This is a genomic window from Candidimonas nitroreducens (assembly GCF_002209565.1).
Lineage (GTDB): Bacteria > Pseudomonadota > Gammaproteobacteria > Burkholderiales > Burkholderiaceae_B > Candidimonas > Candidimonas nitroreducens.
The window spans coordinates 1-56,956 of sequence record NZ_NJIH01000013.1 but is presented as its reverse complement, the minus strand read 5'-3'; the positions used below and the strand labels follow the sequence as shown (position 1 = coordinate 56,956).

General features: G+C 65.0%; 54 protein-coding genes and 1 tRNA gene (1 of these 55 cut by a window edge). 18 read left to right on the top strand and 37 right to left on the bottom strand.

The annotated features are described in order from the left end of the window. The 7 genes from bamB to ndk form a co-directional block, all read right to left on the bottom strand. Positions 1-138, bottom strand: the start of a protein-coding gene (gene bamB, locus CEY11_RS20930; RefSeq protein WP_088605371.1) for an outer membrane protein assembly factor BamB. 1,029 nt of this gene lie to the left of the window's left edge; the window shows 138 of its 1,167 coding nt (coding positions 1-138); it begins with the start codon at positions 136-138; its stop codon lies off the left edge, out of view. 4 nt (positions 139-142) lie between these two features. Further along, on the bottom strand, positions 143-778 hold the full coding sequence (locus tag CEY11_RS20925; RefSeq protein WP_088605370.1) for a YfgM family protein: 636 nt from the start codon (positions 776-778) through the stop codon (positions 143-145). Between the two features lie 3 nt (positions 779-781). Then, positions 782-2,071: a histidine--tRNA ligase gene (gene hisS, locus CEY11_RS20920; protein ID WP_088605369.1), complete on the bottom strand. Its 1,290-nt coding sequence runs from the start codon at positions 2,069-2,071 to the stop codon at positions 782-784. Positions 2,072-2,215: 144 nt separating this feature from the next. Beyond that, positions 2,216-3,505: a flavodoxin-dependent (E)-4-hydroxy-3-methylbut-2-enyl-diphosphate synthase gene (gene ispG, locus CEY11_RS20915; protein WP_088605368.1), complete on the bottom strand. Its 1,290-nt coding sequence runs from the start codon at positions 3,503-3,505 to the stop codon at positions 2,216-2,218. After that, positions 3,502-4,005: a helix-turn-helix domain-containing protein gene (locus tag CEY11_RS20910; protein ID WP_088605367.1), complete on the bottom strand. Its 504-nt coding sequence runs from the start codon at positions 4,003-4,005 to the stop codon at positions 3,502-3,504. The genes ispG and CEY11_RS20910 overlap by 4 nt, the downstream gene beginning before the upstream one ends. After that, complete coding sequence (rlmN, locus tag CEY11_RS20905; protein ID WP_088605366.1) at positions 4,002-5,150, bottom strand: 23S rRNA (adenine(2503)-C(2))-methyltransferase RlmN; 1,149 nt, start codon at positions 5,148-5,150, stop codon at positions 4,002-4,004. The genes CEY11_RS20910 and rlmN overlap by 4 nt, the downstream gene beginning before the upstream one ends. A 51-nt stretch (positions 5,151-5,201) precedes the next feature. Further along, entirely contained in the window at positions 5,202-5,627 is a 426-nt protein-coding gene (ndk, locus tag CEY11_RS20900; protein ID WP_088605365.1) for a nucleoside-diphosphate kinase, read from the bottom strand. Between the two features lie 177 nt (positions 5,628-5,804). Here ndk and CEY11_RS20895 point away from each other — a divergent pair, with 177 nt between their 5' ends. Further along, a complete protein-coding gene (locus tag CEY11_RS20895; RefSeq protein ID WP_088605364.1) occupies positions 5,805-8,675 on the top strand; it encodes a valine--tRNA ligase in 2,871 nt (956 codons plus the stop codon). A gap of 433 nt (positions 8,676-9,108) precedes the next feature. Here CEY11_RS20895 and lon read toward each other — a convergent pair whose 3' ends face one another. From lon to tig, 4 genes are all read right to left on the bottom strand, one after another. Next, positions 9,109-11,574 carry an endopeptidase La gene (lon, locus tag CEY11_RS20890; RefSeq protein ID WP_088605363.1) on the bottom strand — a complete coding sequence of 822 codons (2,466 nt, stop codon included), beginning with the start codon at positions 11,572-11,574 and terminating at the stop codon, positions 9,109-9,111. 214 nt (positions 11,575-11,788) lie between these two features. Then, a complete protein-coding gene (gene clpX, locus CEY11_RS20885; RefSeq protein WP_088605362.1) occupies positions 11,789-13,093 on the bottom strand; it encodes an ATP-dependent Clp protease ATP-binding subunit ClpX in 1,305 nt (434 codons plus the stop codon). 74 nt (positions 13,094-13,167) lie between these two features. Beyond that, a complete protein-coding gene (clpP, locus tag CEY11_RS20880; protein WP_088605361.1) occupies positions 13,168-13,824 on the bottom strand; it encodes an ATP-dependent Clp endopeptidase proteolytic subunit ClpP in 657 nt (218 codons plus the stop codon). Then, positions 13,825-15,135, bottom strand: a complete 1,311-nt coding sequence (gene tig, locus CEY11_RS20875; protein ID WP_088605360.1) for a trigger factor — start codon at positions 15,133-15,135, stop codon at positions 13,825-13,827. It abuts the gene before it with no gap. 386 nt (positions 15,136-15,521) lie between these two features. Between tig and ehuB the strand changes: the two genes are divergently transcribed. The 4 genes from ehuB to ehuA all read left to right on the top strand — a co-directional run bounded on the left by ehuB (position 15,522) and on the right by ehuA (position 18,683). Continuing rightward, complete coding sequence (ehuB, locus tag CEY11_RS20870; protein ID WP_088605477.1) at positions 15,522-16,388, top strand: ectoine/hydroxyectoine ABC transporter substrate-binding protein EhuB; 867 nt, start codon at positions 15,522-15,524, stop codon at positions 16,386-16,388. A 77-nt stretch (positions 16,389-16,465) separates the two neighbouring features. Continuing rightward, on the top strand, positions 16,466-17,140 hold the full coding sequence (gene ehuC / locus CEY11_RS20865; protein WP_088605359.1) for an ectoine/hydroxyectoine ABC transporter permease subunit EhuC: 675 nt from the start codon (positions 16,466-16,468) through the stop codon (positions 17,138-17,140). A gap of 56 nt (positions 17,141-17,196) precedes the next feature. Beyond that, complete coding sequence (gene ehuD, locus CEY11_RS20860; protein WP_088605358.1) at positions 17,197-17,889, top strand: ectoine/hydroxyectoine ABC transporter permease subunit EhuD; 693 nt, start codon at positions 17,197-17,199, stop codon at positions 17,887-17,889. Then, positions 17,886-18,683, top strand: coding sequence for an ectoine/hydroxyectoine ABC transporter ATP-binding protein EhuA (gene ehuA / locus CEY11_RS20855; protein WP_088605357.1), 798 nt, complete (start codon positions 17,886-17,888; stop codon positions 18,681-18,683). Before ehuD ends, ehuA begins: the two co-directional genes overlap by 4 nt. 177 nt (positions 18,684-18,860) lie before the next feature. Here ehuA and thpD read toward each other — a convergent pair whose 3' ends face one another. From thpD to CEY11_RS20805, 10 genes are all read right to left on the bottom strand, one after another. Beyond that, positions 18,861-19,793, bottom strand: coding sequence for an ectoine hydroxylase (gene thpD / locus CEY11_RS20850; RefSeq protein WP_088605476.1), 933 nt, complete (start codon positions 19,791-19,793; stop codon positions 18,861-18,863). 17 nt (positions 19,794-19,810) lie between these two features. Next, positions 19,811-20,206 carry an ectoine synthase gene (locus tag CEY11_RS20845; RefSeq protein WP_088605356.1) on the bottom strand — a complete coding sequence of 132 codons (396 nt, stop codon included), beginning with the start codon at positions 20,204-20,206 and terminating at the stop codon, positions 19,811-19,813. Continuing rightward, the gene (gene ectB / locus CEY11_RS20840; RefSeq protein WP_088605355.1) at positions 20,203-21,507 is read right to left on the bottom strand and encodes a diaminobutyrate--2-oxoglutarate transaminase; all 1,305 of its coding nucleotides are present in this window, start codon (positions 21,505-21,507) and stop codon (positions 20,203-20,205) included. The genes CEY11_RS20845 and ectB overlap by 4 nt, the downstream gene beginning before the upstream one ends. Before the next feature lie 167 nt (positions 21,508-21,674). Beyond that, positions 21,675-22,250, bottom strand: coding sequence for a diaminobutyrate acetyltransferase (gene ectA, locus CEY11_RS20835; protein ID WP_088605354.1), 576 nt, complete (start codon positions 22,248-22,250; stop codon positions 21,675-21,677). Beyond that, positions 22,247-22,786 carry a MarR family winged helix-turn-helix transcriptional regulator gene (locus CEY11_RS20830; protein WP_088605353.1) on the bottom strand — a complete coding sequence of 180 codons (540 nt, stop codon included), beginning with the start codon at positions 22,784-22,786 and terminating at the stop codon, positions 22,247-22,249. Before CEY11_RS20830 ends, ectA begins: the two co-directional genes overlap by 4 nt. Positions 22,787-23,112: 326 nt before the next feature. Then, complete coding sequence (locus CEY11_RS20825; RefSeq protein WP_143322982.1) at positions 23,113-23,472, bottom strand: hypothetical protein; 360 nt, start codon at positions 23,470-23,472, stop codon at positions 23,113-23,115. 160 nt (positions 23,473-23,632) lie between these two features. Further along, entirely contained in the window at positions 23,633-24,595 is a 963-nt protein-coding gene (locus tag CEY11_RS20820; RefSeq protein ID WP_088605351.1) for a Csu type fimbrial protein, read from the bottom strand. A gap of 4 nt (positions 24,596-24,599) precedes the next feature. Continuing rightward, positions 24,600-26,900, bottom strand: coding sequence for a fimbria/pilus outer membrane usher protein (locus tag CEY11_RS20815; protein WP_158215402.1), 2,301 nt, complete (start codon positions 26,898-26,900; stop codon positions 24,600-24,602). A 70-nt stretch (positions 26,901-26,970) separates the two neighbouring features. Continuing rightward, entirely contained in the window at positions 26,971-27,612 is a 642-nt protein-coding gene (locus CEY11_RS20810; RefSeq protein WP_158215401.1) for a fimbrial biogenesis chaperone, read from the bottom strand. A gap of 134 nt (positions 27,613-27,746) precedes the next feature. Continuing rightward, positions 27,747-28,241, bottom strand: a complete 495-nt coding sequence (locus CEY11_RS20805; RefSeq protein ID WP_088605348.1) for a Csu type fimbrial protein — start codon at positions 28,239-28,241, stop codon at positions 27,747-27,749. A 1,259-nt stretch (positions 28,242-29,500) separates the two neighbouring features. Between CEY11_RS20805 and CEY11_RS20800 the strand changes: the two genes are divergently transcribed. The 6 genes from CEY11_RS20800 to CEY11_RS20775 all read left to right on the top strand — a co-directional run bounded on the left by CEY11_RS20800 (position 29,501) and on the right by CEY11_RS20775 (position 36,043). Then, positions 29,501-29,585: transfer RNA gene (locus tag CEY11_RS20800), tRNA-Leu, on the top strand. Positions 29,586-29,742: 157 nt separating this feature from the next. Next, positions 29,743-30,939, top strand: a complete 1,197-nt coding sequence (gene dapC / locus CEY11_RS20795) for a succinyldiaminopimelate transaminase (RefSeq protein WP_088605347.1) — start codon at positions 29,743-29,745, stop codon at positions 30,937-30,939. 166 nt (positions 30,940-31,105) lie between these two features. Then, positions 31,106-31,927: a 2,3,4,5-tetrahydropyridine-2,6-dicarboxylate N-succinyltransferase gene (dapD, locus tag CEY11_RS20790; RefSeq protein ID WP_088605346.1), complete on the top strand. Its 822-nt coding sequence runs from the start codon at positions 31,106-31,108 to the stop codon at positions 31,925-31,927. Next, a complete protein-coding gene (gene dapE, locus CEY11_RS20785) occupies positions 31,927-33,063 on the top strand; it encodes a succinyl-diaminopimelate desuccinylase (RefSeq protein ID WP_088605345.1) in 1,137 nt (378 codons plus the stop codon). The genes dapD and dapE overlap by 1 nt, the downstream gene beginning before the upstream one ends. A gap of 143 nt (positions 33,064-33,206) precedes the next feature. Next, positions 33,207-34,103: a 50S ribosomal protein L3 N(5)-glutamine methyltransferase gene (gene prmB, locus CEY11_RS20780; protein WP_088605344.1), complete on the top strand. Its 897-nt coding sequence runs from the start codon at positions 33,207-33,209 to the stop codon at positions 34,101-34,103. Then, positions 34,100-36,043: an ABC-F family ATP-binding cassette domain-containing protein gene (locus CEY11_RS20775; protein ID WP_088605343.1), complete on the top strand. Its 1,944-nt coding sequence runs from the start codon at positions 34,100-34,102 to the stop codon at positions 36,041-36,043. The genes prmB and CEY11_RS20775 overlap by 4 nt, the downstream gene beginning before the upstream one ends. Here CEY11_RS20775 and CEY11_RS20770 read toward each other — a convergent pair. The 5 genes from CEY11_RS20770 to purN all read right to left on the bottom strand — a co-directional run bounded on the left by CEY11_RS20770 (position 36,031) and on the right by purN (position 42,406). Then, on the bottom strand, positions 36,031-36,351 hold the full coding sequence (locus CEY11_RS20770) for a DUF1330 domain-containing protein (RefSeq protein WP_088605342.1): 321 nt from the start codon (positions 36,349-36,351) through the stop codon (positions 36,031-36,033). The genes CEY11_RS20775 and CEY11_RS20770 overlap by 13 nt on opposite strands. A 70-nt stretch (positions 36,352-36,421) precedes the next feature. Next, complete coding sequence (locus CEY11_RS20765; RefSeq protein ID WP_088605341.1) at positions 36,422-38,824, bottom strand: UvrD-helicase domain-containing protein; 2,403 nt, start codon at positions 38,822-38,824, stop codon at positions 36,422-36,424. Continuing rightward, on the bottom strand, positions 38,821-40,026 hold the full coding sequence (locus CEY11_RS20760) for a DesA family fatty acid desaturase (RefSeq protein ID WP_088605340.1): 1,206 nt from the start codon (positions 40,024-40,026) through the stop codon (positions 38,821-38,823). The genes CEY11_RS20765 and CEY11_RS20760 overlap by 4 nt, the downstream gene beginning before the upstream one ends. A 110-nt stretch (positions 40,027-40,136) precedes the next feature. After that, positions 40,137-41,411: an RsmB/NOP family class I SAM-dependent RNA methyltransferase gene (locus CEY11_RS20755; RefSeq protein WP_198958958.1), complete on the bottom strand. Its 1,275-nt coding sequence runs from the start codon at positions 41,409-41,411 to the stop codon at positions 40,137-40,139. Between the two features lie 314 nt (positions 41,412-41,725). Beyond that, positions 41,726-42,406, bottom strand: coding sequence for a phosphoribosylglycinamide formyltransferase (gene purN / locus CEY11_RS20750; protein WP_088605474.1), 681 nt, complete (start codon positions 42,404-42,406; stop codon positions 41,726-41,728). Positions 42,407-42,474: 68 nt separating this feature from the next. Between purN and CEY11_RS20745 the strand changes: the two genes are divergently transcribed. From CEY11_RS20745 to CEY11_RS20720, 6 genes are all read left to right on the top strand, one after another. Further along, the gene (locus CEY11_RS20745; RefSeq protein WP_233155008.1) at positions 42,475-43,440 is read left to right on the top strand and encodes a bifunctional riboflavin kinase/FAD synthetase; all 966 of its coding nucleotides are present in this window, start codon (positions 42,475-42,477) and stop codon (positions 43,438-43,440) included. Beyond that, on the top strand, positions 43,430-46,267 hold the full coding sequence (ileS, locus tag CEY11_RS20740) for an isoleucine--tRNA ligase (protein ID WP_088605338.1): 2,838 nt from the start codon (positions 43,430-43,432) through the stop codon (positions 46,265-46,267). Before CEY11_RS20745 ends, ileS begins: the two co-directional genes overlap by 11 nt. Next, complete coding sequence (gene lspA, locus CEY11_RS20735) at positions 46,260-46,811, top strand: signal peptidase II (RefSeq protein WP_088605337.1); 552 nt, start codon at positions 46,260-46,262, stop codon at positions 46,809-46,811. Before ileS ends, lspA begins: the two co-directional genes overlap by 8 nt. 43 nt (positions 46,812-46,854) lie before the next feature. Continuing rightward, a complete protein-coding gene (gene coaBC / locus CEY11_RS20730; protein WP_088605336.1) occupies positions 46,855-48,069 on the top strand; it encodes a bifunctional phosphopantothenoylcysteine decarboxylase/phosphopantothenate--cysteine ligase CoaBC in 1,215 nt (404 codons plus the stop codon). Between the two features lie 25 nt (positions 48,070-48,094). Further along, a complete protein-coding gene (locus CEY11_RS20725) occupies positions 48,095-48,544 on the top strand; it encodes a hypothetical protein (protein ID WP_088605335.1) in 450 nt (149 codons plus the stop codon). Between the two features lie 153 nt (positions 48,545-48,697). Then, a complete protein-coding gene (locus tag CEY11_RS20720; protein ID WP_088605334.1) occupies positions 48,698-49,165 on the top strand; it encodes an Rrf2 family transcriptional regulator in 468 nt (155 codons plus the stop codon). Positions 49,166-49,283: 118 nt separating this feature from the next. On the opposite strand, the gene CEY11_RS20715 is transcribed toward CEY11_RS20720, so the two are convergent. The 8 genes from CEY11_RS20715 to CEY11_RS20685 all read right to left on the bottom strand — a co-directional run bounded on the left by CEY11_RS20715 (position 49,284) and on the right by CEY11_RS20685 (position 53,795). Then, positions 49,284-49,484, bottom strand: coding sequence for a DUF5397 domain-containing protein (locus CEY11_RS20715; protein ID WP_088605333.1), 201 nt, complete (start codon positions 49,482-49,484; stop codon positions 49,284-49,286). Between the two features lie 205 nt (positions 49,485-49,689). After that, positions 49,690-50,214, bottom strand: coding sequence for a helix-turn-helix transcriptional regulator (locus CEY11_RS20710; protein WP_088605332.1), 525 nt, complete (start codon positions 50,212-50,214; stop codon positions 49,690-49,692). Between the two features lie 4 nt (positions 50,215-50,218). After that, positions 50,219-50,494 (bottom strand): hypothetical protein, encoded by a 276-nt coding sequence (locus CEY11_RS25825; RefSeq protein ID WP_088605331.1) that lies wholly within the window; start codon positions 50,492-50,494, stop codon positions 50,219-50,221. A gap of 267 nt (positions 50,495-50,761) precedes the next feature. Continuing rightward, positions 50,762-51,064, bottom strand: a complete 303-nt coding sequence (locus CEY11_RS25275) for a hypothetical protein (RefSeq protein WP_198958954.1) — start codon at positions 51,062-51,064, stop codon at positions 50,762-50,764. Between the two features lie 71 nt (positions 51,065-51,135). Next, entirely contained in the window at positions 51,136-51,504 is a 369-nt protein-coding gene (locus tag CEY11_RS20700; protein WP_088605330.1) for a metal-sulfur cluster assembly factor, read from the bottom strand. Then, positions 51,501-52,058, bottom strand: a complete 558-nt coding sequence (locus CEY11_RS20695) for a DUF2249 domain-containing protein (RefSeq protein ID WP_088605473.1) — start codon at positions 52,056-52,058, stop codon at positions 51,501-51,503. The genes CEY11_RS20700 and CEY11_RS20695 overlap by 4 nt, the downstream gene beginning before the upstream one ends. A gap of 12 nt (positions 52,059-52,070) precedes the next feature. Continuing rightward, on the bottom strand, positions 52,071-53,429 hold the full coding sequence (locus tag CEY11_RS20690; protein ID WP_088605329.1) for a hypothetical protein: 1,359 nt from the start codon (positions 53,427-53,429) through the stop codon (positions 52,071-52,073). Between the two features lie 108 nt (positions 53,430-53,537). Continuing rightward, a complete protein-coding gene (locus CEY11_RS20685; RefSeq protein WP_088605328.1) occupies positions 53,538-53,795 on the bottom strand; it encodes a DUF2249 domain-containing protein in 258 nt (85 codons plus the stop codon). Between the two features lie 270 nt (positions 53,796-54,065). Here CEY11_RS20685 and dut point away from each other — a divergent pair, with 270 nt between their 5' ends. After that, entirely contained in the window at positions 54,066-54,527 is a 462-nt protein-coding gene (gene dut, locus CEY11_RS20680; RefSeq protein ID WP_088605327.1) for a dUTP diphosphatase, read from the top strand. Between the two features lie 18 nt (positions 54,528-54,545). On the opposite strand, the gene CEY11_RS20675 is transcribed toward dut, so the two are convergent. From CEY11_RS20675 to CEY11_RS20665, 3 genes are all read right to left on the bottom strand, one after another. Next, the gene (locus CEY11_RS20675; RefSeq protein WP_088605326.1) at positions 54,546-55,454 is read right to left on the bottom strand and encodes a LysR family transcriptional regulator; all 909 of its coding nucleotides are present in this window, start codon (positions 55,452-55,454) and stop codon (positions 54,546-54,548) included. A 159-nt stretch (positions 55,455-55,613) separates the two neighbouring features. Then, positions 55,614-56,345, bottom strand: a complete 732-nt coding sequence (locus tag CEY11_RS20670; protein ID WP_088605325.1) for an ABC transporter ATP-binding protein — start codon at positions 56,343-56,345, stop codon at positions 55,614-55,616. Further along, positions 56,342-56,956: ABC transporter ATP-binding protein (locus CEY11_RS20665; protein ID WP_088606040.1), on the bottom strand; the 615-nt coding region annotated here is incomplete at its 5' end. The genes CEY11_RS20670 and CEY11_RS20665, both read right to left, overlap by 4 nt.

The following is a 56,956-nucleotide window of genomic DNA, read 5'->3' as shown; positions in this document are numbered from 1 at the left end:
ATAGTCGGTCAGGGGCGCGGGCTCGAAACGCGGATTCGGGTTCGAGAACATCGAGCAGCCGGCCAGCGTAGCCAGCGCGGCCAGGCCCAGCGCCGGCAAAAGCCTGCGCGCAACGCGGCGAACGGGAGAAGTATGCATGGGATCAGGCTCCGCCTAAGGCATCTATCTTCAGTTGAATGACCTGCACTACCGACTGCCCAGCCAGCGCCTTGACGGCCTCAGCCCACGCGGCCTTGGCCTCGTCCTTCTTGCCCTGGGCTGCCAGGATGTCGCCGCGCCGGTCGGCATAAAGCCCCGCATACGGAGCGGGGGCGTCGCGCAACTGGGCCAGCGCCGCATCATACTGCTTCTGCTCGAGCAGCAGCCCGGCCAGGCGCAGGCGCGCCAGCGGCACCAGGGCCTGGTCGGAACTGTTCTTGATGAGCCATTCGAGCTGGGCACGCGCGTCGGTCGTGTCGTTGCGGGCCTGCAGCGCATCGGCGGCCACCAGCACCGCGCGGGACGTGTAGCCCGAACGGGGATAATCCTTGCGCAGAGTCTCGCTGGCCGCCTTGATGCGCGCCAGCGCATCGGCGCCCTGCTGCCCCGTGGCGTTCTCGAGCGCCTCGAAGTAGCTCATGGCCTGGGCAGCCTCATGGCCCTGGTACCACTGCCAGCCGCGCCAGCCGACGACGGCCGCGACCACGATGAACACCAGGGCCGAACTCAGCGTACCGTAGCGATCCCACCATGCGCGCAATGCGTCCAGTTTTTCCTGTTCTTCCAGATCGTATGCCATGCGTCAAACCCTTGATTTCAATTCTTCCACCAGACGGTCGAAGGCTACTGTCTCTTGCTGCGCACGGGCATCGAAATCCCCGGCCCGCAGCCATTTCACCGCCGCGGCGCCGGCCTGCAGCTCGTCGGCGCCCAGAATGACCGCTGCCGTCGCGCCGCTGGCGTCGGCACGCTTGAACTGCGACTTGAAGCCCGCAGCGCCCGCATGCACGATTACGTCCAGCCCGGCATCGCGCAACTGTTCGGCCAGCTGCGCGGCCACGCGCTGCGCCGGCTCGGACTGGTGCACCATGTACACCTGGCATTCGGGCCGCGCGGCCGCGTCCTGGGCCTGTTCGCAAAGATCCAGCAGGCGCTCCATGCCGATGGCGAAGCCCACCGCCGGGGCGGACTTGCCGCCCAGCAGCTCTATCAGGCCATCATAGCGTCCGCCGCCGCATACGGTGCCCTGCGCTCCGAGCCGGTCGGTAACCCATTCGAAGACGGTCAGATTGTAGTAGTCCAGGCCGCGCACCAGGCGCGGATTGAGGCGGTAGGCGATGCCGGCGTCGTCCAGCCGCGCGCGCACACCGTCGAAATGGGCCAGCGATTCGGCGCCCAGGAAATCGAACAGGCGCGGCGCATGGTCGGCCATGTCCTGCATCGCCGGATTCTTGGTGTCCAGCACCCGCAGGGGGTTGCTGTACATGCGCCGGCGCGCCTCTTCGTCGAGCACGTCGAGGTTCTTTTCCAGGTACTCGACCAGCGCGGCGCGGTGCGCGGCGCGCTCGGGGGCCTGGCCCAGCGAATTGAGTTCCAGCCGGATGTCCTGCAGCCCCAGGATCTTCCACAGCCGCCCCAGCATCACGATGAGCTCGGCGTCGATGTCCGGCCCGGCCAGGCCCAGCGCCTCGACGTCGATCTGGTGGAACTGCCGGTAGCGGCCGCGCTGCGGCTTCTCGCGGCGGAACACCGGGCCCAGGGCGTAGACCCGCTGCGGCCGGTCGTACAGAATATTGTGTTCGATGGCGGCGCGCACCATGCCCGCGGTGAACTCGGGGCGCATGGTCAGGTGCTCGTCGCTGAGCGCGTCGACGAAGGAATACATTTCTTTCTCGACGATGTCGGTGACCTCGCCGATGCCGCGCGCGAACAGCCGGGTGTGCTCCAGCACCGGGGTGCGCATGTTGCGATAGCCGTAAGACGCCAGCCAGGCGCGCACGGTTTGTTCGAGCTGCTCCCAGGTGGCGCTGGCATCGGGCAGGACATCCTTCATGCCCGTCAGGGCACGTACCTTCTGAAACGACTGCGTCATAGATTCTCTGTAGTCAAAAGCACCGCCGGCCCCGCGACCGGCCCCTGCGCTGCAAACCTGCAATCGTAACGGCAAATGCGCCGCCGTGCCCGGGGCGCTGCTCGCGGCCCGGCGCGCCGCCGGCGCTGCGCTGGCAAACCGGCATCACTGCGCATCCGGCTTACCGTAGCGCCGCTGCACGTATTGTTCGACGATGGCCTGGAATTCCTGGGCTATGGTCGCCCCCTTGAGCGTGACCGTGCGCTGGCCGTCGATGAACACCGGCGCGGCCGGCACTTCGCCGGTACCCGGCAGGCTGATGCCGATGTCGGCGTGCCGGCTTTCGCCGGGGCCATTGACCACGCAGCCCATGACCGCCACATTCATGGTCTCGACGCCTGGATAGTGCTGCTTCCATAGCGGCATCTGGCGCCGCAGATAGCCCTGGATGCTGTCGGCCAGTTCCTGGAAGAAGGTGCTGCTGGTGCGCCCGCAGCCCGGGCAGGCCACCACCATCGGGGTAAAGGCGCGCATGCCCATGGTCTGCAGGATTTCCTGCGCCACGATCACTTCTCGGGCTCGGTCGCCGCCCGGCTCGGGCGTCAGCGAAATACGTATCGTGTCGCCTATGCCTTCCTGCAACAGCACCGCCAGCGCCGCGGTGGAAGCGACGATGCCCTTGCTGCCCATGCCGGCCTCGGTCAGGCCCAGGTGCAGGGGATAATCGCAGCGCGCCGACAGATCGCGGTACACGGCGATCAGATCCTGCACATGGCTGACCTTGCACGACAGCACGATGGCGTTGGGCGACAGGCCCAGCTCTTCGGCGCGGCGCGCATTGCTGATGGCCGAAACCACCAGCGCATCGCGCATCACGGCCTGGGCGTCCCAGGGCTGCGGGCGGCGGCTGTTGTCGTCCATCATGCGCGCCATCAGTTCATGATCCAGGCTGCCCCAGTTCACGCCGATGCGCACCGGCTTGTCGTAGCGGCAGGCGATTTCTATCATTTGCGCGAAGTTGTCGTCGCGCTTCTTGCCGCCGCCCATATTGCCGGGGTTGATGCGGTACTTGGACAGCGCCTGGGCGCAATCGGGAAACTGCGACAGCAGCTTGTGGCCGTTGTAGTGGAAATCGCCGACCAGCGGCACGTGCACGCCCATGCGGTCGAGCTGCTCGCGGATGGCGGGCACCTCGCGCGCGGCCTCGGGCGTATTGACGGTGATGCGCACCAGCTCGGAGCCGGCCTGGGCCAGATCCCTGACCTGGGCGGCCGTGGCGGCCGCGTCGGTGGTGTCGGTATTGGTCATGGACTGCACGACCACCGGCGCCGTGCCGCCGACCTGTACCGCGCGGTCGCGCCAGCGCACCGTGACCGGCCGGGTCGCGCGCCGCGCGGCGGGGCCCACTGGAGGAGGAACGGCGTGGACGCCGGCCTGCGGAGAATCTTGCGTCATTTTTTCAGAGACTTCAGCCAATCGAACACCAGCCAGGTATCGGGCACCCAGCCGCGCTCAACCGCATAAAAACCGACCACGATCAACAGGATCAGAATAATGATAAGCCAGCCCCAGGGGCGGTGCACCGGCTCGCCCTGTACTGACAGGTCGGCCGCGCCCAGCGAGGCCGGCACGCTCATGGGAATGGGCCGCGCTCCCGTCGAGCCCACCTGGCTGTCGAGCAGAGTGACCAGCACATCCACATCGGTACCCAGGTAGCGGCCGTAATTTTTGACGAAGCCGCGCAGCGGCGCGCCGCGGGGCAGCTCGTCCCAGCGTTCGGCTTCCAGCGCCTCGATCTGGCGGGCGGAGAATTTCAGGCGCGCCGACACATCGCCCAGCGTGAACTGGTTGGCCTCGCGCAGGGACTTGAGCGTGGCCCCCAGACCCTTGGGCGCAGGCACTGGCTCGGGCACCGGAACATCCGGTTCGGCTTCGCTGCGTAAAGGCTGGATCATCCTCGCTCCTTTTTGATCACGATCGTCGCGCGGTCGGGCAGTCGCTCGGCGATGCGCGTACGGTCTTTGACGTCGCCGGCCAGTTGGCCGCAGGCCGCCGCGATATCGTCGCCGCGGGTCTTGCGTACCGTGGTGACGACGCCGGCATCCTGCAGGCGCTGCGCGAACAGGCGCACCCGCGCCGCCGGCGAGCGCTTCAGGCCCGACTGCGGAAACGGATTGAAAGGTATCAAATTAAACTTGCATCGCACCTGATTTGCAATAGCGACGAGCTCGCGCGCGTGCTCGTCGGCATCATTCACGCCATCGAGCATAATGTATTCGAAGGTGATGAAGTCGCGCGGCGCGTGCTCCAGGTAGCGGTTGCAGGCCGCCAACAGCTCGGCCAGCGGATATTTGCGGTTCAGGGGCACGAGGCGGTCGCGCAAGGCGTCGTTGGGCGCATGCAGCGACACCGCCAGAGCCACCGGGCAGTCGCGGCCCAGCCGATCCATCATGGGCACCACGCCCGAAGTAGATACGGTCACGCGGCGCCGCGACAGGCCGTAGGCATTGTCGTCGAGCATCAGGCGCAGCGCCCCCAGCACCTGGTCGTAATTCAGCAGCGGCTCGCCCATGCCCATCATGACCACGTTGCTGATGACGCGCCCCGGCTCGACCGGCACCCCGCCGCTGCGCGCCGCCGCCATGTCGGCGGCCACCGCGCGCCGCGCGTACCAGAGCTGGCCGATGATCTCGGCCGTGGTCAGGTTGCGGTTGAAGCCCTGGTAGCCGGTGGAACAGAAGGGGCATGCGACGGTGCAGCCGGCCTGGCTGGATATGCACAGCGTGCCGCGGTCGTCCTCGGGAATGAAGACCGTTTCGATGGCGTTGCCGCGGCCCACGTCGAACAGCCACTTGCGTGTGCCGTCGGTCGAGCGCTGCTCGGTCGACACGGCCGGCGCGGCAATCACGCAATGCTCGGCCAGGCGCTGCCGGAAATCGCGCGCCAGATCGCTCATGTCGTCGAACGTGTCGACGCCGCGCTGGTGCATCCAGCGCTGCAGCTGCCGGGCGCGAAACGGCTTGCCGCCCCACTGGCCGACCAATTCGGCCAGATGAGGGGCGTCCAGGCCCAGGAGATTGACGGCTTGCGTGTCGGACATGAGGCGGGTGAGTACAGAGTGCGTGCGGCGCAGCGGCGCGCCGCGATTCGGTCAGCGGCTGTGTATGTCGCTTTCGGGGAAGAAGAAAGCGATTTCGACCGCTGCGGTTTCGGCCGCGTCGGAGCCATGCACGGCATTGGCGTCGATGCTGTCGGCAAAGTCGGCGCGGATCGTGCCGGCGGCCGCCTTCTTGGGATCGGTGGCGCCCATCAGGTCGCGATTCTTTTGAATGGCGCTCTCGCCTTCCAGCACCTGCACAAAGACCGGGCCCGACACCATGAAGTCGACCAGATCTTTGTAGAAGGGACGCTCTTTGTGGACGGCGTAGAAGCGCTCGGCTTCGGAACGCGACAGCTGCTTGAGCGCCGCGGCGACGACCTTCAGGCCGGCTTGTTCGAAACGGGCAACGATCTGGCCGATGGCATTCTTGGCCACGGCGTCGGGTTTGATGATGGACAGGGTGCGTTCAATCGCCATGTAAACTCCAGTTGATAAAGTGGCTTTTTCCAATAAAAACAAGAGCTTTGCCCGAGTTTTTGTCAACCAATTATTTTAGCATGGGTAAGAAAGCCTGCCGCATCATAAAATGGAGGGCTTGAATGGCGCTCGCGCGCCCACCCTAGCCTTTCCGCATACAGACCCACCACGCATATCATGAGCCAGCAGCCTTCCCCGAGCACGTCTTCCGCCGCAAACGATTCCGCCCAGCTTCCCAAGAGTTTCGAACCCGGCGAGCTCGAATCGCGCTGGTACGCAATCTGGGAGCACAACGGCTACTTCGACGCAGGCCGCCACACCGAGCCGCCCGCCGGCCGGGAAAGCCAGCCCTACGTCATCCAGTTTCCGCCGCCCAATGTCACCGGCACCCTGCACATGGGCCACGCCTTCAACCAGACGGTAATGGACGGGCTGGTGCGCTACCACCGCATGCGCGGCGACGACACCGTGTTCATACCCGGCACCGACCACGCCGGCATCGCCACCCAGATCGTGGTCGAGCGCCAGCTCGACGCGCAAAAAGTCTCGCGCCACGACCTGGGCCGCAAACGCTTCGTCGAAAAAGTCTGGGAATGGAAGCAAAAATCCGGCAGCGCCATCACCGAGCAATTCCGGCGCCTGGGCTCCTCGGCCGACTGGACGCGCGAATACTTCACCATGGACGACAATCTGTCGCGCGGCGTGGTGGAAACCTTCGTACGCCTCTACGAGCAAGGCCTGATCTATCGCGGCAAGCGCCTGGTCAACTGGGATCCGGTGCTGGGCACCGCGGTCTCCGATCTCGAGGTGGTCAGCGAGGAAGAAGACGGCCACATGTGGGAGATCCGCTACCCGCTGCTCGCGCCCGTCGGCGGCCTGACTCACCTGGTGGTGGCCACCACCCGTCCCGAGACCATGCTGGGCGACGTCGCCGTCATGGTGCACCCTGCAGACGAACGCTATGCGCACCTGATCGGCAGCAAAGTCAGGCTGCCCCTGTGCGACCGCGAAATCCCCGTCATCGCCGACGAATACGTCGACCGCGAATTCGGCACTGGCGTGGTCAAGGTAACCCCGGCGCATGACTTCAACGACTACGCGGTGGGCCAGCGCCACGGCCTCGAAACCATCAGCATCCTGACCCTGGACGCACGCATCAACGACAACGCCCCGGCCGCCTACCGCGGCCTGGATCGCTACGAGGCACGCAAGAAAGTCGTCGCCGACCTGGAAGCCATCGGCGCCCTGCAGGGGGTCAAGCCGCACAAACTCATGGTGCCGCGCGGCGACCGCAGCAACAGCGTCATCGAGCCCATGCTCACCGACCAATGGTTCGTGGCCATGAGCAAACCGGCGCCCGAAGGCGCCCTCAACCCCGGCAAAAGCATCACCGCAGTCGCCCTGCAGGTGGTGGCCGACGGACGCGTGCGCTTCTACCCGGAAAACTGGACGACCACCTACAACCAGTGGCTGGAAAAAATCCAGGACTGGTGCATCTCGCGCCAGCTCTGGTGGGGCCACCAGATCCCCGCCTGGTACGCCGCCGACGGCAGCATCTTCGTGGCCCGCAGCGAAGAAGCCGCGCACGCCCAGGCCCTGGCCGCCGGCGTGCAGGGCCCGCTGACCCGCGACCCCGACGTGCTCGACACCTGGTTCTCGTCGGCCCTGGTGCCCTTCACCGACCTGGGCTGGCCCGAACAAACCCCCGACCTGCAGCGCTACCTGCCTTCCAGCGTGCTGGTCACCGGCTTCGACATCATCTTCTTCTGGGTGGCCCGCATGGTGATGATGAGCATGCACCTCACCGGCCAGGTGCCCTTCCGCGACGTCTACGTGCACGGACTCGTGTGCGACATGGACGGCAAGAAAATGAGCAAGTCCAAGGGCAACACCATAGACCCCGTCGACCTCATCGACGGCATCGGCCTGGAAGCCCTGCTGGCCAAGCGCACCACCGGCCTCATGAACCCGCGCCAGGCCGCCAGCATCGAGAAAAAAACCCGCAAAGACTACCCCCAGGGCTTTCCCGCCTACGGCACCGACGCGCTGCGCTTCACCATGGCCGCCTACGCCACGCTCGGGCGCAACATCAACTTCGACCTCAAGCGCTGCGAAGGCTACCGCAACTTCTGCAACAAGCTCTGGAACGCCACCCGCTACGTGCTCATGAACGTCGAAGGCCACGAGCTGGGCAAACCGCAGGACGACGAACTGTCATACGCCGACCGCTGGATCAGCGACGCCCTGCAGCGCCTTACCACCGAAGTCGAACAAGGCTTTGCCGAATACCGCTTCGACAACATCGCCAACGCCATCTACCACTTCGTCTGGGACGAATACTGCGACTGGTACCTGGAACTGGCCAAAGTCCAGCTGCAGGCCGGCACCCCCGCGCAACAACAAGGCACGCGCCGCACCCTCATCCAGGTGCTGGAAACCGTGCTGCGCCTGGCGCACCCCATCATCCCCTTCATCACCGAAGAACTCTGGCAGAAAGTCTCGGTGGCCGCCGGCCGGCGCAGCCCGGACGAACAGACCAGCATCTGCGTCCAGCCCTACCCCGTGGCCGACTCCGCCCGGCACGACCCGCAGGCCGTCGCCCAAATCGCCGAGCTCAAAGCCCAGGTCGAAGCCGTGCGTGCCCTGCGTGGCGAAATGAACCTCTCGCCCGCCCAGCGCGTACCCCTCATCGCCCTGGGCGAACGCGCCGCGCTGGAACGCAACCGCCCCTACCTCGCGGCCCTGGCCAAGCTCAGCGAAGTCAGCCTCGTCGACCAACTGCCCGACATCGGCGCACCCGTGCAAGTCGTGGGCACCACCCAGCTCATGCTGCACGTGGAAATCGACGTCGCCGCCGAAAAGCAGCGCCTGGGCAAAGAAGCCGCCCGCCTGGAAGGCGAAATCGCCAAGGCCCAAGGCAAGCTCGCCAACGAGAAATTCGTCCAGCGCGCCCCCGCCGCCGTCATCGAACAGGAAAAGGCTCGCGTCGCCCAGTTCAGCGACACCCTGGAAAAAATCCGCGCCCAATTGGCCCGGCTAGGCAGCTGATCCGCCGCGCCGCCACACGCGCCCCAGGGCGCTACCTACGGTAGCGCCCGTTCGCACACCGGCAAACCACACAGCCCGCCACCGACAGCCTCCCAAACACCTCAACCGTGAGCGCCGGCGGCGGCACGGGTGGGACGGCGATTTGTGAGCCCGCCGCGGCATGCTGGCGTTTTGGGGATGCGAGGGAAGCACTGTTTGAGGGCGACGCTTGCTGCCAGTCCGGGGGACTGGCAGCCGCCCGAGTTTGCTGACCGCCCCAAAACGGCAGCAGGCCGTGGGTAGCCCCGGCGCAGCCGGGGCCGGGCGAACTTAGCCGAACCGCCCGTGCCGCCGCCGGCGCGGCTAAAGAACAACACCCCAAGCACCACAACCCACAAAAAAACAGCGGCTCGAGAACAACAGTTCAAGAGCCGCCGATTCGACCGAGCCGGTCTTAGTGCTTCATTACCCCCGAAGGATCATCCGGAGTCGGCTTCGCCGTAGCCACGGACTCAGCCGCCAGCTTCGCCACCTCTTCGTCCGACAAGGGCGTCGGCATATGCTGCAGCGCCACCTCCAGCACCCGGTCGATCCAGCGCACCGGAATAATCTCGAGGTGATTCTTCACATTGTCCGGGATCTCGGCCAGATCCTTCACATTCTCTTCCGGAATCATCACCACCTTGATCCCGCCCCGATGCGCCGCCAGCAGCTTTTCCTTCAGGCCGCCGATAGGCAACACTTCGCCGCGCAGCGTGATCTCGCCCGTCATCGCCACATCCGCGCGCACCGGAATACCCGTCAGCGCCGACACCATCGCCGTCGTGATCGCAATACCCGCCGAAGGGCCATCCTTCGGCGTTGCGCCTTCAGGGAAGTGCACGTGCAGGTCGCGCTTTTCAAATGCCGTGTTGGCAATCCCCCAGCGCTGCGCCCGAGCCCGCACCACCGTGCGTGCGGCTTCCACCGATTCTTTCATGACATCGCCCAAAGAACCCGTGCGCAGCACCACGCCCTTGCCCGGCATGTCCGCCACCTCGATCGTCAGCAGATCGCCGCCGACCTCGGTCCAGGCCAGGCCCGTGACCTGCCCGACCTTGTTTTCCTTCTCGGCCATGCCGAAGTTGTAGCGGCGCACCCCGAGGAAGCTATCGAGATTCTCGGCAGACACCCGCACAGGCTCGACCGCCTGCGCGCCTTCCGCCTTGGCACCGCCCGCCGCAGCGGCCTGCGCCAGCAGCTGCTTGACCACCTTGCGGCAGATCTTGCTCATCTCGCGTTCCAGCGCGCGCACGCCCGCTTCGCGCGTGTAATACCGCACAATGTCGCGCACCGCGCTTTCGTCGATCGCAATCTCGCCTTCACGCACGCCGTTGTTCTTCATGAGCTTGGGCAGCAGATGATCGAACGCAATGTGCACCTTCTCGTCTTCGGTGTAGCCCGACAGCCGGATGACCTCCATGCGGTCGAGCAGCGCCGGCGGAATATTCAGCGTATTGCTCGTGGCCACGAACATCACATCGGACAAGTCGAAATCGACCTCGATGTAGTGATCCTGGAACGTGTGATTCTGTTCCGGGTCGAGCACCTCGAGCAGCGCCGAAGACGGGTCGCCGCGGAAATCGGCCCCCATCTTGTCGATCTCGTCGAGCAGGAACAGCGGATTGCGCACGCCCACCTTCGACATGTTCTGCAGGATCTTGCCCGGCATCGAACCGATATAAGTGCGCCGGTGGCCGCGGATCTCGGCCTCGTCGCGCACCCCGCCCAGCGCCATGCGCACGAACTTGCGGTTGGTGGCGCGCGCCACCGATTGCCCCAGCGAGGTCTTGCCCACGCCCGGAGGCCCGACCAGGCATAGGATCGGCGCCTTCAGCTTGTCGACCCGCTGCTGCACGGCGAGATACTCGACGATGCGTTCCTTGACCTTTTCCAGGCCGTAATGATCGGCGTCCAGCACCTGCTCGGCATTGGCGATCGAATTGTTGATGCGGCTCTTCTTGCGCCACGGCAGGCCGATCAGCGTGTCGATGTAGTTGCGCACCACCGTGGCCTCGGCCGACATGGGCGACATCAGCTTGAGCTTCTTGAGCTCGGCATCGGCCTTCTTGCGCGCTTCCTTGGACATGTGCGCGGCCGTGATCTTCTTTTCGAGCTCTTCGATGTCGGCGCCCTCTTCGCCCTCGCCGAGTTCCTTCTGGATGGCCTTGACCTGCTCGTTCAGGTAGTAGTCGCGCTGGCTTTTTTCCATCTGCTTCTTGACGCGGCCGCGGATGCGCTTCTCGACCTGCAGGATGTCGATCTCGGACTCGAGCTGCGACAGCAGGTTTTCGAGGCGTTCGGTAATGCCCATGGACTCGAGCATCTTCTGCTTCTGCTCGAGCTTCAGGGGCAGGTGCGCCGCTATCGTGTCGGCCAGGCGGCCGGCATCGTCGATACCGCTGAGCGAGGTCAGGATTTCCTGGGGGATCTTCTTGTTGAGCTTGACGTACTGCTCGAACTGGGCAACGATCGCGCGGCGCAGGGCCTCGGATTCGGCGCCCTGGCCGTCGTCGGGCGCCACCGGCACCACTGTGGCCATGAAATGCGTTTCCGCATCGCTGACGTTGTCGATGCGGGCGCGCTGCAGGCCCTCGACCAGCACCTTCACGGTACCGTCGGGCAGCTTGAGCATCTGCAGAATGCCGGCCGCGCAACCGATTTCATACAGATCATCGGGAGTGGGGTCGTCTTTGCTGGCCGACTTCTGGGCCACCAGCATGATGTTGTTGCCGGCCTCCATGGCCAGTTCCAGCGCCTTGATAGAGCGCGGGCGGCCGACGAACAGCGGTATCACCATGTGCGGGAAAACCACCACGTCACGCAGCGGCAACAGAGGCAAGTCCGTAGGTTCTGAAGCTAGAATCTGGCTCGCAGACATAATAAATTCCTTTAAAAACACCGCATTAGAAGCGCAAGGCGGGCAGCAGCCCAGCTCGCGTCACAGCACATGGGGTGTATGTATGGACGATAGCCAAATAATCAAGCCCTGGGGCTTACTTCACGTGGTCATTATACGGGCCGCATACCCCGCCGGCTATGCCGGACGGGGCGTCCTTGACAAGGATTTTGGCGGGCGCTGCGGGCGGGCGCGTTCAGGCCGCCGCATCCTTCAGCTTGGGCCGTTCGGCCTTGGGTTCGGAGGGCTTGGCTTCCTGGTCGGCGAAGATGAGCAGGGGCGAACCCTTGCCCTCGACCGCGTTCTCGTCCAGCACCACGCGCTTGACGTTCTTCTGCGAGGGAAGTTCGTACATGGTGCCCAGCAGGGCCTGCTCGACGATGGAGCGCAGGCCGCGCGCGCCGGTGCGCCGCTTCAATGCGCGCCGTGCAATGGCCGACAGCGCCTGAGGCCGCACGTCGAGCTCGACGTCTTCCATCTCGAACAGCTTCTGGAACTGCTTGATGAGCGAGTTCTTGGGCTCGGTAAGGATGCGGATCAGGGTTTCTTCCTGCAGCTCTTCCAGCGTGGCCACCACGGGCAGGCGCCCGACCAGCTCGGGGATCAGGCCGAATTTGATGAGGTCTTCGGGCTCGACCTCGGTGAACAGTTCGCCCACGCTGCTTTCCGACTTGGCGTGCACCGAGGCCGAAAAACCGATGCCGGATTTCTCGGTGCGGTCGCGGATGACCTTCTCGAGTCCGTCGAAGGCGCCGCCGACGATGAACAGGATGTTGGTGGTGTCGACCTGGACGAAGTCTTGATTGGGGTGCTTGCGCCCGCCCTGCGGCGGCACCGAGGCCACGGTGCCCTCGATGAGCTTGAGCAGCGCCTGCTGCACGCCTTCACCGGACACGTCGCGGGTAATGGACGGGTTGTCGGACTTGCGCGAGATCTTGTCGATCTCGTCGATGTAGACAATGGCGCGCTGCGCCTTGTCGACGTCGTAATTGCAGTTCTGCAGCAGCTTCTGGATGATGTTCTCGACATCTTCGCCCACGTAGCCGGCCTCGGTCAGCGTGGTGGCGTCGGCCATGACGAAGGGCACGTCGAGCATGCGCGCCAACGTCTGCGCAAGCAGCGTCTTGCCCGAGCCGGTGGGGCCTATGAGCAGGATGTTGCTTTTGGTGAGCTCGACATCGTCGCCCTTGACCTCGCCGTAGCGGATGCGCTTGTAGTGGTTGTAGACCGCCACGGCCAGACTGCGCTTGGGCAGATCCTGGCCGATGACATAGCCGTCGAGAAAACTCTTGATCTCGCGCGGCGTGGGCAGTTCGTTGCGTATGGCATCTCTGGCAGCCTCGTGGGTTTCCTCGAGGATGATGTCGTTGCACAGATCTATGCATTCGTCGCAGATGAACACCGACGGCCCCGCGATCAGCTTGCGGACTTCGTGCTGGCTTTTATTGCAAAACGAACAATGCAATACCTTTTCGTCTGCCGAACCTTTTTTCTCGGGCATAAAACTCTTAGCTCAATCTATGTGGGCCATGCAGGCACCGCCCCGCACATACGGCAAGGCCGGCCTGCTGATCGTCACGCCTCGTCGACGCGCGAGGCCAGAACCTTGTCCACCAAGCCATACGATACCGCATCTTCGGCCGACATGAAATTGTCACGCTCGGTGTCGACTTCGATGCGCTCTATGGGCTGACCGGTATGCTTGGCCAGGATGCCGTTCAGGCGCGCGCGCAGGCTGATGATCTCGCGCGCCTGGATCTGGATGTCGGAGGCCTGCCCCTGGGCGCCGCCCGAGGGCTGGTGGATCATGATGCGCGAATTGGGCAGCGTGTAGCGCTTGCCCTTGGCGCCCGCGGCCAGCAGGAACGCCCCCATGCTGGCGGCGATGCCGGTGCACAGCGTAGAGACGTCGGGCTTGACGAACTGCATGGTGTCGTACACCGCCAGGCCGGCATAGACCGAGCCGCCCGGCGAATTGATATACAGGGAGATGTCCTTGTCGGGGTTTTCCGATTCCAGGAACAACAGCTGCGCCACCACCAGGTTGGCCGAATGGTCGTTGACGGGGCCAACGAAAAACACCACCCTTTCACGCAGCAGCCGGGAATAGATGTCGTACGAACGCTCGCCGCGCCCGGACTGCTCGATCACGATGGGCACATAGCCCAGGCCCGTGGGCACGACGGAAGCATCGCCGTGCATGGCTGCGTAAAAATCGGTGAAACGCTGCATTTATGCAGTCCCCATGAGTTCGTCGAAGGGTACGGTCTCGTCAGTGACCTGGGCCTTGGACAGCACGTGATCGACCACGTTGTCTTCGAGCACCAGGGCCTCGATCTCGGCGCGGCGCTGGCGATCCGACAGATAGTATGCCACGACCTGAGCGGGCTGCTCGTAGTTCTGGGCGAACTCTTCGATGCGGGCGCGCACCTGTTCCGGCTTGGCTTGCAGGTCGGCGCTCTTGACCAGCTCGGACACCAGCAGCCCCAGGCGCACGCGGCGCTCGGAATCGGCCTTGAAAGTGTCGGGAGGAATCGGCACCGACTCGGCATTGGGCACGCCGCGCTGCTTGAGCTCTTCGCGCGCCGCCGCGGTGCGGCTTTCGATGTCGTTGTCGACCAGGGCCTTGGGAACGTCGAAGCTGCAGGCGGCCGCCAGGGCGTCCATGACGCTGGCCTTGGTGCGCGCCTGGGTGCGCGACTTGACCTCGCGCTGGATGTTGCTGCGCACGTCGGCCAGCAGTTTTTCGACATCGCCTTCGGCCTGGCCCAGGGACTTGGCGAATTCCGCGTCGACCTCGGGCAGTATGGGTTCGGCGACTTCAGTTACCGTGATGGCGAATTCAGCCGTCTTGCCGGCCACTTCCTTGCCGGCGTAGTTTTCCGGGAAGGTCAGCGGGAAGGTTTTCTGCTCGCCGGCCTTCATGCCGCGCACCGCCGTCTCGAATTCCGGCAGCATGCGGCCCTGGCCCAGGACGAAGGGGAATTTCTCGGCGGAGCCGCCTTCGAAGGGAGTGCCGTCGAGGGTGCCGATGAAATCGAGCGTGACGCGGTCTTCGTCCTGCGCGGCGCGGCCTTCGCGCGCCTCGTAGGTGGCGCGCTGCTTGCGCAGAATGTCGACGGTGTGCTGGATCTGGGCGTCGCCCACTTCAGTATGGGCGCGCTTGACCTGCAGGCCGGCCAGATCGGGCACGCTGACTTCGGGATAGACCTCGAAGGTGGCCGAGAACGCCATCGTGCCTTCGGGCACGCCTTCGGTCTTGGGTTCCAGATTGGGCACGCCGGCCACGCGCAGCTTGGCCTCTTCCACGACCTTCTCGAGGCTGCGGCCCACTTCGCTGTTGATCACGTCGTAGCGGATGCCGGGGCCGTGGCTGCGTTCGATGATCGACAGCGGCGCCTTGCCGGGCCGAAAGCCCTGCACCTTGGCGCTGCGGGCGACGCGCTTGAGTTGCGCCTGGACTTGTTTTTCGACATCGGCGACGGAAACCACCAGATCGACGCGGCGCTCCAGGCCGGACAGAATTTCAACCTCAGGCTGCATTAGAGACCTATCCAAGTAAAGATTGTGATGTAGTGTGAACAAACGATAAACGGGGTATTTTACCGGAAACTGGAAAGCGCCGAATCCAGGCCGCCCAGGCATTCGGCACGCGCCAAGGCCCGCAGGCCGCGCCCTCCCCGCCGGGCGGCGTCGCGCCTCGGTCGCCGTATCGCCATAGCGGATCGATTTCGCCCCCACGAACTGAGCTCAAGGCCATTTCAAGACCGGCCTCCTGCCCGGCCGGCCTGGAGCAATTTTAAGCAATTAATTTGAGTTGAAATGATTTTATGATGTACCATTTGCCTAAATATCATTCATTGCGAAATGGCATTGACGGTACGGCTTTTTCCAAAAAAGCGCGCCCGGCCACCCTCGAGGACATAGCCATGAAACAGACATCCCACCCCATCATCTCGCGATCCCTGCTGGCCGCGGCTGCGCTACTGCTGGCCACCGGCGCCACGGCACAGGCCGCCACCCTGGCCCAGATCAAGCAAAGCGGCCATGTGCGCATCGCCGTGGCCAATGAAATTCCCTACGGCTATATAGATATGAGCGGCCACGCCCGCGGCGCCGGCCCCGATGTCGCCGCGCAGATCATGAAGCAGCTCGGCGTCAAGAAAATCGACTGGGTCACGGCCAGCTTCGGCTCGCTGATTCCCGGCTTGAAGGCCGGCCGCTACGACATGGTGGCCGCCGAAATGGCCATCCTGCCGCAGCGCTGCCAGCAGGTACTGTTCTCCGAGCCCAACAGCTCGTACGGCGAGGGCCTGCTGGTGGCCAAGGGCAACCCCAAGAAGCTGCATTCGTACGAAGCCTTTGCCAAGTCCAAGGGCAAGGTGGCCATCATGGCCGGCGCCGACCAGCTCGAGATGATGCATGCGCTGGGCATCCCCGACACGCGCATCGTCACCATCTCGAATAACGCGGATGCGATCTCCACCGTGTCCACCGGGCGCGCCGACGCCTACGCGGCCACCGGCCTGACCGTGGCCCAGCTCGCCGGCAAGAGCAAGAAGGTGCAGGCCGCCAAGCCCTTCACCGACCCGGTCATCAAAGGCACGCCCGCGCGCAGTTGGGGCGGCTTCGCGTTCGCGCAGAACTCCACCGACCTGCGCGACGCCGTCAACGCCCAGCTGGCGAAATTCAAGAAGACCGACGGGTGGCGCAAGATCATGACCCGCTACGGCTTCTCGGCCAACGACGACAAGCAGTCCCTCGCCAAGACCACCGCGCAGCTCTGCAAGGGCTGACGCGGCTTGCGGCGCGCGAATGCCGGCCCCGGGCACAGGCACAGGGCCTCGTACCAAGCCCGTACAAGTGAGCCACCATGCAATGGCTAAGCTATAGCACCCCACTGCTGCAAGGCGCCTGGGTCACCGTGCAGCTGACCGTGATGTCCACGCTGCTGGGCGCCGTGGTTGCGTTCGCGCTGGGCGTGGGCAGGCTGTCGCACGTGCGCCTGCTGCGCCTGCCCAGCATCGCCATCATCGAAGTGTTCCGCGGCACCTCGCTGCTGGTGCAGCTGTTCTGGCTGTATTTCGCCCTGCCCGTGTTCGGCCAGGCGATCGGCGTGGATCTGCGCATGCCGCCGGTGACGGCCGGCGTGCTGGCCCTGGGACTGAACATAGGTTCGTACGGCGCCGAGGTGGTGCGCGGCGCGATCCAGGCCGTGCCGCGCCCGCAATACGAGGCGGCCAAGGCGCTGGACTTCACGCCACGCCAGATCATGTGGCGCATCGCCCTGCCCCAGGCCATCCCCGAGATGATGCCGAGCTTCTGCAACCTGGCGGTGCAGAACCTGAAGGACACCGCCCTGGTGTCGCTGATCAGCCTGGGCGACCTGGCCTTCCGCGCCGAGCAGATCCGCAACTTCACACAAGACAGCACCACCGTCTACACCCTGCTGCTGTTCATGTACTTCGGCATGGCGCTGGTGCTGATGGCGATCATGAAGACGCTGGAGCGTTCCGTGGGACGCTGGCGCGCCGTCGCGAGGAACTGACATGCAAGGACTTCAACGCCCATCGGCCGCACTGCCCACTGCGGGGCGGGGCTGACATGCTATTCGGCATACACTGGGACACCAGCAGCAACGGGGCCTTTGCCGCATCGATACTGCCCATACTGCTGCGCGGGCTGCTGGTCACCATCGAGGCCAGCATCGTCGGCTTCGTCATCGCGCTGGCGCTGGGCCTGGCCCTGGCGGCGCTGAAATCCAGCCGGCTGCGCGTGGTGTCGTGGCCAGCGCGCCTGCTGGCCGAATTCATCCGCGACACGCCGCTGCTGGTGCAGCTGTTCTTCCTGTACTACGTGCTGCCCGACTATGGCCTGGTGCTGCCGGCCTTCCTCACCGGCGCGCTGGCGCTGGGCGTGCAGTACAGCGCCTACACCGCCGAGGTATACCGGGCGGGACTGGAATCGGTGCTGCGCGGCCAGATCGAGGCCGCGCGCGCGCTGGATCTGTCGCCGGCGCGCATTTTCTGCGTGATCGTGCTGCCGCAGGCCATACCGCGCATCATCCCGGCGCTGGGCAATTACCTGGTGTCCATCATGAAAGACGTGCCGGTGCTGTCGGTGGTCTCGGTGCTCGAGGTGCTGAACGTCGCCAAGATCATCGGCGACCGTACTTTCAATTACCTGATTCCCCTGTCCATGGTGGGCGGCCTGTACCTGCTGCTGACCATCGTGGCCTCGGCCGGCGTGCGCTATCTCGACACCCGGCTGCCCAAACAAGGATTGCCGCTGCGATGAACGACGACTCCAATGCCATCATCCGCTTCGAAAAGGTCGTCAAGCGCTTCGGCGACGCGACGGTGCTCGACGGCCTGGACTTCGAAGTGCACAAGGGTGAAAAAGTCACCATCATCGGCCCCTCGGGCTCGGGCAAGTCGACGGTGCTGCGCATACTCATGACCCTGGAAGACATAGACAGCGGCCTGATCTACGTTGCCGGCAAGCCCCTGTGGCACCAATATCGCAACGACAAGCAAGTGCCCGCCGACGAGGCGCACTTGCGCGAAATGCGCAAGGAAATGGGCATGGTGTTCCAGCAGTTCAACCTGTTTCCGCACATGACCGTACGGCGCAACATCACCGAAGCGCCGGTGCACGTGCTGGGGCTGTCGCGCAAGCAGGCGAGCGTACGCGCCCAGGAATACCTGGAACTGGTGGGCCTGGCCGACCAGGCCGACAAATTCCCCAGCCAGCTCTCTGGCGGCCAGCAGCAGCGCGTGGCCATCGCCCGCGCCCTGGCCATGCATCCGAACATCATGCTGTTCGACGAGCCCACCTCGGCGCTGGATCCGGAACTGGTGGGCGAAGTGCTGAACGTGATCCAGCGCCTGTCCGAAGAGCACGACCTGACCATGCTGCTGGTAACGCACGAAATGCAATTCGCCAAGCAGATCTCGGATCGCGTGTGCTTCTTCGACCAGGGCAATATCGTCGAACAGGGGCCGCCCGAGCAGCTCCTCACCGAGCCGCAGCAGGAACGCACGCGCGAATTCCTCAAGGGCTTTCTGGAAGCGACGGCCGTCCAGGCCTGAAGCGCCGCGCGGACGCCGCGCCGGCGGCGTACATACCCGCCCCGCCATATCGTACGGAAGAAAAAAAGGGCCCGGCCCCTGATGGGGTCAGGCCCTGCATTGCAATGGCGTGGCGGCCGCGCCGGCCGACCGGCCGCCACGCCAACAGGCGCGGGGCTGCCCCGCACCCGCCAGCGCTCAGTCGCCCGCGGCCACAGCCGCCGGGGCGTCCAGCGGCGCCAGCGCGGCGTTGCCGCGGCGCGCGGCGATGTGTTCCGGGCGCGGCGCCAGGCCGTACTTGGGCGGGCTCAGGCGGTTTTCAACACTGTTGTAGACCATGAACACATTGGCCCGCGGCCAGGGCGAAATATTGCCGTTGGAGCCGTGCATGGTATTGCAGTCGAAGAACACCACCGAGCCCGCACCGCCGGTCATGGCGCGCACGCCGCCCTGCTCGGCCAGCAACTGCAGGCTGACCGGATCGGGCACGCCATATTCCTGCTTCTTGAGCGAGCTGCGATAGTGGTTTTCCGGCGTCTTGCCCTGGCACGAGATGAAATGCCGGTGCGAGCCCGGCACCACCATCAGCGGCCCGTTGCAGGCGTTGTTTTCGGTCAGCAGCAGCGAGCAGCTCAGCGCCCGCATGGCGGGCATGCCGTCTTCCACGTGCCAGGTCTCGAAATCCGAATGCCAATAGAATTCCTTGCCCTTGAAGCCCGGCTTCATATTGGCGCGCGACTGGTGGATATAGACTTCCGAGCCCAGTATCTGGCGCGCCACGTGGATCAGGCGCGGGTCGCGCGCCAGCTTGTTCAGCAGCTGACTCAGCTCGTGCACCCGGAACACCGAGCGCAGCGCGTCGCTGCCGGGCTCGGTGATGGACTCTTCCCCGCCCAGGATGGCGGGGTCTTTGCCCATGCGCCGGATCTCGTCCAGCAGCGCCTGCACCTCTTCGGCCGAAAACAGGTCTTCGATCAACAAAAACCCGTCGCTTTCGTAGGACGCCAGCTGCTCGGCCGACAGCGCCTGGGCATAGGCGCCACCGGCGTACACCACCGGATCCTGGCGCGCGATGATCGCGGTGCCGCGATCCGTGCGCGAATCGTATAAATCAGTCATTGTCGTCACCATCATGCATCCCGCACTGCTCAAGCCGCATCGGGCATGGCGGGATACACTCCTTTTTCGTCATGCACCTCCAGCCCCGTAAGCGGCGGGTTGAAGACGCAGATCACGCGCAGCGGCTCTTTGCCGCCGCGCAGCCAGTGCTCGTCGTGTTCGTCCAGGGCATAGACCACCCCGGGGCCGAGCGCGTATTTCTTGCCGTCGGCAATGGTCTCGACCTCGCCGTCGCCCTCTATGCACCAGACCGCCTCCAGGTGATGCTGGTAATGGATATGGGTCTCGCTGCCCGGGAAGATCACGGTCTCGTGAAACGAGAATCCCATGCCGTCCTTTTTCAGCAAGACCCGCCGGCTCAGCCAGGTGTCGGTCTTGACCTCCAGATCGGTGCCGATCACATCTTTCACATTCCTGACGATCATCGCCGCTGTCCTCCGAATTTGAGTACCTTGCCATTGCCCTGGCTGCCCAGGATTTCCGCGGTGCTGCGCTCCAGCACTTCCAGCCCGCGTTCCAGCAGCTGGTCTTCGATGGTCAGCGCCGGCAGCACTTTCAGCACTTCGTCGTGTGCGCCCGAGGTTTCGATCACCACGCCGTATTCGAAGGCCTTGGCGGCGATGCGATTGGCCAGGCCGCCTTCGGCTGGCGTGACCAGGCCCTGTATCAGGCCGCGGCCGCGCACGCTCAGGCCTGCCGCCGGATAGCTGTAGGCCAGGTTCTCCAGCCAGTTGCGCACCAGCTCTTCCTTGCGCCGCGTTTCGGTGGCGAAGGCATCGCTGGTCCAGTAGCTGTCCAGGGCCTGTGCGGCAGTGACGAAGGCCAGGTTGTTGCCGCGGAAGGTGCCGCTGTGCGCACCCGGCTTCCAGATGTCCAGTTCGGGTTTGAACATCACCAGCGACATGGGCAGGCCGAAGCCCGACAAGGACTTGGACAGTGTCACGATGTCCGGCTGGATGCCGGCCTGCTCGAAGCTGAAGAAACTGCCGGTGCGGCCGCAGCCCACCTGGATGTCGTCGACGATCAACAGCATGTCGTGGCGCCGGCACAGCGTCTCGAGCTGGCGCAGCCAGCGCCAGGTGGCGACATTCACCCCACCCTCGCCCTGCACGGTTTCGACGATGACCGCGGCCGGCCGATCCAGGCCGCTGCTGGGGTCGTCCAGCAGGCGTTCGAGATAGGCCGCGGTATCGACGTCGGGCCCCATATAGCCGTCATAGGGCACGAAAGTGGTGTTGCCCAGCGCCATGCCCGCGGCCTGGCGAAACTTGGAGTTGGCCGTGGCCGCCAGCGAGCCGGCGCTGACGCCATGAAAGCCATGGGTGAACGAGATGATGTTCTGCCGCCCCTTGACCTGGCGCGCCAGCTTCAGCGCCGCCTCGACCGCATTGGTGCCGGTCGGGCCAGTGAACTGCAGTGTGTATTTCCAGCCGCGCGGCTTGAGCAGCACGCGCTCGAAAGTTTCCAGAAAATATTTCTTGGCGCTGGTGGCCATGTCCAGCCCGTGCACCACGCCGTCGGTGCCCAGGTAGTCGAGCAGCCGGCGCTTGAGTACCGGGTTGTTGTGTCCATAATTCAGGGTGCCTGCGCCGCTGAAGAAATCGATGTATTGCTTGCCCGCTTCATCGAACAGCAAAGACCCCCGCGCCTGATCAAAAACGACCGGGAACGACCGGACGTAGCCACGTACCTCCGACTCCATCCGGTCAAATATTTTCAAGTCCATGGTGTTCTCCCTTAGTGATGAGGCCTTGCAGCGGAATGAGCTGCCATGGATGGCTGCTCGCGCCAGCCTCTTAGCTGAAATACCCGTAAAGGGGCTGGTAGCCCGTTCACGCCGCTAGAAATGCCCCAGCGCTTAAGAAACGTGAACGGACTCTGGACGGCCGGCGCTCAGCGCGGCCGCGATGCCGGGGGCTGGAAAGGCCCGATGCGCAACAACCTTTCCTCTTCGTGCCCGCCGGGCCCGAAAAGCTCGGGCCCGAACAGGGCGGAATCGGAACAGGCGGCATGAAGCTGCCGGGCAAGGCCGGCGAACACGCCGCGCGACGCGGCATTATCGGGACCGACAGTGGTCTCGATGTATCGGATGGCGCTCGCAGCGGGTCGCTCGAGCAAATGCCACAACATGCGCCGGGCAAGCGCGCAGCCCCGCGCACGCGGATGCACGGCTACTTGCCAGACGAATAAAACGTCGGGGTGTCGCGGCGGCACGTACGCCGACACGAAGCCCACCGCCTGCCCTGCGCCGTCCTCGGCCAACACGCATGTGTCGACATGGTGCTCGCTGAGCAGCAGATAGGCGTAAAGAGAATTGAGATCCAGCGGCGGACACTGGGCGATCAGGCCGTGTATGGCCCGCCCGTCGGCCTTGCGGATGGAACGCAGGCCGTAGGCCTGCTGGGGCGCCGCGGCACGGCGCTCTGGAATGGAATGAGAGAGGTGGAGTTCGCGCGCCTCTAGACTCATACCACCAGACCTGATTCGGGAGGCGCCCCGCCGACGGCGACATCGAGGATGGGCGAAGCGCGTTCGTCCAGCGGCTCGGGCGGCAGCACGCCTTGAGGTTCCATGAGATTGACGATGCGCTCGAGCGACAGGGTAATGGTGGCCTGTTCCAGCTCGGGCAGCGCCTTGAGCGCGTCGGCCAGCTTCTTCTGCAGCGGCGACGGGGTGTCTTTGGCCAGCGCGATGCCCGCCTCGGTGGCCGTAACGAAAACGATGCGGCGGTCTTCGCGGCTGCGCTCGCGCCGCACCAGGCCCTTGTCTTCCAGGCGGTCGAGGATGCCGACGACGGTACTGGGGCTGACGTGGATTTCGCGGCTGATGGCCGTGGCGGTCAGCGGCCCCAGGCTTATGACGGCGCGCAGGCAAATGAGCTGCGGCGCCGTGATATGGCTGCAGGCGGCAAGCTGGCGTGAATGCAGCGCTATGGAGCGTGTAATGCGGCGCAGAGCACGCAAAATCCGCAAATCGTACTGAGGATCAACCACGGTATCGGTCATGATGCAGGGAATACCCTATTCATTTCATCAAAATTGATTTCTACTCAAATGATATGTTCACAAAACGTCAAAGTCAAGGCGTACGGGCGGCCAGGAATGCAGAATGAGAAGGAATGCCCGGCTCCCAGGGGCCGGGCGGCCGTGTCGCAATCCGGGGGACTTCCCGGCGCCCGCCCCCCTCGCTGGACAAAGAGCCGATTTATAGTAGATAGGAGCGGAGGGGCGGCCCAGATAGGGACGGCCCAACTTGACAGGGACGGCCCAACTTCACGGCCAAGCTTCTTGGGGGGTACGCTCCGAGCCCAGTTTCGCTCCGGGGCGCGGGCTTAGAAGACCACGTACACCATGGTGACTGCCCCTGATTCGCCCGCCGAAGACAGCGGCGCAGCCACACTGGGCGCATCGGGCTGATACGTGCCCGCCGAGGGCAAATACCAAAGCGAAGGCTCGCCTGCCGGCGAACCATTGAGAGTCGAATCGGCCGCCACATGAACCTGGAACGGCACCGTGGCGGGCGAACAGGAGACCTGGGGCAGCACCTGCCCGGCCTGAGTGCCATGCCCAAGCTCGCTGACACCGCAAGAGGGGTCGACACGCAGGCTCACGATGAAGCTGGATGCGTCGCGCGCCCGAACCTCGGCCAACGCCGAGAGCGCCATTGCGCCCAGCAAGGCCAAGATGCACATGAATATCCTGCCGCCGCGGCGCATCGTTCCCCCGATATCTATAGATACCGCCCACCTCAACGTTCTATATGCCGACTATCTCAGGGGTAATAGTAGCGTAACGGCATTACGGAAATGCGCTCGGGCGGGTTCAAACCCGGGGGCGGGGTTCAGGTCTCGCCTAATAGGTCAGGGTCACGACTATCGTATCCGAATACGACCCGGACGCTACGCCCGTCTGCGAAGGCACCAGGCCGTATACGGTCAGCGTCTGCGCCAGCCCGGTACCCGCGCCCGTCACGGCGGATGTACCGGATCCCCAGGACACCGAGTGCGCCGCGTTCTGGTACAAGCCATACTGGACATAGCCGCCGCTCGCACTCTTCATGCGGCGTGTGCCACCACTATAGTTCTGGCCGTTATTCAGCTCCAGGGTGTACGAGGCGCTGTTGCACGTGACATTGAGGGTCGAGGTGCCAGCCACGCTCGAGCTCAGGGAGCCGACCGAGCCGAAATTCATGGTGGTGGCGCTGACCAGGCACTGGCTGCTGACCTTAGCATTGAAATAAGGCGGTTGCCATGTTGTTGTTACCATCTGCGGGCTGCTGCAGGTGGCACCCGGCACGTAAGGCATGTAGGACAGCTTGAAGGGTTGGGCGATCCCGTAGTTGCCATTGGGCGCGGCCTGCCCCGAAGTTCTTGTACGAGCGTATACGGTTGCCGTACCCGCGTAATAGTAAGGAGTCAGGGTCACCACCATGCTCAGTGGCGCGTAGCTGCCCGAGTCCACGCTGCCCAATATGACGGATCTGGCTGCGTCCTGGTACAGGTTATAGGCCAGCCTGCCAGTCTGATAATTGCTGTTCAGAGCCAGGTAGCGCGGATCATAGCCGGAGGTATTCGGATCCGGCTGAGCGCTGATGCAAATAAGGGCCTGCTGCGCGGTAGGCCCGACATCGTTGCAGCCAAAATTCACCGGCTTGGCGTCATCCGCAGCGACGCCGCTCAGTACATCGACCGTGCCAAAATCAATCTCAGGCCCACTATACGCGGTGCAGGTAAATGCCTGGGACACGCCGCAGCAGCCCAGCCACAGCACCAAAACGAAAAGCCAGGAACGGGGCCGGAACAAGTATGTATTCATGGCTTTACTCGCAACGCAAAGGGCCTATGGTCGCCATCTTTCCGGCGACATGGCGGTAGTCGAAAGCGGCAGAGCAGCTGCGGCCGTCGCCGGTAGTGACCTGCACCCGATCGTGAGCCAGCAGGCCTTCGAGATAAGCCATGCCATCATATCCCAGCATCGAGGTTGCAGCCGCGCCGTTCAGCCGCACTGTCGACCCGACAGGCAGCGGCCGGCCAGCGGTATCGTGCAGAATGACAGTGGCTGCGCGCGCGGGCTCGATGCTGAATTTCACCAAAGCCCCTGCCCCCACCTGCGGCACCACGTCGGCGCTGACGCGATCGATCTTGACGTCTGCCGGCAGATCCAGGGTATCGATGGAAATCAGGTTCTTCTGGTACGACATCAAGGGCATCACCATCAGCAAGCCTCGCGCATCGGTCTTGCCCACTGGATTGTTCTGCAGGCGCACGGGTACGTCGGGTACGCGGTCGGTGGACACCACGGCAAAGCTGTCGGTGATTTTGCGCCCGGCAAATACACCGCCCCCCATCAAGGCCACTGACCCGGACACATCCCCGTAAGCCGAGTTGGTCGAATTCGAGGTGCTGACGCCGGCCATGTATTCGCCGTACTTCCCGCGATAGCCGGCCTGGGCATAGCCATAGGTGGCATCGGGCATATGCTGGCCCTGCACAGTCCAGTTCCAGCCCGTATAGCCGGGCGCGGTTTGGCTAGCGCCCAAGCCGTAACCAGTCTGGCCATTGGCATGCTGCAGCGAGCTGCTGACGTTCAACCCCTTGTCCAGCCAGATGTTGAGCCCGACGTAAAAGGCTTGATCGTGCGGCGCGTTCAGATTGCGGTTGTAGTTGACGCTCAGTGTCACGCTGTCCCCAAAGGTCTTGCTCCAGGACACACCGGCGTAGCGATTGGAATCGCTGCCGGCATAGCGCGAGCCCACGTAGTTCAGATTGACGGCGCCGGCCCGCCCCAGAAAAGTCCCTATCACCGCGCTTTGAACCTCCTGCGCGACCGGCGTGCCATACAGCGCCGCCACGTCGCGGTAAGCCATATCCGCATGCGTGGTACTGAAACCCACGTTGAAATAGCGGCTTTGCCACTGATAGCCCAGGCTGTATTGCGAACCGCTGAGTCCGCCGCCGCGGCTGGCAGTGTACGAACCTTGCATCTGTCCGGCCAGGCCCAGGCCCAGCACCGCACCGCCGCCGGCCAGCGCCAGCCCGCGGGTCTGCTCGCCATGCGCCTCCAAAGTAAGGTTCTGGCTGAGGCCATAGCGCGCCGTGCCACTGAACATAGGCTCGCCCGCATAGGAAAAAGACGACAGGCCATAGTCTTTGCGCACGTAGCCGGCCTCGACCGACCAGTCGCTCAGGCCGCGCGCCAGGCGTGTAGTGGCCGCATAGAACGGTATGTCGACCTGGGTGCGCCGCCCCTGTGCGTCGGTCAGCACCATCTGCGCGTTGCCCAGGCCGGTGATATTGGGCGGCGTGTTGATCTGGAACGGGCCGGCCGGCACCACGCCGGTGTAGCGCTTGACTCCGTCGATATATAAATCCACCGCCGAGGGCAGCGTGGCGCTGCCCAGGAAAGCAGGCAGGGGGGAAGTGATCTTGTAGGGCTGCAGGGAGAAATTACGCCCGAAACGGATGCCGCCGATACGCGTCGCCCTGCTCCATGACACATAGCTCGTGGTTGTATCGCCCAGAGTGAGGGTAAGCGCCTTGCCCGGCCAGGAAGTGCTCCATGAAGTATCCAGGCGCACATTGTCCCACCGGTTCGCTTGCCCGACGACTCCGCCCGACAAGTCGTCCGCGTAGGGCCCGTAGCGCGTCCACATGGTATTGCTGAACGTGCCGAGCGGGCTGAAAGCCCGCAGTTCGGTGCTGGCGCTCAGCGTGCTGGCTCCGCTCGGCGTATAGGTGCCGTACAGATCGTAGTTCAGCAACATGCCGGTGCCGGCGCTGACCTGGAGCGCGCCGACCGCGTCGACATCGGTCACCGTGCGCGCAAGATTCAGCTCGCCCAGCGGCGCGGTGATATCAAGCTGTTGCTGGCCGGCGTCATAGCGCACCCGGGTATCAGGCAGCTTGTCGATCTGCACAGATTCCACGCCCGGCCCTGGATTCTTGAACCCGATGCGCCGCAATACGGCAGGCTCTGCCCAAAGAGTGCCACCACGCAGCGTGAATGGCTGCAGCGCCTCTATTTTGTTGCCGTTCAGGTAAACCTGCAGATAGAGCTGTTGGGAAGCCAGCGATCCACTGCCCGGCTCCATGACTATGGAGCCCGATGCGGGCGGTGCCACGATGGGGCCAGACCCCGCAGCGACGGCATCATTCGCCCCGGCCGCCAGCAGCGCACAAGTGCACAAGAACCTAATGGGACGAAGACATGGGAGGCAACGATACATGTATCGCCTGGCGATTGACTTTCAGGCTCAGTACCCCGCCCTTCAGAAACGCTTGCTTGTATTTGTCGATGCCCCAGTCGCGCACCTTCCCGGCCAGCACATAACCGTATAAGCCCTTGCTCAGCATGATTTCCGGCGCGCCCTGTGGCTTGAAACTGGCCTCGGTAATCTGTGCGTAGCCATTGCCCGCGTTACTGGCCTGCAAAACCATGGCCGCGCCCGATCTGCGCACCCCCCACGTCAAGACGGGTTTTGAAGGCTCCGCCGCCGAGCCGGCAACAAACACTGGAATCGAGTAGCGCAGGGCAAACTGTATCCCGGACTGCCCCGCCGGAGGTATTTCGTCGACCAGGATGCGAAAACTGCGCTCGGTGGACGCGGGAGCAGCGCCGACACCGACTCGGATCACCCGCACCATCTGGCGTTGCCCGGGCCCTATCGATACCATGGGAGGGCTGGCCGCCAGCTCGGTGGTCGGTGCGAGGACGTCCCGCCCGTCCTGCTGTTCCCATTGGTAGACACGCACCTGGGCCTGCAACGGCACGCTGCCCGTATTGGACAGCCATAGCTCATCGGCAGACTGCTTGCTCGAAAGCTGCACCAACACAGGCCAGGCCTGGAGGCTCACCGCGATAGCCGGGCGGCCAATGACACACGCCGCCAAAATCATGCAGGCAGCGAACCCGATCTTGCCTCGTGAAAACATGAAACCACCAGCCACCGATACGACAAATCCGTGAATCAATAAGTAAGCGTTACCGTCACTGTATCTTTGAAGTTACCGACTACAGTGCCGGTAGCGGGAACCTTGCCATAGACGGTAAAGTGCTGTGCGCTTCCGTCATTCACAGCCGTCTTAGTGTGCGTGTCGTCCCATTGTGTCGAGTAACTGCTATCGCTATACAGTGTATAAGCAATGGTGGCGGAAGTATTGTTGTAGGGAGTGGTATCCACACCCTTCATTGTCCAACTGTTGCCGCTGGTCAACGAAATAACCGGCGCCGTACCCGTGGTGCACTGCAGGTCGAATTCTGTGGAGCCGGTAGCCTGCCCCGACGAAGCCACTGAGCCAAAGTTCAGGTCAGTGGGTGCCGTCGTGAACGTGCACGACGGCTGCACATTTATGAGCACATTGAATTGGCTGGAGGTAGTGACGGCCGACGCGCCACCGGCAGAGCCCAACAGCACCAGCCCACCAAGCAGCGCCTGCGAGGCATAACGAGACAGACTATTCATATTGTTCGCCTTGAAAATAAGCACATCGATAAATAATGAAAGAGTGACGTGACCGTCAGAAATACAGCCCGGATTCTAAATAAACACGCGCATCAGACTTTTGAAATATAGCCAAAACCTTTTGCACAAACACACTAAAGCAAAATAGTCGACGCTATAAACTATGCATTCAAAACAGCACGGGACAATATCGGCAGCCTCTTTTCTAAACGACAGCCCGCGGCGCTTTAAAACCGGCTGGAGCTATGCGGTGAAAGCAGATCAACATCGTGCAAACCGTAGAAACGCCATTAAATGGCTTACCCATGCCTCTGCTACGGCTCGCTTTCTTATGATTTCCGTCGCAATCTCGTATGTCCGATATCTAAATGACATCCAGGCTGTTCACGGCGCCAAAATAGCAGCGCCTTTCCATGGGCAGGCCCGATACATTTTGCCATTCATGGTAAAAAAATCTTTCCGTCCGAGTCAAAAAAACAAACTTCAACCCCGCCATTGAATTGACAATGCTTGACGCCAATAAAACAACACTTTATCGGTTTGCACCGATATGAGCCCAAACCAAGAGGCCAGGCATGCGGCGCAAACACGGTATCGACGCAAGCTTGCCGGCACGCACACACCATACAAAAATCCCGCCAGTCGGGAATATTGAAAAACCCCGGCATCGAGGAGCCGCGCTATTTTTTATTAACACGCCTTGCGTTTTATTTTCCCGACAGCACGACAGCGGCATTCGCCCGGTATCGAAGCACACGATCTGTAAGCCGCCACGAAGTAAACAGGCGGCCCAGAAAAAAAACCTGGCGAAAGCCGGACGAGAGTCAAACGCGCAAGCCAGAGCTCGGGGTATATTTCGACCATCCGGAGTAGGCGCAACCGCGCAGCAGTACAAAATACCCCGCCCTACCCCGCCAGAACTGTATTAAGCAGGCGGCTTTTTAAATACATTCAAAATAAAAATACATAATCATTGATAATACAAAGATAATCGGAAATGAGCGAGTTCGGGCAAGCTGATCTTGCAGGCCCGGCACGGGGTATAGATGCGCCACGGCTCCCGCCGCGGCCCTGTTTGGCCCAGCTTGTCCGCCACGCGGGCTCGGACATTCCCGGCTCTTTTGTAGCAAGCCCGCATTGCGCCGCCTGCGCGCCATGCCAGCGCAGTCCTGCGCGCCGCCGCTCAGGGCCTTGCAGCCTACGCTCTTTGCTTGCTCGCCCCCGCGATTGAAGCTACACTTTCAGGCTCGGCTTTTTTTGCGAACGTGGCGGAATTGGTAGACGCACCAGATTTAGGTTCTGGCGCCGAGAGGTGTGAGAGTTCGAGTCTCTCCGTTCGCACCAGCATCTTCGCATCATCGTCCCCGATGCACGTCGACCAGGCGCAAGACGTGCGCCGCTGTTTTTTGCCGGCGGGCCACCGCAAGGCAGAAGGCGCCCCTGCAAGGGCGGCAAGCCAAGGTTTTGGCGCAGCGTGGGGTCATTTTTGCCGCGCGGTCTCATGAACCCCAGACTCAACGATCTGCATCCCTACCCCTTCGAGAAGCTGCGCCAGCTGATGGCCTCGGCGGCGCCCCCGCCCGCGGGGCTGCACCCGATCAATCTTTCAATAGGCGAGCCCAAGCACGCGGCCGCGCCGCTGGTGGTGGAAGCCATGCGCGGCGCCATGGGCGGGCTGTCGGCCTACCCGCCCACCAAGGGCGACCCGGCCCTGCGCGGCGCCATTTCCGCATGGATGGCCCGGCGCTACGGCATCGCGGCGCCCGACCCCGAGACCCAGGTGCTGCCGGCGCTGGGTTCGCGCGAGGCGCTGTTCGCCTTCGCCCAGACCGTCATCGATCCCGCCGCCGACGCGCTGGTGCTGTGCCCCAATCCCTTCTACCAGATATACGAAGGCGCGGCGCTGCTGGCCGGGGCGCGGCCCTACTACGTGAACTCGCGTGCCGACCTCGGCTTCGGCCTGGACTGGGGCAGCGTGCGCGCCGAGGTATGGCGCAAGGTGCAGCTGGTGTATGTGTGCTCGCCGGGCAACCCCGCCGGCAACATCATGGCGCTGGAAGAATGGCGCCGGCTCTTCGAGCTGGCCGACGAATACGGCTTCGTGATCGCCTCGGACGAGTGCTATTCCGAGATCTATTTCGACGAGGCCGAGCCGCCGCTGGGCGGCATGCAGGCCGCCAGCCTGCTGGGCCGCGCCGACTATCGCGGGCTGGTGTGCTTTTCCAGCCTGTCGAAACGCTCCAACGTGCCGGGCATGCGCTCGGGCTTCGTGGCCGGCGACGCCGACCTGATCAGGCAGTTCCTGCTGTACCGCACCTATCACGGCAGCGCGCTGAGCCCGGTGGTGTCGCAGGCCAGCGTGGCGGCCTGGGGCGACGAGGCGCACGTGGTCGAGAACCGCCGCCTGTATCGCGAGAAATTCGAAGCCGTGGTGCCGCTGCTGGCGCCGGCGCTGAATGTGCAATGGCCGCAGGCCTCGTTCTACCTGTGGGCCGAGACGCCCGGCCCCGATCCCGATTTCGCCCGCGACCTGTACGCGCACACCGCCGTCACCGTGCTGCCCGGCAGCTTCCTGGCGCGCGACGCCCACGGCACCAACCCCGGCGCGGGGCGCATGCGCATCGCGCTGGTGGCGCCCAAGGAACAATGCGTAGAGGCCGCACAGCGCATCGTCGACTATATGAAAACGCGCGGCTGAAGTACCCGCACGGCGCCTCAGGCACGCGGCCCGTGCCCAAGGCCCGGCAGCGCCGCACGGTTCAAGCCAGGCGCAAAGAAGTATTCCCCACGGCGCAGCGTATGATTCGCGTCGTATCATTGGGCTGCAACCCATCAACCGCTCAACCCCAACCGCTTACACGACCATGACACTCGATCTTCAAAGCACCATCGAACACGCCTGGGAACATCGCGCCGAAATCGTGCCGGACGCCGAAAGCGCCCCCATACGCGAAGCCGTGCAGCAGACCATCAATGCGCTGGACACCGGCCGCCTGCGGGTGGCGGAGAAAATCAATTTCGAGTGGGTCGTCCACCAGTGGATCAAGAAGGCGGTACTGCTCTCGTTCCGCCTGGAAAGCAACGAGATCATGGGCCAGGCGCCGCTGCAGTTCTACGACAAGGTGCCGCTGAAGTTCGGCGACTACGGCGCGCAGGCCTTCGTCAACGGCGGCTACCGCGTGGTGCCGCCGGCGGTGGCGCGCAAGGGCGCCTTCATCGCCCGCAACGTCGTGCTCATGCCCTCTTATGTGAATATCGGCGCCTACGTCGACGAAGGCACCATGGTCGACACCTGGGCCACGGTAGGCTCCTGCGCGCAGATCGGCAAGAACGTGCACCTGTCGGGCGGTGTCGGCATCGGCGGCGTGCTCGAGCCGCTGCAGGCCAACCCCACCATCATCGAAGACAACTGCTTCATCGGCGCGCGCTCGGAAGTGGTCGAGGGCGTGATCGTCGAAGAAAACTCGGTGCTCGCCATGGGTGTGTACCTGTCGCAAAGCACCAAGATCTACGACCGCGCCACCGGCAGCATCAGCTACGGACGCATCCCGGCCGGCTCGGTCGTGGTGCCCGGTTCGCTGCCGGCGGCCGACGGCTCGCACAGCCTGGCCTGCGCGGTCATCGTCAAGCGCGTGGACGCGCAGACGCGCGCCAAGACCAGCGTCAACGAACTGCTGAGAACCTGATGAACCATGGCTCCGTGCTGGATCTGGTCAAGGATCTGATCGCGCGCCGTTCGGTCACGCCCGAAGACGCCGGCTGCCAGAATCTGCTGGCCGAACGCCTGCGGGCCTCGGGCTTCGGCAGCGAAACCCTGGCCTGTGACGAGGTCGTCAATCTATGGACGCGGCGCGGCAATACCGCGCCGCTGCTGGTATTCGCCGGCCACACCGACGTGGTGCCCACGGGCCCGCTGGAAAAATGGAGCAGCGATCCCTTCGTGCCCACCGAGCGCGACGGCAAGCTGTACGGGCGCGGCGCGGCCGACATGAAGAGCTCGATCGCCGCCTTCGTGGTGGCCGCCGAGGAATTCGTGGCCGCCCATCCGCAACACCGCGGCTCCATCGGGCTGCTCATCACCTCCGACGAAGAGGGCCCGTCCATCAACGGCACGGTCAAGGTCTGCGAGGCCCTGGCGGCGCGCGGCGAGAGCCTGGACTACTGCATCGTCGGCGAACCCACTTCGGTGCAGGCGCTGGGCGACACCGTCAAGAACGGCCGGCGCGGCTCGCTGTCCGGGCGCCTGACGGTCAAGGGCCTGCAGGGCCACGTCGCCTATCCGCAACTGGCGCGCAACCCCATACACATGGTGGCGCCCGCCCTGGCCGAACTGGCGCAGACGCAGTGGGATCAGGGCAATGAATACTTCCCGCCCACCACCTTCCAGGTGTCGAACCTGCATGCCGGCACTGGCGCCACCAATGTCATACCGGGCGAGGCCGTGCTGGACTTCAATTTCCGCTACGCCAGCTGCAGCGCGCCCGCAGACCTGCAGGCGCGCGTCGCCCGGGTGCTGGACAGCCACGGCCTGGAATACACGCTGGACTGGACGCTGGGCGGCCAGCCCTTCCTGACCCCGCGCGGCGAGCTCAGCCAGGCCCTGGCCGGCGCCATACGGGACGAGACCGGCGTCGCCACCGAGCTGTCCACCACGGGCGGCACCTCGGACGGCCGCTTTATTGCGCGGATCTGCCCGCAGGTGGTGGAGTTCGGCCCCATCAACGCCACCATCCACCAGATCGACGAGCACATCCGCCTCGACACGCTGGAACCACTGAAGAACATATACCGCCGCACACTGGAGCGCCTGCTGCCGGACTGACCCGGCGGGCCGGGCCTACAGGCCAGCGGCCTGCCCCGGCCGCCGCGCCCGTATGCTATCTTCAAGCGCCAGGCCGTTGCGCCCCCGCCCGCGAGGCCGGCGTCCTTGCGGCCCGCCGCGCAATACGAACCACTGGAATGCTCATGCACGAATCGGCCCAACAAGAACTGCTTACCCTGCGCGACCTGCTGCGCTACACCGTCAGCCACTTCAACGCCTCGCATCTGGCCTTCGGCCACGGCAGCGACAACGCCTGGGACGAGGCGGTGTACCTACTGCTGCACACCCTGCACCTGCCGCTGGACACGCTGGAGCCCTTCCTCGACGCCCGCGTGCTGCCCGAAGAGCGTGCGCGCTATCTGAAGCTGGTGCAGCGGCGCATCCACGAGCGCCTGCCCGCGGCCTACCTGACCGGCGAGGCCTGGCTGCAGGGCCACCGCTTCTATGTCGACCAACGCGTCATCGTGCCGCGCTCTCCCATTGCCGAGCTGCTGGCGCATGATCTGTCGCCATGGGTGGCCCAGCCCGAGGAACTGGAGTTCGTGCTGGATCTGTGCACCGGCTCGGGCTGCTTGGCGGTGCTGGCCGCGCTGGCCTTCGAGAATGCCCAGGTGGATGCGGTCGACCTGTCTGAACACGCCCTGGCGGTGGCCGACCGCAACATCGAACAGTTCGGCCTGGACGGGCGCGTCACCACGCACCGCAGCGACCTGTTCGACCAGCTGCCGCACTGCGAATACAACCTGATCGTCTGCAACCCGCCTTACGTCAACAATCATTCCATGGAGGCGCTGCCGGCGGAATTCCGCCACGAGCCGACCATGGCGCTGGCCGGCGGCGAGGACGGCATGGATCTGGTGCGCCGCCTGCTGGCCAAGGCGCCGGACTTCATGGCGCCCGAAGGCCTGCTGGTGCTGGAGATCGGCAACGAGTACGACAATTTCATAGCGGCCTTCCCGGATCTGGATCCGGTCTGGCTCAGCACCGAACGCACCGAAGACCAGATCCTGATGCTGACCCGGGAACAGCTGGAACCATGATACGCGCCACCGGGCTGTCGCTGCGCCGCGGCACCAAGCTGCTGCTGGATCAGGCCGATTTCGTCGTCCATCCCGGCGAGCGCGTGGGCATAGTCGGCAAGAACGGGGCCGGCAAATCGACCCTGTTCATGCTGCTGCAAGGCCGGCTCGACGCGGACGCCGGCACGCTCGACATACCGGCCGGCTGGCGCACCGCCAGCGTCGAGCAGGAGATCGGCGACAACACCCTGCCCGCACGCGAGTTCGTGATCGACGGCGACCGGCATCTGCGCGCCCTGCAGGCGCAGCGCCGCGCCACGCCCGATACCGATGGCCAGCGCATCGCCGAGCTGGAAGCGGCTCTGGTCGAGGCCGACGCTTGGAGCGCGCCGGCACGCGCCGAGCAACTGCTGGCCGGCCTGGGCTTCACGCCGCAGCAGTGGTCCAGTCCGGTCAGCGATTTTTCCGGCGGCTGGCAGATGCGCCTGGCGCTGGCGCGCGCCCTGATGGCACCGTCGGATCTGCTGCTGCTGGACGAGCCCACCAACCACCTGGACCTGGACGCCATGCTGTGGCTGGAGCGCTGGCTGGCTTCGTACCAGGGCACCGTGCTGGTGATTTCGCACGACACCGAATTCCTCGACACGGTGGCGCGTGCCATTTTGCATTTCGACCAGGGCAAGCTGATCCGCTACCGCGGCGGCTATGAAGACTTCCTGACCCAGCGCGCCGAGCGCCTGCGGCAGTCGCGCCTGGCCTGGGAACGGCAGACGCGCGAGACCGCAAGGCTGCAAAGCTTCATCGACCGCTTCAAGGCCAAGGCCACCAAGGCCAAGCAGGCGCAAAGCCGCGTCAAGGCGCTGGCGCGCATGCAGACGCTGGCGCCGCTGCAGGCCGAGGCCGGCATAGACATACGCATCCCCGAACCCACGGGCATGCCCGACCCGCTGCTGGTGCTGGACGAGGTGGGCACCGGCTACGCGCTGCCCGATGGCGGCACGCGCACCGTGCTCGACAAGGTGCAGCTGATGGTGCGCGGCGGCAGCCGCATCGGCATACTGGGGGTCAACGGCGCAGGCAAGTCCACGCTGGTCAAGACGCTGGCCGCCGAACTGCCGGTGCTGCACGGCCGCCGCCAGGCGTCCCGGGGGCTGGAAATCGGCTACTTCGCGCAGCAGCAGCTCGACATGCTGGATCCGCAGGGCACGCCGCTGCAGCATCTGCAGCGCCTCGCGCCGCAGACTCGCGAGCAGGAGCTGCGCAACTACCTGGGTGGCTTCGGTTTCAACGGCGACATGGTGCTGGGTTCGGTGGGCCCGCTGTCGGGCGGCGAAAAAGCGCGCCTGGCCCTGGCGCTGATCGTCTGGCAGAAACCCAATCTGCTGCTGCTGGACGAGCCCAGCAACCACCTGGACGTGGACACGCGCGAGGCCTTGGCCGCGGCGCTGGCCGAGTTCCCGGGCAGCGTGCTGCTGGTGTCGCACGATCGCCACCTGCTGCGCACCACCGTCGACAATTTCTGGATCGTGGCCGACGGTACGGTGCAGGAGTTCGACGGCGATCTGGAAGACTATCGCGACTGGCTGGCGCAGCGCGGCGCCCAGGCGCGCGCCGAGGCGCGCACGTTCGATGGCGCCGCCGGCCGCGACGTCAAGGGCGCCACCGACCGGCGCCAGGAGCGGCGCGAGCAGGCCGAAATCCGGCAGCGCCAGGCGATGCTGCGCAAGCCGGTGCTGCAGAAGATCGAGCGCATCGAGACTTCGATGCAGCAGGCGGCGCGACGCCTTGCCGAACTGGATGCGCTGATCGCCGATGCGGATCTCTACACCGAGGCGCGCCGCGACGAGCGCCTGAAGACCCTGGCCGAACACGGCGACCTGCAGAAGCAGACCACGCTGCTCGAAGAGCAATGGCTGGAGCTGCAGCAGGAACTTGAAGACCTGGAGGTTCAGCAGTCGTAGCTGACCAGCACCAGATCGACCGCCTGCTCGCGGATCGGAATCAGCGCCTGGTAGGCAGGCGAATCGTGCCAGCCATGCAGCGCCGCCGCGTCGGGAAAGCGGATCGCCACCACGTCGGTATGCGCGTGCGCGCCGCTGAGCACACTATTGCGCTTGCCGCGAAACAGCAGTTGCCCGCCCCAGGGGGCGATGGTGGCCGGCACTTTGCTGCAGTATTCGGCCCACTTGGCGGGATCCTTGACCGTCACGTGGCCCACCAGGCAGGCCGAGCCGGCCGGCGCTGGCGCCGCGCTGGTATCGTCTTCCATGAACTCCTCCTCGTTGCGGTAATTATGCACGCCTGCAAGCCGCGCGGTGCGCCCTCTTGCGGCTTGTCGGCTAGGCGGCGATCACTTCCAGCTTGGCCACGCCCAGGGCCAGCGTCTTGGTGCCCACGTCGCGGAACTGGATCTGCGCCTGGGCGTCCTGGCCGCTGCCGCTCAGGCTGAGTATGGTGCCGTCGCCGAATTTAGCGTGGCGCACGCCCTGGCCGATGCGGAACTGCTGCTGGCCTACAGTAACGCCGCTGGCCAAGCTGCGCGGGGCGCGCGGCGCGATCTGGCCCGTGGCCGGGCGGCCGTAGGCGTCGCCGCGGCGCTGCGCGTTCCAGCCTCTGGAGGCCACATCGGTGCCTTCCCAGGCGCTGGACACCGGCACGCGCACCTTGGGGCTGAGCCACTTCAGGTGCTCTTCGGGAATTTCGTCGAGGAAGCGCGAGCGCAAGGCATAGCGCGTCTGCCCGTGCAGCATGCGGCTTTGCGCCAGCGTCAGGTACAGGCGCTGGCGCGCGCGGGTGATCGCCACATACATCAGGCGCCGCTCTTCTTCCAGGCCGGACTGTTCCATCAGGCTGTTCTCGTGCGGGAACAAGCCTTCCTCGACCCCGGTGATGAACACGGCATCGAATTCCAGCCCCTTGGCGGCATGCACCGTCATGAGCTGCACGGCGTCCTGCCCGGCCTGGGCCTGGTTGTCGCCCGCCTCGAGCGAGGCATGCGACAGAAAAGCCGCCAGCGGCGACATGCCATGCTGCGCGTCGATCTCGATCAGTCCGGCTGCGGCCATGCCCGCACCGGCCGTGTCGGACGCCGCCTGATTGCCCGCGGGCGTGGCGGAAACCGCCGTATCGGCACTTGCGGGGGCAAAGGCGTCCGGGCCCGCCTGTGCGGCCGCCGGCAGCTCGACCATGCGCCCGGCCGGCAGGCCGTCGAAATTTTCTTCGCCGGCGAAGACGGCCGCGGCGTTGACCAGTTCCTGCAGGTTTTCGAGGCGGTCGGCGCCCTCTCTTTCGGTCTGGTAGTGGGCCAGCAGGCCGCTGTGGTGCACGACGTGCTCGATGAGTTCGGGCAGCGTCAGCACCTGTGCTTCATGCGCCATGCTTTCGATCATGGCGGCGAACTTCAGCAGATTGCTGCCGCCCTTGCCGCCGACCAGCGGAGCCGCCTTGTGCAAGCTGGTGCCGCGCTCGCGCGCCAGGTCGGACAATTGCTCGAGCGTGCGCGCACCGATGCCGCGCGTCGGGAAATTGACCACCCGCAGCCACGAGGTGTCGTCATCGGGGTTGTCCATCAGGCGCAAGTATGCCAGCGCATGCTTGATCTCCTGGCGCTCGAAGAAGCGCAGGCCGCCGTAGACTTTATACGGGATGGCCGCAGAGAACAGCGCATGCTCGATGACCCGCGACTGGGCGTTGCTGCGATACAGCACCGCGATCTCGCGGCGCAGGCTGCCCTCGCCGATCAAAGACTTGATTTCGTCAACGATCCACTGAGCCTCCAGCAGATCCGAGGGCTGCTCGACCACGCGCACCGGCTCGCCCTCGCCCTGCTCGGTCCAGAGGTTCTTGCCCAGGCGCGCCGTATTGTGCGCAATCAGGGCGTTGGCCGAATCGAGGATGTGGCCGTAGGAGCGGTAATTCTGTTCCAGGCGGATGACCGTGCCATGCGCGTAATCGCGCTCGAAATCGGCCATATTGCCCACGTTGGCGCCGCGGAAGGCGTAGATGGACTGGTCGTCGTCGCCGACCGCGAAAATCGGCGCCCCGCCGCCCGCCAGCAAGGTCAGCCAGCGGTACTGCAGCGCATTGGTGTCCTGGAATTCGTCGACCAGTATGTGGCGGAAGCGCCGCTGATAGTGCTCGCGGATGGGGCCATTGCGCTGCAGCAGCTCGTAGCAGCGCAGCAGCAGCTCGGCGAAATCGACCACGCTTTCGCGCTCGCACTGCGCCTGGTAGAAGCGATAGATCTCGACCAGGCGCAGCCGATACGGGTCGTGCGCCTCGACCGCATCGGGGCGCAGCCCTTCTTCCTTGGCGCCGTTGATGAAGCGCTGCACGTCGCGCGGCGCGTATTTTTCGTCGTCGATGCCCGTGGCCTTGAGCAGCCGCTTGATGGCCGCGAGCTGATCGGCGCTGTCCAGGATCTGGAAGGTCTGCGCCAGGCCGGCGTCGCGGTAGTGGGCCCGCAGCATGCGGTTGCACAGGCCGTGGAAGGTGCCCACCCACAGGCCGCGCGTATTGATGGGCAGCAATGCGGACAGGCGCGCGAGCATTTCGCGCGCCGACTTGTTGGTGAAAGTGACGGCCAGCAGGGCGTGGGGGCTGGCCTGGCTGGTCTGGATCAGCCAGGCCATGCGGGTGGTGAGCACCCGCGTCTTGCCACTGCCCGCCCCGGCCAGTACCAGGGCGTGCTGTGCAGGGAGTGTTACCGCGGCTTGCTGTTCAGGGTTGAGCTTCTCGATCATGCCGCGTAGCGGCGCAGGCGATAAGCGAATTGTTCCAGCCCTTCTATGCCGCTTTGCTGCGCACGCTGGCACCAGGCCTGCAGGTCGCCCAGCAGTTGCTCGCTGCTGGCGCTGGAGCTTTCCCAGAGGCGGATGAGTTCACGGCGCATTTGCACCAGCGTGGACAGCGACTGGTTGTCGGCCACGGCGGTGTCGATTTCGGCGCGCTGGGCCGGTTCGAGTGCTTCGCCGGCGCTCTTGAGCACGTTGCGGGCACGCGACAGCAGCGACCAGCGGCAATCGGCGCCGCCGGTGGGCTTGAGACGGGAAAGCTCTTCGCCGATGGCGTTCTTGACCAGGTCGGTGTAGCGCGCCAGGATCTCGTAGCGGTGCGTGATGACGCCCTGCAGGGTGCGCAGGTCGACCGCCGTCTTGGACGATGCCGGCTCGAGCTTGAGCTTGGGAGCGAGCTTCTTGACCTTGGCCAGCCCCAGGAAGCGCAGCACCGAGATATAGCACCAGCCGATGTCGAATTCATACCACTTGGTGGAGAACTTGGCCGAGGTGCCGTAGGCATGGTGGTTGTTGTGCAGTTCTTCGCCGCCGATGATGATGCCCCAGGGCGACACATTGGTGCTGGTGTCCGGGCAGGCATAGTTGCGGTAGCCCCAGAAGTGGCCGATGCCGTTGACCACGCCGGCCGCCCAGAAGGGGATCCAGGCCATTTGCACCGCCCAGATGGTAAGGCCTATGGTGCCGAACAGCGCCAGGTCGATGCCCAGCATGATGAGCACGCCCATCAGGCTGTGCGGGGTGTAGAGCTTGTGTTCGAGCCAGTCGTCGGGCGTGCCGTGGCCGAAGCGCTTGAGGGTTTCTTCGTTGGAGGCTTCCTGGCGATAGAGTTCGGCGCCGCGGAAAAACACCTTGCCGATACCGAAGATCATGGGCGAATGCGGGTCGCCCTCGCGTTCGCATTTGGCGTGGTGCTTGCGGTGTATGGCCACCCATTCTTTGGTGATCATGCCCGTGGTCATCCACAGCCAGAAGCGGAAGAAATGCATGACGGCCGGATGCAGGTCGAGCCCGCGGTGCGCCTGGCTGCGGTGCAGGAATACGGTCACACCCACGATAGTAATGTGGGTCAGCACCAGCGTAACGATCACGAGCTGCCACCACGACAACTGCAGCAGACCGCCCGACAGGAAATTGAGCACGGAATCCATAAGCTTAATTAAGCCTCCGTCTTGAAAACATCTAGCAGTTTAGCCCACTTGGCCTTCATATGACAGCTAAATTTCAATTTAGTTTTTGAGGAAAATCAATGACTAAGCTGCTAATCGGGTTTATGGGTCAGCTCGGATTCAGGTTCGGTCCGGGGCTGGACGGGCTTGCGGCGCTGCAGGGCGGCCGCGAAGAAGCCATCGGTGCCGTGCAGATCGGGGCGCAGGGCCAGATAAGGCCCCTCGAATGTCAGATTTTCGCAACGATCGGCCACGATCGGGCCGGCCTCCAGCAGCTCGAATTCAGGGTTTTCGGCCAGGAAGGCCTGCACCTGGTCTTCGTTTTCTTCGGACAAGATGCTGCAAGTGGCATACACCAGGCGCCCGCCCGGCGCCACGCAGCGGGCGGCCTGGCGCAGGATGCGCGCCTGCACCTGGCGCAGCTCGGCCAGCGATTCGGGGTGCTGGCGCCATTTCAGGTCGGGGTTGCGGCGCAAGGTGCCCAGCCCGCTGCAAGGGGCGTCGACCAGCACCCGGTGGGCCTTGCCCGCCAGGCGCTTGACGCGCTGGTCGCCCTCGGCGCGGATCACCACGGGCACCACATTGGACAGCCCGCTGCGGGCCACCCGCGGCTTGGCCCGCGCCAGCCTGGCCGCCGACACGTCGAAGGCGTAGAGGCGGCCGGTGGAGCGCATCAGGGCGCCCAGCAGCAGGGTCTTGCCGCCGGCGCCGGCGCAATAGTCGATGACCATCTCGCCGCGCTTGGGGGCCACCAGCGCCGCCAGTATCTGGCTGCCCTCGTCCTGGACTTCCAGGCTGCCGTTTTCGAACAGCGGCCAGCGGTTCACGGGAGGCCGGCCCTGCAGGCGTATGCCCCAGGGCGAATGGCGCGTGGGCTCGGGGCTGTAGCGCGCCGCCGGGCCGGCGCGCAGCGCTTCGAGCACGGCGCCGCGCTCGGTCTTCAGGGGATTGACGCGCACGTCCAGCGGCGCCGGGCAATTCAGTGCCTCGATCAGCTGCTCGGCCCGCGGCACCGCAGCCAGGCGCTGTTCCAGCCAGTCGGGCAGGCTGTGGCGCACCGCGGCCGGCAGGCTGGCCGGATCGATGCGGCGCAGGCGTGCCAGCCATTCGCGCTCGTCTTCCAGCAAGGCCGCGTCCAGCGCCGCCTCGCTGAACACCGAGGCCAGCCCCAGAATGGCCAGGCGGCGCGCCGCCGGCCCGCTGCCGCTTTCGGCGAAATGGCGGTAGCGGCGCAAATGCCGCAGCACGTCGAACACCGCCTCGGCCACCTCGGCGCGGTCGCGCGCGCCCATGTGCGGGCGGGCGCGCAGCCAGTGCGACAACACGGCGTCAGCGGGATGGGCCCACTGCAGCACCTCGCCCAGCACCTCGCGCACCTGCTCGATGCGCGCCGCGGCGGGCAGCGGACGCTGCGCCGGGCTAGTGGAGGATTTGCGCGCAGCGTCGCGGCCGGCCGGAGGGCGGCCCTTGGTGGCCGGATCGGCTCGATGCGTGGCGGAGCGGTCGGTGGAAACGCGGCCGCCGGCGGCGCGATCCGCGGCGGCGCGGCCCATCTTGCCGCGGCCGTTCGCGCTACCGTCTGCCGAGTCGCGATCCGTAGATCTGCGGCCTGATGTGCCGCGATCCGACGCCGTAGCACCGCGGCCGCCGGCGGAGCCGCCGCGCGTTGTAGCGGGGCGCTTCATGCCATGGCCTCCTGTGCCTGGCCTTGCGGCATGCGCAGCACGCAGCGATGGCTGACGCCGCGCACGATGGCGCGCTGCCCGGCGGCGTCGAGCTCTACCCTGCCCTCGGCCAGCCAGCGCACCACCAGGGAGTAGACCTCGTGCTCGAGCTCGAGCAGCCTGGCGGCCAGAGTGTCGGGCGTGTCGCCGGCCAGCACCGGCATCGCGCCCTGGGCGACGATGGGGCCATGATCCAGCACCGGGGTGACGAAATGCACCGTGCAGCCATGCCACTGCACCCCCATGGCCAGCGCCTGCTGGTGGGTGTGCAGCCCGGGAAACGCGGGCAGCAGCGACGGGTGGATATTCAGCAGGCGGCCGCTGTAGCGCTCGACGAATTCGGTGGTCAGCACGCGCATGAAACCGGCCATCAGGATGTAGTCGGGCTGGTAGCCGTCGATCTGGCGCGCCAGCGCCTGGTCGAATTCGGCGCGCGTGGCGTAGTCGCGGTGCGCCACCAGCCGGGCGTCCAGCCCCTGCTCGCGCGCCCAGGCCAGGCCGGCCGCATCGGCCTTGTTGGAGATCACCGCGCACACTTCCAGCGGCAGCGACTGGGCGCGCACGGTGTCGACGATGGCCTGCATATTGCTGCCGCGGCCCGAAATGAGTATGACGAGACGGCGGCGCACAGGGGAAATAGAGGTCAAAATAAACGATTCCTGAGCGGAGAAACTGCGGGACAATGCAAAATTGTAAACTCTCGTCTGTGAATTCTTCTCCTCGTATCTACCGCAGCCTGCCGCGCTTCGACTCCAGCCGCCCCAGCGCCGTGACCATAGGCAATTTCGACGGCGTGCATCGCGGCCACCAGGCGATCCTGGCGCGCGTGGCCGACCACGCCCGCAAGCACGGCCTGGCGCCCACGGTGATGACCTTCGAGCCGCATCCGCGCGCCTATTTCGCCGCCAAAGGCCACCGCCCCGAACTGATTCCCACGCAAGTCAGCAGCCTGCGCGACAAGATGTGGTCGCTGGCGCACCACGGCATCGAGCAGATCGTCCTGGAACGCTTCAACCAGCGCCTGGCCGACATGTCGGCCCAGGCCTTCATCGAACAGCTGCTGCTGCGCGGCCTGAACACGCGCTGGCTGCTGGTGGGCGAAGACTTCCGCTATGGCCACAAGCGCGGCGGCGACATCGAACTGCTGCGCAGCATGGGCGCGCGCCACGGCTTCCAGGTCGAGACCATTTCGGACGTGGCCGACGAGCACGGCCACCGCATCTCCAGCTCGGAAGTGCGCACCGCGCTGGCGGTGGGCGATCTGCGCCGCGCCGAGCACCTGCTGGGCCATACCTACCACATCAGCGGCCACGTGGTGCACGGCCAGAAGCTCGGGCGCAGCCTGGGTTTTCCGACGCTGAACCTGCGCGTACCGCCGCTGTGCGCGGTGCGCTCGGGCATCTATGTAGTGCGGGCCCACGGACTGGCCGAGACTCCCTTGCCGGGGGTGGCCAGCCTGGGGGTGCGCCCCACCGTGGCCGGCGACGGCCAGGTGATGCTGGAAGTGCATCTGCTGGACTGCCGCATTGACGCATACGGTAAACTCACACGCATCGAATTCCTCGAATTTCTGCGGGACGAGGAAAAATTTCCCGACCTACCCACTCTGACTGCCGCCATCGACAAAGATGCGCGCAGCGCTCGCGACTATTTCGCCGTCCATGGACTATAGAAACACGCTCAATCTGCCCGATACTCCATTCCCCATGCGCGGCAACCTCGCCAAGCGTGAGCCGGCCTGGATCGCCGGCTGGGAAGAAAAGAAAGTCTATGCCGCGATACGCGAGGCCAGCCGCGGCCGCCCCAAGTTCGTGCTGCACGACGGCCCGCCCTACGCCAACGGCGACATCCACATCGGCCATGCCGTCAACAAGATCCTGAAGGACATCATCGTCAAGAGCCGCGCCATGGCCGGCTACGACGCGCAATACGTGCCGGGCTGGGACTGCCACGGCATGCCCATCGAGATCCAGATAGAAAAGAAGTACGGCAAGAACCTGCCGGTGGCGGAAGTCCAGGCCAAGGCGCGCGCCTATGCGCTGGAACAGATCGACCGCCAGCGCAAAGACTTCAAGCGCCTGGGCGTGCTGGCCGACTGGGATCACCCCTATCTCACCATGAACTTCGGCAACGAGGCCAACGAGCTGCGGGTGCTGGCGCGCATCATGGACAAGGGCTATGTGTACCGCGGGCTCAAGCCGGTGAACTGGTGCTTCGATTGCGGTTCGGCGCTGGCCGAGGCCGAGGTCGAATATGCCGACCGCACCGATCCGGCGGTCTACGTGGCGCTGCGCTTCGGCAACCGCGACAAGCTAGCGCACGCCTTCGGCCTGGCGGCGGTCGAAGACGGCGCCATCGTCATCTGGACCACCACTCCCTGGACCCTGCCGGCCAACCAGGCCCTGAACGTACATCCCGACATCGACTACGCGCTGGTGCTGCTGGACGAAGCGCGCGCCACCGGGCGCTGCCTGCTGCTGGCCAAAGACCTGGTGCAGCCCTGCCTGGAAAAATGGGGCCTGAGCGGCAGCATCCTCGCCGTGGCCAAGGGTTCGGCCCTGGCCAATCTCGAATTCAAGCACCCGCTGTACGACGTCGACCCGGGCTACCGCCGCATGTCGCCGGTATACCTGGGCGACTACGTCACGCTCGAGGCCGGCACCGGCGTGGTGCACTCCTCGCCCGCCTACGGCGTCGAAGACTTTGTCTCGTGCAAGGCGCACGGCCTGGCCGACGAACAAATCATCAATCCGGTGATGGGCGACGGCCACTATGTTCCCAGCCTGCCGCTGTTCGGCGGCATGATGATCTGGAAGGCCAATCCGAAAATCGTCGAAACGCTGCAAGAGGCCGGCAACCTGCTGGAAGTCGAGCAGCACCGGCACAGCTACATGCACTGCTGGCGCCACAAGACCCCCATCATCTATCGCGCCACCAGCCAGTGGTTCGCCGGCATGGATCGCCTGCCGCGCTCGGGCAAGTCACTGCGCGAGACCGCGCTGGAGGGCGTGGAACAGACCGCCTTCTACCCCGCCTGGGGCCGCGCGCGGCTGCACGCCATGATCGCCAACCGCCCCGACTGGACCCTGTCGCGGCAGCGCCAATGGGGCGTGCCCATGGCTTTCTTCGTGCACAAAGAAACCGGCGAACTGCATCCGCGCACCGTCGAATTGCTGGAACAGGTCGCGCAGCGCGTCGAGCAGCACGGCATCGAGGCCTGGCAGTCGCTCGACCCGCGCGAACTGCTGGGCGACGAGGCCGACCAGTACGTCAAGAACCCCGACACGCTCGACGTCTGGTTCGATTCGGGCAGCACGCACGCCACGGTGCTGGGCGGGCGCGACCACGATCTGCAGGGCTCGCACGCCGACGCGCTGCAGTGGCCCGCCGACCTGTACCTGGAAGGCTCCGACCAGCATCGCGGCTGGTTCCACTCGTCGCTGCTCACCAGCTGCATGCTGTATGGCCGGCCGCCCTACAAGGCCTTGCTGACGCACGGTTTCGTGGTCGACGGCCAGGGCCGCAAGATGAGCAAGTCGGTGGGCAACGTGGTGGCGCCGCAGAAGGTCTCGGACTCCCTCGGCGCCGAGATCCTGCGCCTGTGGACGGCCGCCACCGACTATTCGGGCGAGCTGTCGATCTCCGACGAAATCCTCAAGCGCGTGGTCGAAGGCTATCGCCGCATCCGCAACACCCTCAAGTTCCTGCTGGGCAACCTGGGCGACTTCGACCCCGCGGCCGACGCCCTGCCGCTGGAACACATGTTCGAGATCGACCGCTACGCGCTGGCCATGACCGCGCGCATGCAGTCCGAGGTGCTGGCCAACTACGAGCGCTACGAGTTCCACCCGGCGGTGGCGCGCCTGCAGGTCTTCTGTTCGGAAGACCTGGGCGCCTTCTACCTGGACGTGCTGAAAGACCGCCTCTACACCACCGGCCGCAACAGCATCGCGCGGCGTTCGGCGCAAACGGCGCTGCATCACGTAACGCACGCGCTGCTCAAGCTGCTGGCGCCGATTTTGTCGTTCACGGCGGAAGAAGCCTGGGCCGACCTGCATGGCGGCGAGTCGACGGCCAGTATCTTCACCGAACTCTTCCACGCACTGCCCGCGCAGGTCGACGCCCAGGTGCTGCTCGACAAATGGGGCCGCCTGCGTGAAATACGCGCCGACGCCCTGCGCAAAATAGAAGAGGTGCGCAGCGCCGGCCTGATCGGCTCGTCGCTGGACGCCGAACTTGACGTTTACGCCGCGGGTGACGACCACAGGCTGCTGGCCTCGCTGGACGACGATCTGCGCTTCGTGCTGATCGTCTCGCGCGCCACCGTGCACGAATCGGCACAAGACCTGCGCATCGAGGTCAGCCCCACCGAGCACAAGAAGTGCGAGCGCTGCTGGCATCACCGCGCCGACGTCGGCCGCGACCCCGAGCACCCCGAAATCTGCGGGCGCTGCGTGGACAATCTGTTCGGCCACGGCGAAGTGCGGCACCATGCCTGAGGCTTCGGAATCCGGCCGCGATACAGGGCCGGCCGGCCGCGCGCTGCGTACCCGCCGCGCCTGGCGCTTCTGGGCCTGGCTGGCCGCGGCGGCGCTGATCGTGCTGCTGGATCAGGTCGTCAAGGCCTACTTCGACACGCACCTGCACTACGGCGAGCGCCTGCACATACTGCCCTTTTTCGACTTCACGCTGCTGCACAACACCGGGGCGGCCTTCAGCTTCCTGGCCGAGGGCCAGGGCTGGCAGCGCTGGCTGTTCACCGCCATCGCCATCGGCGCCGCGGCGCTGATCATCAATCTGCTGCGGCGCGATTCCGGCCAGTTGCTGTTCTGCTCCTCGCTGACCGCTATCCTCGGCGGCGCGGTGGGCAACGTGGTGGATCGCATCCAGCACGGCCACGTCGTCGACTTCCTGCTGTTCTACTGGCGTAACTGGTATTTTCCGGCGTTCAACATCGCCGACGTCGCCATCACCTGCGGCGCGATCCTGCTGATCCTGGACGAGCTGCTGCGCATCGGACGCGAACGCCGCCGCAGGTTATGATCGGCATATCAGCGGGCCGGGCGGCCAGCGGAGAGCAAGCTTCGTGACACAAGATCTCGCAGACAAGCGCATCGTCCTCGGGCTGACCGGCGGCATCGCCTGCTACAAAAGCGCCGAGCTGCTGCGCCGTGCGCAGGACGAAGGGGCCGTGGTCGACGTGGTCATGACGGCCGCGGCGGCGCAGTTCATCACGCCCACCACCATGCAGGCGCTGTCCGGGCGCCCGGTCTACCTGGACGCCTTCGACGCGCGCATGCCCAACAGCATGGCGCACATCAACCTGACGCGCGGCGCCGATGCGGTGCTGGTGGCACCGGCCAGCACCGACTTCATCGCCCGGCTGGCCCACGGCATGGCCGACGACCTGCTGGCCACACTGTGCGTGGCACGCGGCAACTGCCCGCTGCTGGTGGCCCCCGCCATGAACCGAGAAATGTGGCTGCATCCGGCCACGCAGCGCAACGCCGCGCGATTGCGCTCGGACGGCGTCGCCATCCTGGGCCCGGCCGAAGGCAGCCAGGCTTGCGGCGAAATCGGCGGCGGCCGCATGCTCGAGCCCGGCGAAATTCTTGCCGAACTCATCGCCTTCTTCCAGCCCAAGGTGCTGGCCGGGCGGCGCGTGGTCATCACCGCCGGCCCCACGGCCGAGCCCATAGACCCCGTGCGGGTCATCAGCAATCGCTCCTCGGGCAAGACCGGCTACGCCCTGGCGCGGGCCGCGCGCGAGGCGGGTGCCGAGGTCACGCTGGTGTCGGGGCCGACACTGCTGGCCGCGCCCGCCGGCGTGGCGCGCGTCGACGTGGAAAGCGCCAGGCAGATGCACGCCGCCGCGCTGCAAGCGGTGCGCGGCGCCGACCTGTTCGTCGCCGTGGCAGCGGTGGCCGACTGGCACGTGGCCAATGCCTCGGACAGCAAGCTCAAGAAAACCGAGGGCGGCGGCGCCCCCGAACTGCGCTTCGCCCCTAACCCAGACATCCTGGCCGAGGTCGCCCGCCTGCCCGACGGCCCCTGGTGCGTGGGCTTTGCCGCCGAAACCGAAAACCTGTACGAACACGCGCGCGCCAAGCGGGAGCGCAAGGGCGTGCCGCTGCTGGTGGGCAACCTGGCGCAACACGCCATGAATGCCGAGACCACGCAACTGGTATTGTTCGACGCGCAGGGCGAAGCCGAATTGCCCGTGCTGCCCAAGATGGAAGCCGCGCGCCGGCTGGTGCAAGAGATCGCCGCCAGGCTGGATCGCGCCCGGCCCCGGCGCTGACCAGACGACACGGCATTGCAAGATCATGAACGACTCGAACCGCCACGCAGGCCCCAACGATGGCGACTATGCCTCGTACCTGCAGCAATTGAATGCCCCGGCCAATGGCTCGCCGGCAACGCCTGGTGGGCAGCGCGCGGCCGAACCGCAAGCGGGCCAGACCCACGCCTCCGGCTACGACCATGGCGCCGCCGCGCCGGCCTCGCCTGCGCAGCAACAGGCCGAACCCCGCCTGCGGGCGCCGCGCTTCATCGGCACGCTGCTGATCATTGCGGCCTGGGTGCTGTTCTTCGTGGCGCTGTGGCTGGGCATCCAGGCCTGGCACGCCAGAACCGGCCATATGGACGAATGGCTGCCCGCGGGCTTCGCGCTGATCGCCGCGCGGCTGCTGCTGGCCATGGGCAAAGCGGCGCGCAACCCGCGCGTGCAGCCGCAAGATCCTGAGAAGTCGTTTCCCGAACACATCGAGTATTAGGGCCTGCTGACGCTAAAAGAGGGGCGCATGGCCCTAGGGCCCAGCCCGGTTGACACGAGCTCGCACTATCAATTTATGCATTTATGATGCATCATTGATGCAGCGGCGCTGCGGCACATCCATGACAGCCGCTGCCTCATCTGCCATCACCCAATGAAACTCACCGATTTCGCCGATTACAGCCTGCGCGTCCTGATCTACGCGGCGTTGCGGCCCGGCGAACTGGTCACGGTGCAGGAAATCGCCAGCACCTTCGACATCCAGCGCAATCACCTCGTCAAGGTCGTCAACGCACTGAGCCGCTCGGGCTACCTGACGACGGTGCGCGGCCGCGCGGGCGGCCTGCGGCTGGCGCTGGAACCAGAAGAAATCAATGTGGGCGAGGTGATCCGATCCATGGAACCCGACTTCCATATCGTCGAGTGCTTCGACGACAAGAACAACCAGTGCCTGATCACCGCGGCCTGCGGCCTGCGCGGCATACTGGGCGGAGCGCTCGAGGCCTATTTCGATTATCTGGACGGCTACACGCTGGCCGACCTGCTGGTGCAGCGCCGCTCTTTGGTGCGCGCCCTGAACAAGGAAGCGCCGATACATTTCGTGTCGCGGCAGAAGCACTGAAGCGCAAGCAATTCACATCGACGGTGATGCCATGCATCGCGAGACTCGCCCTATGCAGCGAAATAGCTAATTGGAATATGCCTTCCAGAGACCACCAGATCAAACGCCACTGCGTACATCAGCGAGCCTCGGGATCATTGCTCAGGCGACTCAGGCGGTATTCAGTTTTTTCGCCCGACTCCACCAGCGTCACTTCGATCATCCAGTCTCCATCATCCAACTGGCGCAGAGGGCGGCCGATCTCATATTTCGGCCCGAAAGGCCCAAAGCTCTTGATCTTGCCAATAGGAACAACTGGCGGCGCAATAGTGGCTTGCATGCGAATTCTCCAGGAATCACCCGCTGCGATTTTGCGGATCGCTCGGTTCAATCTCGACATAAGCACCACAGTACATCAACTGGTCATCGTGCACAGCACTTGTGCTTGAAAACATCCGTGCAGGCTTTCCCCTTACCCAGGCGGGTTCAAGCGAGAAACGACACGGAACTCACTACGGTCCGCGCAGACTATGACGCACTCGATCTCATTCAGCCAAGGCTTCCAGTTCCTTCGATGTCGAAGCCGGCAGCCGCCGGCCCTCTTTGGCGATGTTGACCTGCAAGGCCGCCTGCGCCACCTCCAGAACGCCCTGGGCCGGCGCATAGCCGCCCCTGGCCTGCAGCCACGCCAGCACGTCCGCCAGGTGCCAGATCGACGCACTGCCTTCATGCACCGGCGCCGGAAAGCTGCCGGTATGAGCCAGCATCAGCTTGCGCATGTTCTGCCGCGATACGCCGACGACCTCGGCCACGTCGGTCAGCCCGACGAGATCCGGCGCCACCTCGATCAATTGCGCCGCAGGCGCGGCGCGGCGCACGGCGGCCAGTGCGCTGCGCACGGCCGCGTCGGCATCCGCGGCCTCGCGGGTGAATTCCAGCGCCAAGCGCCCTGGCTGCCCTATGCCCACCAGGGCATCGTCGCAACCGGCTTCGCCCAGGCGTTCGACCAAGGCATTCGGGTCGCAATCACCGCTGGCGAGCTGGTACTTCAAGGTGAAGGTATATTCCATCGCGTTACTCCTGGGCACCCTCGCCGGCTTCGCGCTGTCTGCGGTGCGTGCTGCAGTTGTCTACGACGCGCCGCAAGGCGCGCGCGTGATTGCCTGGGTTTCTTGGCGTGCTCCACACACTGGTAATGCAGAATTCGCCGCAGCGGCATTCTGCATCGTTATATGGACAATAAATGCGCCCCCAAGCATGGCTGCCGCCGATTTCGATGCGCCAGCCTTGATCTTCAGCGTGCCTGAGCGCTTCCTCGATCTCTTTCCCTGGATGAGAAGGACGGGCCATCAATAGCCTCCAGTATGAAAGAAGCCGATAAGGTTGTCAAGTGACAACTTTCATGCCATTTCAGGCCTTTGTTGTCTTGAACACGGGAATCAGCATGCTCTATGGTCTGGCTCGGCGCATGTGCCGCGGGCCTGCTGCAGGGCGAAGGCAGCCCGAGTCTGGAATGAGCAACGCAAAGTATGCGGCGCCGCGATGAGGCCGGGCGCCTGTTGCGATAGGCGAATCACTTGCGGGTTGTATCTTGCCCGCAGAAGTGTACGTGCACAGCTACCAGCTCAAGCGGCGGGTCAGGCGGTGCAGCAGCACGTCGAAACGGCGCGCCTGCTGCGGGCTTTCGTGCCGGAGCGCGACATAGGCGCGTCCGGCGAGGCGGCAGGCCGCCTCGGCGCCATCCGCCTCGGCAAGCGCAGCCAGGCTCTCCAGCAATAGGCCGCTCAAGGCTTCCAGAGTGGGCTCGGCGCCGGACTCCGGTGCCGCTGCAGGTATCGGCGTCGGCACCGGCGCCGCCGCGAGAGCGGGCGCCGATGCTGGGACGGACGCAGATGCCGGTATGGGCGTGGATACCGGCACGGACGCGGATGCCGATGCAGGTGCGGACGCCATCAACTCAGGTTTAGGTGCCGCGGTATCGTCTGCGGCCATCAGGACCAGGCCCTGCTCTCGTCGATACCCAGGTGCTGCTTGGCCGCCCGGCTTGCCATGCCGGGGTTCCAGGGCGGGTCGTAGGTCAGTTCGACGGCGACCTCTTCCACTCCGTCCACCGCAATGGCGCAGTTGCTGGCGCCTTCCATCAGGTAATTGGTGGCCGGGCAGCCGCGCGTCGTGGTGGTCATGGAAACGCGTACGTGGTCGCCCTCTTCGACCGTGACGCCGTAGACCAGCCCCAGGTCGACGATGTTGTAGCCCAGCTCGGGGTCGATGACCTGGTGCAGCGCCAGCCTGACCTGCTCGGCCAGCGGGTCGGCCAGCGGCGCCTCGTGCAAGGGCGCCCCGTTCTCGGACATGCTCATGCGGCCTCCTCGCGCCCGGCCCCGACCCGCACCAGCAGCTTGTAGGTATCGGCCTCGAAGCCGCCGCGCCACTGATGGCCGCGCTTGGCCAGCTCGGGCAGCAGGAACAGCGGCTCGCGGTTCAGCAGCGCCGCCAGTACCTGGCCGTCGGCCATGCCTTCGATGGTCGCCAATATATTGACCATGGGCTCGGGAGGATCCAGCTCGCGCACGTCCATGCTCTGGGCCGGCTCGGGCCAGGCCTGGCCGGCCGCGTCTGCGGATGCGCCGCCCGCGCCCGCGCCCGCGCCTTGTGCGCCGGCCTGCGCCGCCGGCGCGGCACCGTTCGGATAGAACTCGATTTCCCAGTCGCCGTCGGCTAGCGGCTTCTCGCTATGGGCATAGCCCTTGGAGCCCAGCACGTGGAACAGCGGCGTGGGCTTGAAGGTGGCCAGCAGGCGCAGGCCTTTGTCGGGCGCAAGCGTTGCAACCGCCTCCATGATTTTCTCGAACGGCTCGCCGCCGGCGCGCAGGATCGGGCGTACATCGAGTTCGACATATTCGATAGGCTTCATCGTCATCTCTGTTCAAGGATGGATAGGGGTAAAGGAATACAGAACGCTGGGCTTGTGCGCGCCATCGGGCAGGCGCAGCTCGGGCTTGACGTCCAGCAGCAGGCGGGCGCGCAGCAGGTGGAAGACGATGCCCGCGGTGCCCAGCAGCGCCGCCGCGGCGCATACGCGAAACAGCGGCGCCAGGCCGGCCAGCAGCGCGGCGCTGCCCAGCCAGACCGCCACGAAATACACAAAAAACCATTTGCGTGCGGCCTGCTCAGTGACCAGGTCTTGTACGCGCGGCGTCGGCTTTTTGCCCAGCACCGGCCCATAGCATTCGAGCCAGGTCAGAAACGGCACGATCTTGTAGAGCTTGGCCAGGCCCAGGCCGGACAGCCAGCCGAAGGCCAGCAAATACACCAGCGCCGGCAGGTGCCGCTCCAGCCCGCCCGAAGCAAGCAAAACCAGCAGCAGGCACACCGCCAGTGCCAGCGATATCTGGGCCAGCATCGCCATCTTGCTGTTCAGTTCGATCTTGCGGCGCTTGCGGGCCCGGTACAGGTGCACCATGTCCTTGCCATACAAGGCCAGGCAGGCCAGCGCCAGGGCGCCTGCAAGCAGCAGCACCCAGCCCAGCGGCACTGCTGTATATATGGCCGCAATGCCGCCTACGATGGCGACAAACAGCGCGCCACAGCCCAGCGCAAACCCCAGGCGCGTGCCGCGCCCGTTCAGTTCGGGCGCCAGCATGAACATGGCCAGCAGGCGATAGCTGACCCCCATGGCGGTAAACGTGAGCCAGCCGCCCAGGCCGGCGGCGATATGCACGGCCAGCCCCGCATGCACCAGCCGCAGCACGGGCCCGTATGTCAGCACGCCGCCCAGCGCCAGGGCAAACACAATGCCCAGGGCCAGTACCGCCAGCAGACAGGCCAGCCCCACCGCAACGAAACGGGCCGGCACGGATAGCGGGCCGGCGGCCCAGAGCGTGCGCCCCAGGTTCCACAGCACCAGGCCGAAACCCGCCGCCAGCAGCACGGCTGCGAAAACAAAGCAAGGCGAGCCTGTACGGATGCTGCCAGCCAGTTGCATGAAGCCGCAAACCAGCGCAAGCAGGCCGGCCAGCAGGCAACAGAGCGCGGGCAGCGGCAGCGAATTACTATGCAGCGGCTGCGCGGTCAGCACCGGCACGAACTGGAACAGCGCGCCGCAAAGCAGCAGGCTGAGCCAACCCAGCGCGACGATATGCACCAGCGCCAGCGTAGCCGGTGCCGCCGCAGGCGCCTGGGGGTAGCCGTAGCCCAGCACCATCAGGGCCTGCGCGATCGCGAACGCCCCCAACGCCGCCACGAAATACGACATAGTCCAGCGCGACAGGGCAATATTGTTCATATTTCAACTTCCTTGTGCCGCTGCGGCACCCCGCTGTGCCTGCAAGGCCGCCCTAGTGCGTGGCCAAGGCCTGCCTGCATGAGGGGTACCGCAAGGCCACGCCTCAAATCAGCGGGCCGCTTCCAGTTTGCCGATCTCGACGCGCCAGACTTGAGGGCCGCGTTCCAGGTATTCCCAGGAGAACTGCTTGGGGTGCTCGGCCTCGAGCTGGTAATACAGGGGCTTGGGATCGTGATCGTTGACCAGAACGAACGACTTGCCAGGCTGCAGTTGCCCCACGAGCTGGAATATTTTCGCGTGACGCTGCGCCGGAATCAGGGTGCGCACGTCGATGACATCGGCGGAAGCTTCAGAAGTACTGGGCATTTCAGGTTCCTTGACTATAGGGTGTGGGTATGAGCGGCGAATAAAGATCGCCCCGCGGCCACGGCGTCCCGTGCTGCCGCAAGCCCCGCAGGCACGTGGACACGCCGTACGGAAGCTTGCGATTTCGATCGTGGAAAAAGTCTACGCCTTTAAATATGCATTGTAAATACATATTTAAAACAGGCGATCGGGATATCATTGCGGCGGCATACCATGTGCAGGAGCCCGGCCAAGCAGGCCGGGCTCCTGCACTCCGATCAAGGAACACATATGTTTAGACGCATCGAAGCCCGAGTGCTCAACCCACTGCTCGGCAAGCAAATCGAGCCGCCCGCCTATGCGACCGACGGCTCGGCGGCAATGGATCTGCGGGCCTGCATCGAAGAACCGGTCACCTTGCAGCCCGGCGGCCGCACCCTGGTCAAGACCGGCATCGCCATCAATATGATGGATCCCGGCCTGGTCGCCATCGTGGCGTCGCGCTCGGGCCTGTCCCTGAAGCACGGAGTGCGGGTCGCCCAGGGCATAGGCGTCATCGACGCCGACTACCACGGCGAGATCGGTGTCATCCTGGCCAACGACGGCCAGGAGCCCTACGTCATACAAGCGGGCGAACGCATCGCCCAGCTGATGTTCCAGCCGGTGATCCAGGTGGCGCTGCAGTACGTAGATCAGTTCTCGACCGAGACCGAGCGCGGCGAAGGCGGCTTCGGCAGCACCGGAAAAAGCTGAGCCGGATACCGGCTATATTCACTTCCCCCAGCTGCTTTGCAAGTGAGCGAGAAAGCTGCTTGCACTGGGTGTGAGGCTGCGATCCTGCAAGCGGATGATCCCCAGCTTGCGCTGAAGCTTGGGCTGGGACAATGGACGAAAGACCAGGCCGGCGTCAAAGGCCGTCGTGATTGCGCCGCCCGGGATGACCGCGATGCCGACGCCGCTGCGCACGCATTGCATGATGGTGACGAACTGGCTCACCGTCACGGCACATTTGAGCGACAGGCCCATGCCGGAAGCCAGGCCGTCCAGCAGCCTGCGGGTCTGGGATTCGCGCGGCAGCGACACCAGCGGATAGTGGGCAGCCTGGCGCAGGGTCACGCCGCGGCTGTCGGCCAGGGGATGCGCGGCCGGCATCACTACATGAAAACCCGCCCGCCCCAGAAGAATCTGCTCGAAGCCTTGCGGCACCTCGTCGATATAAGTGATGCCTATATCGGAGACGCCGCTGCGCACGTCTTCTACGACATTCCCGTGCACCCCCTCGCGCAGCTGGATCTCTATGCCGCTGCGGGACTGCCGGTACGAGGCAACAATTTCCGGCAGCTTGGAATAGGCAATCGACATCACAGCGGAAACAATGACCTGGCCGCGCTGCTCGTCGGCTATTTCGCGGATGCTTTCCACGGAAATCCGCAGATCGTTGAGTATCCGGTGGGCCACCGCGACGAATTCCGCCCCGGCCGGCGCCACCTCGACGCGACGTGTGGTTCTGCGAAAGAGCTCCACCCCCAAGGCCGATTCGACACGCTGCACGATCCGGGTCAACGCGGGTTGAGAGACATTCAAGGTGAGCGACGCCGCCATAAAGCTGCCAGATTCGGCAACGGTGCACACAGCCTGCAATTCGCGGGCACTGAGATCGGGTAATACGTTATTTTTCATGCCGCCCGCCGGAATTCAGATCTATATGCACATTATAAAGTTGCGCATCCCAGAGTCGTGGAGCCGCTGGTATTGTCAATATCGGCAAAGCCCGTAGCTACGGTGGCCCAGCTTGAAGAGACGGCAACGCAGCGATGCGGCCGTGCCGCCCCCGCGGCCCTACAGCCCCAGATAGGCCTTTTGCAGCTCGGGGTCGTCGATCAGTTCCTTGGCCGGGCCGCTGCGCACGATGTGGCCGGTTTCCAGCACATAGCCGCGGTCGGCCGTGGCCAGCGCCAGGTGGATGTCCTGCTCGACCAGCAGCACGGTGACGCCCTGGCTGCGGATGCTGAGCAGCACTTCCATCAGCTGGTCGACGATGATCGGGGCCAGGCCCAGGCTCATCTCGTCGACCATCAGCAACCGGGGTTGCGCCATCATGGCGCGCGCCATGGCGCACATCTGCTGCTCGCCGCCCGACATGCTGCCGGCCAGCTGCTTGCGCCGCTCGGCCATGCGCGGGAACAGCCCGTAGATGCGTTCCAGGTCTTGCGCCACCTCGCTGCGGTTCTTGCGGTGGTAGGCCCCCATCAGCAGGTTGTCCTGCACCGACATGCGGTCGAACAGCTGCCGCCCTTCGGGCACCTGCACCATGCCCTGCTCGAACACCTGGTCGGGCGTGCTGCCGTTGATGGGCCGGCCCTGGTAGCGGATCTCGCCGCTGCAGGGCAGCAGGCGCGACAGCACCCGCAACAGGGTGGTCTTGCCCGCGCCGTTGCTGCCTACCAGGGCCACGATTTCGGATTCGCGGATTTCGAGGTCGGCGTTTTCCAGCGCCAGCATCTCGCCGTAGCCGGCCGACACGCCGCGCATCTGCAGCAGGGGGGCATTGCTTTGCGGACTCGGGTTCATGCGCGTTTCTTTCCCAGATAGGCTTCGACGACGGTCTGGTTGGCCAGCACCTCGGCGGGCGCGCCGTCGGCGATCTTCTCGCCGTGGTGCAGCACCATGATGCGATCCGACAGCGTCTTGATGGCCTTGATGACGTGTTCGATGACCAGCACGCTGATGCCCTGGCTGCGCACCTTGCGGATGACCTCGATGACCTCGTCGATTTCGGTCAGGTTCAACCCCGCCATGACTTCGTCGCACAGCAGCACCTGTGGCTGCATGGCCAGGGCCTTGGCCAGTTCCAGCCGCTTGCGGTCGGGCCCGCCCAGTTCTTCGGCACGCTGCTCGATGTGCCGGCCCAGGCCGACGAAGTCCAGGCATTCGCGCGCCTTCTCGCGCGCCACGCGCAGCTTCTTCTCGCCGCCGCCGCGCCCGAACAACGCACCCACCGCCACGTTGTCCAGCACCGACAGGCCGGGGAAGGGGCGCATGATCTGGAAGGTGCGCCCGATGCCCAGCCGTGCCCGCTTGTAGGCGGGGATGGCATTGATCGGCTGGCCCTTGAAATACACCTCGCCCTCGGTGGGCGCGAGCGTGCCGCTGAGCAGGCTGATGAGCGTGGTCTTGCCGGC

Coding starts and splice junctions, on each gene's coding strand:
- lon (WP_088605363.1), bottom strand. CDS start 11,574: ATGTCTGCGAGCCAGATTCTAGCTTCAGAACCTACGGACTTGCCTCTG.
- prmB (WP_088605344.1), top strand. CDS start 33,207: ATGCACGAATCGGCCCAACAAGAACTGCTTACCCTGCGCGACCTGCTG.
- dapD (WP_088605346.1), top strand. CDS start 31,106: ATGACACTCGATCTTCAAAGCACCATCGAACACGCCTGGGAACATCGC.
- CEY11_RS20830 (WP_088605353.1), bottom strand. CDS start 22,786: ATGACCGATACCGTGGTTGATCCTCAGTACGATTTGCGGATTTTGCGT.
- CEY11_RS20710 (WP_088605332.1), bottom strand. CDS start 50,214: ATGGAATATACCTTCACCTTGAAGTACCAGCTCGCCAGCGGTGATTGC.
- CEY11_RS20770 (WP_088605342.1), bottom strand. CDS start 36,351: ATGGAAGACGATACCAGCGCGGCGCCAGCGCCGGCCGGCTCGGCCTGC.
- ndk (WP_088605365.1), bottom strand. CDS start 5,627: ATGGCGATTGAACGCACCCTGTCCATCATCAAACCCGACGCCGTGGCC.
- thpD (WP_088605476.1), bottom strand. CDS start 19,793: ATGGTGACGACAATGACTGATTTATACGATTCGCGCACGGATCGCGGC.
- rlmN (WP_088605366.1), bottom strand. CDS start 5,150: ATGTCCGACACGCAAGCCGTCAATCTCCTGGGCCTGGACGCCCCTCAT.
- ehuB (WP_088605477.1), top strand. CDS start 15,522: ATGAAACAGACATCCCACCCCATCATCTCGCGATCCCTGCTGGCCGCG.
- tig (WP_088605360.1), bottom strand. CDS start 15,135: ATGCAGCCTGAGGTTGAAATTCTGTCCGGCCTGGAGCGCCGCGTCGAT.
- CEY11_RS20925 (WP_088605370.1), bottom strand. CDS start 778: ATGGCATACGATCTGGAAGAACAGGAAAAACTGGACGCATTGCGCGCA.
- CEY11_RS20670 (WP_088605325.1), bottom strand. CDS start 56,345: ATGAACCCGAGTCCGCAAAGCAATGCCCCCCTGCTGCAGATGCGCGGC.
- CEY11_RS20910 (WP_088605367.1), bottom strand. CDS start 4,005: ATGATCCAGCCTTTACGCAGCGAAGCCGAACCGGATGTTCCGGTGCCC.
- CEY11_RS20825 (WP_143322982.1), bottom strand. CDS start 23,472: ATGTGCATCTTGGCCTTGCTGGGCGCAATGGCGCTCTCGGCGTTGGCC.
- dapC (WP_088605347.1), top strand. CDS start 29,743: ATGAACCCCAGACTCAACGATCTGCATCCCTACCCCTTCGAGAAGCTG.
- CEY11_RS20685 (WP_088605328.1), bottom strand. CDS start 53,795: ATGCCCAGTACTTCTGAAGCTTCCGCCGATGTCATCGACGTGCGCACC.
- CEY11_RS20700 (WP_088605330.1), bottom strand. CDS start 51,504: ATGAGCATGTCCGAGAACGGGGCGCCCTTGCACGAGGCGCCGCTGGCC.
- CEY11_RS20675 (WP_088605326.1), bottom strand. CDS start 55,454: ATGAAAAATAACGTATTACCCGATCTCAGTGCCCGCGAATTGCAGGCT.
- CEY11_RS20760 (WP_088605340.1), bottom strand. CDS start 40,026: ATGGATTCCGTGCTCAATTTCCTGTCGGGCGGTCTGCTGCAGTTGTCG.
- CEY11_RS20715 (WP_088605333.1), bottom strand. CDS start 49,484: ATGCAAGCCACTATTGCGCCGCCAGTTGTTCCTATTGGCAAGATCAAG.
- ehuA (WP_088605357.1), top strand. CDS start 17,886: ATGAACGACGACTCCAATGCCATCATCCGCTTCGAAAAGGTCGTCAAG.
- ectB (WP_088605355.1), bottom strand. CDS start 21,507: ATGGACTTGAAAATATTTGACCGGATGGAGTCGGAGGTACGTGGCTAC.
- CEY11_RS20775 (WP_088605343.1), top strand. CDS start 34,100: ATGATACGCGCCACCGGGCTGTCGCTGCGCCGCGGCACCAAGCTGCTG.
- ispG (WP_088605368.1), bottom strand. CDS start 3,505: ATGACGCAAGATTCTCCGCAGGCCGGCGTCCACGCCGTTCCTCCTCCA.
- CEY11_RS20720 (WP_088605334.1), top strand. CDS start 48,698: ATGAAACTCACCGATTTCGCCGATTACAGCCTGCGCGTCCTGATCTAC.
- CEY11_RS20820 (WP_088605351.1), bottom strand. CDS start 24,595: ATGAATACATACTTGTTCCGGCCCCGTTCCTGGCTTTTCGTTTTGGTG.
- ehuD (WP_088605358.1), top strand. CDS start 17,197: ATGCTATTCGGCATACACTGGGACACCAGCAGCAACGGGGCCTTTGCC.
- CEY11_RS20690 (WP_088605329.1), bottom strand. CDS start 53,429: ATGAACAATATTGCCCTGTCGCGCTGGACTATGTCGTATTTCGTGGCG.
- CEY11_RS20895 (WP_088605364.1), top strand. CDS start 5,805: ATGAGCCAGCAGCCTTCCCCGAGCACGTCTTCCGCCGCAAACGATTCC.
- CEY11_RS20725 (WP_088605335.1), top strand. CDS start 48,095: ATGAACGACTCGAACCGCCACGCAGGCCCCAACGATGGCGACTATGCC.
- hisS (WP_088605369.1), bottom strand. CDS start 2,071: ATGACGCAGTCGTTTCAGAAGGTACGTGCCCTGACGGGCATGAAGGAT.
- dut (WP_088605327.1), top strand. CDS start 54,066: ATGTTTAGACGCATCGAAGCCCGAGTGCTCAACCCACTGCTCGGCAAG.
- ileS (WP_088605338.1), top strand. CDS start 43,430: ATGGACTATAGAAACACGCTCAATCTGCCCGATACTCCATTCCCCATG.
- CEY11_RS25825 (WP_088605331.1), bottom strand. CDS start 50,494: ATGGCCCGTCCTTCTCATCCAGGGAAAGAGATCGAGGAAGCGCTCAGG.
- lspA (WP_088605337.1), top strand. CDS start 46,260: ATGCCTGAGGCTTCGGAATCCGGCCGCGATACAGGGCCGGCCGGCCGC.
- ectA (WP_088605354.1), bottom strand. CDS start 22,250: ATGAGTCTAGAGGCGCGCGAACTCCACCTCTCTCATTCCATTCCAGAG.
- CEY11_RS20695 (WP_088605473.1), bottom strand. CDS start 52,058: ATGAAGCCTATCGAATATGTCGAACTCGATGTACGCCCGATCCTGCGC.
- ehuC (WP_088605359.1), top strand. CDS start 16,466: ATGCAATGGCTAAGCTATAGCACCCCACTGCTGCAAGGCGCCTGGGTC.
- CEY11_RS20805 (WP_088605348.1), bottom strand. CDS start 28,241: ATGAATAGTCTGTCTCGTTATGCCTCGCAGGCGCTGCTTGGTGGGCTG.
- CEY11_RS20845 (WP_088605356.1), bottom strand. CDS start 20,206: ATGATCGTCAGGAATGTGAAAGATGTGATCGGCACCGATCTGGAGGTC.
- dapE (WP_088605345.1), top strand. CDS start 31,927: ATGAACCATGGCTCCGTGCTGGATCTGGTCAAGGATCTGATCGCGCGC.
- clpX (WP_088605362.1), bottom strand. CDS start 13,093: ATGCCCGAGAAAAAAGGTTCGGCAGACGAAAAGGTATTGCATTGTTCG.
- clpP (WP_088605361.1), bottom strand. CDS start 13,824: ATGCAGCGTTTCACCGATTTTTACGCAGCCATGCACGGCGATGCTTCC.
- CEY11_RS20765 (WP_088605341.1), bottom strand. CDS start 38,824: ATGATCGAGAAGCTCAACCCTGAACAGCAAGCCGCGGTAACACTCCCT.